Below are 55,819 nucleotides of genomic sequence, written 5' to 3'. Positions count from 1 at the left end.
GTGACCGCGTCGGTGCTGCCGGTCCCCTCCGCGCCCCGCTCGACCTGGAAGGACCGGACGGCCTCGGTGGTGACCGTGCCGTAGTAGCCGGTGGGGGTGCGCCCGAAGTGCCCGGTCTGCCGCAACCGGGCCTGCAACTCCCGCACCTGGGCCCCCTCGGACCCGGTCCGCATGAGGACCTGGGGCGGCGGGGCGGTGCTCGGCCGGGATGCGGGGGAGGAGGGCGCGGGCGGTGCGGTGGCCGACGCGGCGGGCGGGCGCTTCGGGCTCGCGGGCGGGATGCTGCCGCCCGGTCCGGCGTTGCCGGCCCCGCCCTTGTCGTCGTCGGTGGGCGAGGGGGAGGCGGAGGGCGGCGCGGTGGTGGGCCGGGCGGACGGCTGTCGCAGCGCGTCCGCCCCGGGGTCCTGCGGCGCGCACCCCGCCGCCAGGGCCGCCATCGCCAACACCCCGGCGACGGTCACGGCGCCGGCCCGCCTGCCGCGCGGACCCCCGTGCCGGTGGACCTGCGCGTACGGGCCGTGCTCCCGGGGCCCGGGCACGCGCGGGCCGTTGTTGCGGGGCGCCCACCCCTTCGGGCCGTCGCCCCCACTCCCGTACGCGTCACTCTCCGCGCCCACGTCGCTGTCCGCCATCCCCGCCATCCCCGCCATCCCCGTTTCCCCACGCTTCGGCCCGGCCCGCCCGATCGCACCGGTGCTTCCTCTGACGGATGCCCGTCCTGCCCGGTGGTCGAATCCTGTGTACGCAGCCGACGCAGCCAGGTCACGGCAGGACGGCCGAAAGGTCACGGCGATACGGCTGCTCCCCACCGGTGAGACGGCTGGACGCGGTGGCGTACAGACGTGCGAGACTCCGTCCATGCTGGGTGTTACCGACCTTCCGACCTACCTCGCCGGCCTGCTGCTGATCGTCCTCCTGCCGGGCCCGAACTCCCTGTACGTGCTCTCCGTCGCGGCCCGACGCGGCGTACGCACCGGCTACCGGGCCGCCGCCGGAGTGTGGACCGGGGACACCGTCCTGATGACGCTCTCCGCGCTCGGCGCGGCCTCGCTGCTCCAGACCACCCCCCTGCTGTTCGCCGTCGTCAAGTACGCGGGCGCCGGATACCTGACCTGGCTGGCGATCGGCATGCTGCGCGCGGCGGCGTCCCTGTGGTGCGAACGGCACCGGCGCACCGCCGAACTGGCGGAGGCGGCCGAGGCGCCCGCGGCGGGGGCGGCGATGGAGAACCCCTACCGGCGGGCGCTGGTGGTCAGCCTGATCAACCCGAAGGCGATCCTGTTCCTGATCTCGTTCTTCGTGCAGTTCGCCGACCCCGGCTACGCCTACCCGGCGCTGTCGTTCCTGCTGCTGGGGGCGCTGCTCCAGCTCGCCAGTTTCCTGTACCTCTCGACGCTGATCTTCGGCGGTACCCGCCTGGCCGCCGCCTTCCGCCGCCGCAAGCGGCTCTCGGCCGGGGCGACTTCGGCGGCGGGCGTGCTGTTCCTCGGGTTCGCGGCGAAGCTCTCGTTCAGCAGCGTCTAGGGACCGCGTCGGGGGGCGTCCGGAACCCGTGGCCGTGAGCGCGGCGTACTCATGCGTGCCAGGCCTTGCCCCCGACGTTGTGGATCATCCGCTGGAGCACCTTCAACGCGGCGACGAACTCCTCGTCGGGGATGCCCTCGTGGATCTCCTCGCGGGCCCGCGCGACCCGGACGAGCGTCCGGTCGCGCAGGGCCCGTCCCTCGGCGGTGATGCGCAGCCGCGCCCCGTCGTCCTGGGCGATCAGCGCTCGTTCCACGAGCTCGTCGACGGCCGTCTCGATGCCGTCCGTCCCGGTGTCGAGGTAACCGCCGAGGAGTGCGGCCAGCTCGGCGCGGCCGTGCCCGTCGCCGTCCGCGTCGGCGAGCTGGTTGAGCACCCACCAGGGCGGCTGTGTGAGCCCGTGTTCGGCCAGTGCCGCCCGGATGTGGGTGACCGTCGCGTCGTGCGCGGCCCAGCTCCAGTAACCGATCGGCTGGCGGGCGAGTCCTGCGTCGTCGTGGGAGTAGTTCATGCCCCCGAAGGTAGGACCTCAACTGGACTTGAGGTCAAGGGGCGGTGGCGGTGTTCCCGCGACGGCCCTGCCGGGTGGCTGCGGTCACCCCGTGGACGGGCAGAGTTCACCCCGCGTCGCGCCCGGTGTCACCTAATCCTTCCGGTCCGTCATTACGTTGTTCCGGACCATGATCGAAGGTGAGGACCCGCGTGCCGAAACTGTCCGTTGTCGTACCGTTCCACAATGTCGGGGCCTTCGCCGGGACCACGCTGGGCAGTCTGGCCCGCAACGCAACTGGGGACATGGAGTTCCTGCTGGTCGATGACGCCTCCACGGACGGCACGGCGGCTGTGGTCGATCACTGGGCCGGCCGGCTGCCCGGGGCCCGGGTGATCAGGCACCGTACGAACGCGGGCATCGCCGCCGCCCGCAACAGCGGCATCGACGCCGCGCGCGGCGACTTCCTCACCTTCCTCGACGGGGACGACTGGTACGCCCCCGGCCACCTCGGCCGCCTCCTGCGGGCCGCCCAGGACCTCGACTGCGACTTCGCGCGCACGGATCACGTCCAGTCCACCGGGACCAGCCGTGTCGTGCGGCGGGCCCCCGCCCCGCTCCGGGACACGGTGCTCGACCCCCGTGCGGGGATCGGGGCGCCCGAGCGGGAGACGATGGTCGACTACCCCTTCGTCTGGGCGGGGATCTACCACCGGCGGCTCTTCGAGGACGGGGCCCAGCGCTTCGCCACCGAACTGCGCACCGCCGAGGACCGGTTGTGGATATGGCAGCTCCATCTGCGCGCCCGCACCTACGCGGCGCTCGGACTGTACGGCGTCTTCTACCGGCGCGGGGTCACCACCTCGCTCACCCAGATCAAGGACGACCGGCAGCTCGACTTCTTCCCCGCCTACGACACGCTGCTCGACCAGCTGCGGGCGGACCGGGACGCCGAGCGCCTGCTCCCCAAGGCCGTCCGCACGTACTGCGCGATGATCGCCTTCCACAACGAGAAGGCGGCCGCCTACGAGCCCGCCACCGCCCGGCGGCTGCGCGGCGAGTCCGCCGCCGCACTGCACCGGATGCCGCAAGAGGTGCTCGACCGCACCCTGGCGACGATCGACGACAAGCGCGGCGTGCTCCTCGGCCGCCTGCGGAACAAGCAGAAGGCCGCCTGACCCATGCCCGTGCTCACCCAGATCTTCCAGGTGTCCACCCTCTACGGTGCGGCCACCCTCGCCGCCGCGATCGACGCGGGCCAGTTCGGTCCGGCCCGGGACAGCCGCCGCATCCTCCTGGTCTCCAACAACTCCGCGGTGCCCGAGACGGCGCTCCGGATGGCGGACATGCCGGGCTACGCCCCGATCGCGGCCCGCTTCGACTCCGTCGTCGACTGGAACGAGGCGATCAGCCCGCACCACCCCAGCGGCTGGGGCCCCCGCGCCGAGGAGACCGTGCTGTGGCAGCGCGCCTTCCGGCTGGCCTGGGGCATCGGCGCGGACGACCGGGTGGAGCTGGCCGTCGAGTCCATCCAGGTCAATCCGGCCCTGGCCCTCGCGGCGATCTTCTCCGAGAGTGCCCTGCACGTGTACGCCGACGGCTTGATGAGCTACGGCCCGACCAGGAACAAGCTGCCCGGCTCGGTCGGCTGCCGGATCCGCCGGGTCCTCCATCTCGACCTGGTGACCGGCCTGAAGCCCCTGCTGCTCACCGAGTTCGGAGTCGAGGCGGAACTGGTCCCGGACGACGCCTTCCGCCGGGTCCTCACCGAGCTGTCCGACGAGGCGGAGGGGGACCGGCACCTCGCCGCCGTGGAGGCCGAGGCGCCCACGGCGGTGCTGCTGGGCCAGTACCTCGCCACCCTGGGCATCCTCACGGCCGAGGAGGAGGAGGACCTGCACGAGGAGATGCTGCGCGGTGCGGTCCGCGCCGGCCACACCTCGGTCCTCTTCAAGCCGCACCCGACCGCACCGGCCAGCTACTCGCGGGCGCTGGAGCGGGCGGCCGAGGAGGCTGGGGTCCGGCTCACCGTGCTGGACAGCCCGCTGCTGGCCGAGACCCTCTACGAGCGCTGTGCGCCCCGGCTGGTCGTCGGCTGCTTCTCCACCGCGATGTTCACCGCCGCCGCGTACTACGGCATCCCCATCGCCAGGGTCGGCACCCGGCTCGTTCTGAACCGGATCACCCCCTACGAGAACAGCAACCGCATCCCGCTGACGATCGTCGACCACCTCGTGCCCGCCCTGGACCGGCTCGGCGGGAACGCCCCCGCCCGGCTCGGTGGGAACGCCCTGGACCGGCTCGGCGGGAACGCCCCGGACCGACCCGACGGGAACGCCCCCGCCCGGCCCGAAGCGGTCGGCGCCGGACCCGACGCCGGGGCGGTACAGCGAACCGCGCCCGCCACGCTCGGCCCACTGGTCCGCACCGTCGGGTACTGCATGCAGTCCCGCCTCCACCCCGCCCTGCGCCCCGACGCCGAAGCCTGGCTGCGGGAACACCTCGACAGCACCACCCAGCACTACTTCAAGCGCCGCCGCCTCCAGATGCTCACCCTCCCCGGCGGCGGCCCCCGGGGCGCCGCCGTCCGGCTGCGCCGCACCGTCCGCCGGACCCGCACCAGCCTGGGCCTCTGACCCGGGACACCCCCACCCGAGGACCATGTCGACCACACCACCCGCCCCCGCTCCCGTCCCGGCTCCCGCCTCCGCCCCCGCTTCCGCGCCTGCGGCGGGGGCCCCGGACCCGGTGGCTCCCGCACGCGAGCACCGCTACGACATCGACCTGATCAGGCTGCTCTGTTCGGTCGGCGTGATCGTCTGCCACACGGGATCCGCGTTCGTGAACACGGTCGGCCGCACGGCGTCACAGGGTCCTGGCACCTACTGGGCCGGCCTGACCGCCGACTCCGCCGGGCGCTTCGCCGTACCGCTCTTCTTCGCCATCGCCGGCTGGGTGGTCCTGGTCGGCGCCCCGCCCAGGGACGGCGCGCGTCTGCGGCGGCGCGTCGTGCGGATCGCGGTACCGCTCGCCGTCTGGACGGTGGCCTATCTGGCATGGGGCCGCCTGCGCGGGACCAACGACGGCCCGGTGGGTGAGCTGGCCCTCGATGCGGTGTTCGCCTCGGTCCGCCCCGCGTACCACCTCTGGTACCTCTACGCCTACCTCCCCGTGGTCATGCTCCTGGCCTTCGTCGTGCTGGTCAGGTCGGGCAAACGGCCCTGGGGACTCGGCGCGGTCCTGCTGGTCCTGGCGAGCGCCCCCTCGTTCCTCGGTGGGCTCGCCGAGGCCACCGGCCGGGAACTCCCGCGCTTCGGCTGGGCCTTCGGCCCGTACCAGCTGATCTACGCGCTGCTCGGCGCGCTGCTGCTCGCCGCACCGGCCGGTACGTTCGGCAGGAGGCGCCTGCCGTGGCTGCTGCTCGCGGCGGCCGGGCTGGCCGGGGTGATCGCGTACCAGCACGAGGTCCACTACGCGATCCCGTACGCGCACGTGCTCGTGGCCCTGTTCGGCTGCGGGGTCCTGGTCTCCCTGCACGGCCTGCGCGTCCCGCGGCGGCTGCGCCCCGGCCTGACCCGGCTGGCCGACGCGTCCTTCGGGGCCTACCTGGTGCACGTACTGGTCCTCGGCGTCCTCACCGACGCCTTCGTCCGGGCGGATCTGACCCGGCCCGCCGCCGTGGCCCTCGTCGCCGGGGTGGCGGCGGCCACCACGGCGGTGTCCTTCGGTGCCGCTCTGCTGTGGACCCGCCTCGGGGCGAGCCGGGTCCTCGGCTGAGTCACCCGAGCGGCGCGCGGGCCACCTTGAGCGCCCGTGCCCGCCGGGCCACCCGGCGCAGCGTCCTGTTCCGGCGCAGGAACGCCAGCCGTGCGGGTACCACCCCGGGGAGCGCGAGCGAGGCCAGCCGGCGACGCTTGAAATAGCGCCAGGTACGGGCGTCGAGTTGGCCGGACAGATAACGTTCGGCGGCCGGCCGCAGGTCCGGGCGGACCCTCGGCTGCATGGCGAAGCCGACCGCCGCCAGCAGGCCGCCGACCTCCGCCGCCGTACGCGCAGCCGGGGCGAGGGCGCCCCCGCCGCCCGTCCCGGCGGGCCCCGCCCCGGTGTCCGCCAGGACGGGCAGGTCGGGCAGGTCGGGCAGGTCGGGCAGCAGGGCGTCGGCGAGCGTCGCCGGTATCCGAGCGGCGTTCTCGTACGGGGCGAGCCGCTCCAGGAGCAGGCCCGTGCCGACCGTCGCCACGGGCAGCCCGTGCGGCCCGGCCGCCGCGAACAGCGCCGCCGAGGAGCAGCCGACCACCAGGGCCGGCCGCAGGCGGTGCAGAAGGACACCGGCGGCGACGGGCACGGAGGCGTCCAGCACGGTCAGTTCGACGCCCAGCCGCGCCGCCTCGGCGCCCATCGCGGCCAGGTCCTCCCGCGGTCCGTACGGCTCCGGCGCGAACACCAGCCGCGTGTGCCCCAGCGCCGCGGCGCCGCGCACCATCTCCGACCGCAGCTGCTCCGCCTCGGCCGGGGAGAGCGGTCCGGGCGCGGCGAGACGCTGTCCCAGCAGCAGCGCGGGCGCCTCGACGTCCGGCACGTCCATCGGTACGTCGGCGAGTTCGGCCACGACCGTCAGGATCGCCGCGGTCGGCACGGCCTGGGCCCGGACGCGGTACTCACCCAGCAGCAGCGGCTCCAGACCGGGGACCAGGTCCGGATGGAACAGCCGCCGCACCCGGGTGCCGGTCAGGGGCGGAACCCTGCCGCCGGTCGGCCCGTAGCAGGCCGGTCCGTCGGCGTACACATCTATCGGTACGCCGGTGAACAGCCGAGTGAGGGTCTGCGCGGGGCCGGCGTGCGGGGACTCCACCACGAGCTCCACCTCCTCCTCGCCCAGACCCCAGGCGCGCCGGAAGTGGCGTTCCCACAGGGGGACGTCGTCGGTCCTGGGCAGCCAGCCGTCCGGATGGAAGGGGAAGATCGCGTCGTTCCACGAGAGCACCTCGTCGAACCGCGTGCGCAGCCGCTCGAAGCCGGGGCTCTCCGCCGGGTCCGGCACGGCCTCCGGAGCCGGGCCGGCCGTCCGGGACAGCAGCAGGACCCGGCGGGAGTCGCCGGGGAAGAAGCCCGCGTCGATCATGGCGGCGAGCGTCACCACCGCGGTGGGGGTCGAGGCGTGGCAGATGCGGGTCGTCACGCGGCCCTCACCCCCGCCGTGGTGACCGGGCGCCTGCGCAGTCGGCGCAACCGGGTCGCCCGCTCCAGGTCCATGGAGTCCAGGGCTTCGTCCAGTACGCCCTGGGGCAGCCGCGCCAGCGCCGCCGCGCTGCCCGCCTTCAACTCACGGGCCAGGGACGGCTCCAGCACGCCCAGGGAATCCAGGTGGTGGGAGATGACGGCGCAGTAGGTGCGCACGGCCTTGGGCAGCAGCACCTCCGCGTCACGGTCCGCCGCGGTCTCCTCGACGACCTGGTCGAACGCGCGGAGGAAGTCGAGCCGGCGTCCGTCGCCGATCCGGGTGAGGGAGGTGGGGACCCCGCGCCGGTAGAAATAGCTCAGCGTGTTCAGCACCGCGAAGGACTCGGCCTCGCGGTGCAGCCGCCAGATCCACGGCCGGTCCTCCGCGGTGTGCAGCCCCTCGGTGAAGTGCAGCAGCCCCCGGTCCAGGAGGCGGCGGTGGTAGAGCCCCGCCCAGGCGTAGGCGTAGTCCACCGACGTGGTGCGCGTCGCGGGCAGGATCGCGTCCCTCGGAGCGCCGACCGCTCCGCAGGGGCCGTGCGGCACCCGCCGTACGCTGCGGGACCTGCCGTTCACCCGGACATGCGCGGTGCGCACGAAGTCGCAGCCCAGCGCCTCCGTCCGGGCGAGCAGCTCGGCGAAGTGACCGGGGGCGAGCCAGTCGTCGCCGTCCAGGAAGGCGATGTACTCCCCGCTCGCGGCGTTCAGCCCGGTGTTGCGCGCGGCGGCGATACCGCCGTTGACCTCGCGCCGGCGCAGGGACGCCCCGGGGATCTCGTCCCGGGCGCGCAGGAGCAGTTCGCCGGTCCCGTCGGTCGAGCAGTCGTCGACCAGGATGAACTCGAAGTCCTCGCGGAGGTTGGTCCGCAGGCTCGTGAGGGTGTCCGGCGCATAGGCCCGCACATTGAAGAACGGCACGATGACGGAGAGCTTGACCACCCGCCCGACCTTAGGGCGGGGTGCGGCACGGGCTCTGTCCCCGGTGAGGAATGCGGGTGAACGGCGACCGTCGAAGCGGTGAACCCGTGCAGCTCCGCTGCCGCCATCGGGAATTCCCGCGGAAGCGCGACTATTTCTCCGCGCCCGTGATGAAGGGAATTTTTCGGGCCCGTTTCCGGAGGGGCTGCACACCCCCGCTGCACCGCTGAAACCCCGGCGAAGGCACGCTGGTTGACGCGCCGGCCTCATCCCGCCCCATGGAGGTTGAACGACGAATGGCGCATGGATGAACCACCCGTCACCGCAGTTCCTTTCCTGTGCCTGGCCTGGCGATTCCCCAATAGTCGGCGCGCTGTTAACCATTTGTTGCCGTCGCGTTGGGCCGCGCATCGAAATGCCTTCCTAACTTCTAGGACGTGCCCTCACGTACCAGCAATACGGCCGATCCGGCCCGAACCCCCGCCGAGCCCCGCCCGGCGCTGCGGGTCGCCGTCCTCGCCGACTCCGACACCCGGTGGAAATGGGGCGCGCTCACCGCGCGCCGCCTGACCGCCGGGACGGACGAGCGGGGCGCGCGCCCCGTCGAGGTCAGCGGGCTGCTGCTGCGCGGCCGGGCCACCCCGACCCCTCGCCAGCTCGCGGAGGTCGGTGAGGTCGGCATCGAGGCGGAGAAGGTCCGCGAGGTCACCGCCGTCGAGTTCCTGCACACCGTGCGCGACGAGCGGTACGACGTCGTCGTCCTCGCCCTCGTCGGCGGCGGCGTCCAGGCCATGCTGCACGGCCTGGCCGCACTGAACCTCACCCGCCGGCCCGTCATCGTCACCGGATACGTGGGCGTCGTCTACGAGAAGCTCGCCGACGGCCTCCTGCTCCGCCACGGCGCGGACGTCGTCCTCGCCAACTCCGCCCACGACGCGGAACGTTTCCGCGCGGTGTACCAGGGCGTCGGCGCCGACGCATCGGCCGTCACGGAGGCGGCGCTCCCCTTCCTCGGCGGAGCCCCGTACCGCGCCGAGGAGGGCCGCGACACCGTGGTGTTCGCCGCCCAGCCCTCCGTACCGGCCTCCCGCGTCGACCGCACGTACCTGCTCCGCCGGCTCGTCGAGCACGCCCGGCTGCACCCGCGCCGCGAGGTGCTGCTCAAGCTGCGCTCCAAGCCCGGCGAGCACACCACGCACATCGAGGAGCTGCCCTACCAGCGGCTCGCGCAGAGGGTGCCCGGCGGCCTGCCGCCCAACTTCCGCCTGGTGTACGGGCACATGGGCGAGGTCCTGGACCGTACCGACCTCCTGGTCACCGTCTCCTCGACCGCCGCCCTGGAGTCCCTGCACCGCCGCATCCCGACCGCGGTCCTCACCGACCTCGGCGTCCGGGAGCCGCTCGGCAACCACCACTTCGTCGGCTCCGGGCTCCTCACCTCCTGGGACCGGCTCGACGGCGGGTTCCGCCCGCGCCCCGACGGACAGTGGCTGGCCGACCAGGGCGTCGCCGCCGACGGCTCGTACGGCACCGCCTACGACAGGGCCCGCGCCCAGGTGACCGCCCTCCTGGAGAGCGGCCGGCTCCCGCCCCTGGCCCCGTACTACACACCCGCCACCGCCCCCGGCTACCTCCCCGGCATCCTCGCCCGCCACCACCTGGCCCCGGACGGCACCCCGCTGCCCGGCGCCGCCGCGCCGCAGGAGCACGGCCGGGTGCGGGGCGCGGTGCGCGAGACCGTCCGCAACGCGGCGCGCGGCGCCTACCGCCAGGGCGTCCAGCGCGTCGCCCCGGTGATCCGCCGGATGGGGGAGCTGTGACCACCACCTCAGGAGCCCCGATGACACCGACCGTCCTCGCCGTGATCCCCGCCCGCGGCGGATCCAAGGGCGTCCCCGCCAAGAACCTCGCCGAGGTCGGCGGCATCCCGCTGGTGGCCCGCGCGGTCCGCGCCGCGCTCGGCGCCCCCGAGGTCACCGACGTCGTGGTCACCACCGACGACGCGGCGATCGCGGAGGCCGCCCGCACCGCCGCCGCCCACCTCGGTGCCGCCCACCGGCTGCACTGCGTGCGGCGCCCCGCCGCCATCGCCGGAGACACCGCGACCAGCGAGGCGGCCGTCCTGCACGCCCTGGACGCCTACGAGGCCGAGCGCGCCCGGAGCGTGGACGTGGTCCTCCTCGTCCAGTGCACCAGCCCGTTCGTCTCCCGCGAGGACATCGCCGGGGTGGCCCGGGCGGTGGCCCACGAGGGCGCCGACACAGCCGTCACCGTCGCCCCGTTCCACGGGTTCCTCTGGCGCGACGGGCACGCGGTGGAGGAGGGCACGTACGGCGTCAACCACGACAAGTCCGTACGCCCGCGCCGCCAGGACCGCCCCCAGGACCACCTGGAGACCGGCGCCGCCTACGCGATGGACGCGGCGGGCTTCCGTACCCACCGCCACCGCTTCTTCGGCCACACCGCCCTGGTGCCCACCGACCCGGCCCGGGTGCTGGAGATCGACGACCCGCACGACCTGGCCCGCGCCCGCGCGCTCGCGCCGCTCCTGGACCCCTCGCCGCTGCCCTCCCTCGCGGACGTGGACGCGGTCGTCCTGGACTTCGACGGCACCCAGACCGACGACCGGGTCATGGTCGACTCCGAGGGCCGCGAGACCGTCGCCGTGCACCGGGGCGACGGGCTCGGCATCGCCGCCCTGCGCAAGGCCGGCGTGCCGCTGCTGATCCTCTCCACCGAACAGAACCCGGTCGTCGCCGCCCGCGCCCGCAAGCTCCAAGTGCCCGTCCTGCACGGCATCGACCGCAAGGACGAGGCGCTCAAGCAGTGGTGCGACGAGCAGAACATCGCGCCCGACCGGGTCCTCTACGTCGGCAACGACGTCAACGACCTGCCCTGCTTCGCCCTCGCGGGCTGGCCCGTGGCGGTGGGCAGCGCCCATGACTCGGTACGCGCCGCGGCGCGCGCCGTCACGACCACTCCCGGCGGCTACGGCGCCATCCGCGAGATCGCGGCCTGGCTGCTGGGCCCCACGCTCACCACGACCACGAACCCCACAGCCCCCACCGTCCCCACCACGTAAGGAAGCACCACCATGAGCACCTCCCGCCTGCGCACCTTCGGCACCCGTACCGCCGGACCCGGCAACCCCGTCTACATCACGGGTGAGATCGGCATCAACCACAACGGCGACCTCGACAACGCCATCGCGCTGATCGACGCGGCCGCCGAAGCCGGCTGCGACGCGGTCAAGTTCCAGAAGCGCACCCCGGAGATCTGCACCCCGCGCGACCAGTGGGACATCGAGCGCGACACCCCCTGGGGCCGGATGACGTACATCGACTACCGTCACCGCGTCGAGTTCGGCGAGGAGGAGTACCGCGCCATCTCCGAGCACTGCGCCGAGCGCGGCATCGACTGGTTCGCCTCCCCGTGGGACACCGAGGCGGTCGCCTTCCTGGAGAAGTTCGACGTCCCCGCCCACAAGGTGGCCTCCGCCTCCCTCACCGACGACGAGCTGCTCCGCGCCCTGCGCGCCACCGGCCGCACGGTGATCCTGTCCACCGGCATGTCGACCCCGAAGCAGATCCGCCACGCGGTCGAGGTGCTGGGCAGCGACAACATCCTGCTCTGCCACGCCACTTCGACGTACCCGGCCAAGGCCGAGGAGCTGAACCTGCGGGTCATCAACACCCTCCAGCAGGAGTACCCCAACGTCCCGATCGGCTACAGCGGCCACGAGACCGGCCTCCAGACCACCCTGGCCGCCGTCGCGCTGGGCGCCACCTTCGTCGAGCGCCACATCACCCTGGACCGCGCGATGTGGGGCTCCGACCAGGCCGCCTCCGTCGAGCCGCAGGGCCTGACCCGCCTGGTCCGCGACATCCGCACCATCGAGGCCTCCCTCGGGGACGGCGTCAAGAAGGTGTACGAGTCCGAGCTCGGCCCGATGAAGAAGCTCCGCCGGGTCGCGGGCGTCGTCGCCGAGACCGAGAACGCGCCGGCCCCCGAGCCGGCCGCGGTCTGAGCGCCGACCGGTGAACCTCGCCTTCGTCGAGAGCCCGGTCCAGCTCCTGAACGTCCTGGAGTGGACCCACGCCATGGGGGGAGACGACCCGGCCGCCACCACGGTCGTCGTCCTCCCCCCGGTCGACCCGATGTCGCGCGGCCAGCTGCGCAGGATGGCGGAGCTGGCCCGCGACGAGGGCATCACCGTCCGCTGGCAGGAGGCGCGCGGAGGCTCCGGCGCGCCTCTGAAGGCCCTGCGCGCCCTGGGCGGACTGGTCAGGCGCGCGGAGCACATCGTGATCGGCGACCCGTTCTCCCGCTATGTGCAGCTCCTGCTCACCCTGGTCCGGGCCGAGCGCCTCACGGTGGTCGACGACGGCACGGCGACCATGGAGTTCGTCACCCAGCTGGCCCGGGGCGAGCGCCTGACCCGCTGGCACCGCAAGGGCCGCGGCGGCCCGCGCGAACTGCTCCTCGCCCCGGTCACGGCCACCGCCCGGCGCCGCTTCACCCCGACGGCCCGGCACGCGGTGGAGGTCTTCACCGCGATGCCGGTCGAGCCCCCGCCCGGCGTCACCGTCACCGCCAACACCTTCACCTGGACCCGCGCCCGCTTCGGCCCGCCGAGCGTCGGCAAGGGGGCCGACCTGGTCGGCACCTCCCTGGTCGAGACGGGCGTGGTCGACCCGGCCCCGTACCAGGAGGCGGTCGCGTCCCTGGCCCGCACCCACGGCGCGACCCGCTACTTCGCCCACCGCCGCGAGTCCGCCGAGAAGCTCCGCGCCCTGGAGGCCGCCACCGGCCTGGAGATCGTCCGCCCGGACCTCCCCCTGGAACTCATCGCCCGCCGCGGCCCCATCGGCCACACGGTGGTGAGCTTCCCCTCGACGGTGGTCCACACCCTCCCGCTGGCCCTGGCCGGCACCGGCGTGCACGTCGCGGTCTGCGACGTCGCCCCGGAATGGCTCCGCACGACGGCCTCCCCGCGCGCACAGGGCTTCCTGAGCGGCGTCACGGAGAGCGCCCGGGGGGTGCAGCGGCTGACCTCGACGGCGCATGCCTGACGGGGCGTCCACGGGGGAGGGAGCCGCGAGAAGGCCATAAGGGAGCCGCGAGAAGGCCGTAAGGGAGCCGCGAGAGGGCCGTAAGAGAGCTGCGAGGAAGCCGCGAGGGAGCCACAAGGTATACCCACTGTCACGACCCGTCACACGCCCCCACCCCGCCTTTTGTTCCCCTGTGCGGTTGAAGTTTTCTTGATCTGTGGCCAGTTGAGGGGTGAAGGGGCCTACCCTTCACAAGGTGAACCAGTTGAAGTCCTGCGCCTCCCGCCCCGAAGACCTGGTCGACCAGCCGGGAGGAGGTGGGCTGCCCGGCAGGCTCGATGACGAGCTGCGGGCCGAGCTGATCGCCTTCCGCCGGGATCTGCACAGGCATCCCGAGCTGGGCAACCAGGAGTTCCGGACCACCGCCGCCATCAAGGACCGGCTGGAGAAGGCCGGGCTCCGGCCGCGGGTGCTCGACGTGGGGACCGGGCTGGTCTGTGACGTGGGGGAGTGGGACGGCGTGACGCCCATGCTGGCGTTGCGGGCGGACATCGACGCCCTGCCGATCCCGGACACCAAGGTGGACGTCCCCTATCGGTCCACCGTGCCCGACCGGGCCCACGCCTGCGGGCACGACGTGCACACCACCACCGTGCTCGGCGCCGGCCTGGTCCTCGCCGCGCTCGACCGGCGGGGGCTCCTGCCGAACGCGGTGCGGCTGGTCTTCCAGCCGGCCGAAGAGGTCATGCCGGGCGGCGCGCTCAGCGCGATCGAGTCCGGGGTGCTGGAGGGCGTCGGGCGGATGCTCGCCGTGCACTGCGACCCGAAGGTGGACGCCGGGAAGATCGGGCTGCGGATCGGGCCCATCACCTCCGCCTGCGACCGGCTGGAGATCTCGCTCGACGGCCCCGGCGGGCACACCGCCCGCCCGCACCTGACCACCGACCTGGTCACCGCCGCCGCCCGGGTCGCCGTGGACGTCCCCGCGCTGCTGTCCCGCCGCGTGGACGCCCGCTCGGGGCTCGTCCTCACCTGGGGCCGCCTCCACACCGGCCACGCCCCCAACGTCGTCCCGCAGCACGCCGAGCTCTCCGGCACGGTCCGCTGCCTCGACCTGAACGCCTGGCGCGACGCGCCCGACATGGTGCACGCGGCCGTGGACGAGGTGGCCGGAATGCATCGGGCCAAGTCCGTGATCAATTACGTACGGGGCGTGCCGCCCGTGGTGAACGACGCCGAGAGCATCGGTCTGCTGGACGCCGCGATGACCGAGCGTCGCGGATCGTATGCGATCGAGGACACCGAGCAGAGCCTCGGCGGCGAGGACTTCTCCTGGTACCTGGAGCGGGTCCCGGGCGCCATGGCCCGCCTCGGCGTCCGCCCGCCCGGCGACACGCGCGGTCTGGACCTGCACCGCGGCAACTTCGACGTGGACGAGGCGGCCATCACCGTGGGGGTCGAGCTGTTCACGGCCGCGGCCCTCCTGGAGGGCCCGTCCTAGGGGTGCCTCGACGAAGTGTCTGCGGGGCATCTGTGGACGGACCTGACACCTTTCTGTTCACGACGATCCGATAACGGCTTCCGTACGTGCTCTTATCTGACATCTACGCGCGTTACGATCGCCGCGAAACCAGCGCCGGAAGAGGCGCTTCGGTCAGGTTTGAAGGAGCCTTCCCTTGCGCCGGATCACCAGGATTGCCACCGTGGGCGTCGCGTCAGCGGCCCTCGCGCTCAGCGCCACCGCGTGTGGCGGAAAAACGTCGTCGGACGCAGGTTCCGACGGTGACAAGGCCGCCATCGCGTACGACATCGGTGGCCGCGGCGACCAGTCGTTCAACGACGCCGCCTACGCCGGTCTCGCCAAGGCGGAGAAGGACCTCGACATCTCCGGCAGCGAGGCCGAGCCCTCCGACGGGGAGAGCGACGCCGACAAGGTCCAGCGCCTCACCGAGCTGGCCCGCTCCGGCAACAACCCGGTGATCGGCGTCGGCTTCGCCTACGCGCCCGCCATCAAGAAGGTCGCGCCGAAGTTCCCGAAGACCACCTTCGGGATCATCGACGACGCCTCGGTGACGGGCAAGAACATCGCCAACATCGTCTTCAACGAGGAGCAGGGCTCCTACCTCGCCGGCGTCGCCGCCGCCAAGGTCACCAAGACGAAGACGGTCGGCTTCATCGGCGGCGTCGAGACCCCGCTGATCAAGAAGTTCGAGGCCGGTTACGTCCAGGGCGTCAAGGACACCGACCCGTCGGTGAACGTGCTCCCGCAGTACCTGACGCAGCCCCCGAACTTCGACGGCTTCGCCAAGCCCGACCTCGGCAAGGCCGCCGCCCAGGGCCAGCTCGACAAGAAGGCCGACGTGATCTACTCGGCCGCCGGTCTGGCCGGCTCCGGTGCCATCGAGGCCGCCTCCAAGGCGGGCAAGTGGAACATCGGCGTCGACTCCGACCAGTACAACCAGGAAGGGCTCGCCAACTACAAGGAGTCCATCCTGACCTCGGTCACCAAGGACGTCGAGGACTCGGTCTTCAACCTGATCAAGTCGGTCAAGGACGGCAAGCCGCAGTCCGGCGAGATCCGCTACGGCCTGGACAAGGACGGCGTCGGCCTGTCGATGTCCAACCCGGCCTTCACCAAGATGAAGGACGTCATCGCCGCGGTCGACAAGGCCAAGCAGGAGATCATCGACGGCAAGATCACCGTCAAGACCGCCCCGTAACAAGGACGGTCGAGGTCGGTCCCTCCGGCTGGTTTCCCAGGCCCTGTCCGCTCGCCCCGCCGCACTCCGGCGCGGCGGGCGGACAGGGCCGCCGGGCCCTCACCCGTACCGGGGGAGCGCCCGTTCCCGGAGCCGTACCGCAGCGGTACCCGCAGTCAGAACAGCAGCACAGCACAACGCAGTACCCGCAGTAGGAACCGCAGTACCGAAGAAGATCCGCCTCCCGCAGTGCTCCCACCCGGTCCGGACCCCGCGTCCGGACCGTGGCGTGCGCCTGCTGTTTTACGATTCGGCAGCGCTACGCGTGTAGACAGCCCTCCGGCGCGATAACTTCACCCCCTTCAGCCCCTCCGCCCCCGCTCCTGTCCGGCCAAGGAGAGTGCGTCATCAACGCGTCCAGCAGCCCCCCCGCCGTGGAACTGCACGGCATCACCAAGCGCTTCCCCGGCGTCGTCGCCAACCACGACATCGACATCACGATCGGCAAGGGCACGGTCCACGCCCTCGTCGGTGAGAACGGCGCCGGCAAGTCCACCCTGATGAAGATCCTCTACGGCATGCAGAAGCCGGACGAGGGCACCATCGCCATCAACGGTGAGCAGGTCTCGTTCTCCAACCCGGGCGACGCCATCGAGCGCGGCATCGGCATGGTGCACCAGCACTTCATGCTCGCCGACAACTTCACCGTCCTGGAGAACGTGGTCCTCGGCGGCGAGAAGCTGTACGGCATCGGTGCCGGCGCCCGCAGGAAGATCAAGGAGATCTCCGACGCGTACGGTCTCGGCATCCGCCCCGACGCGCTCGTCGAGGACCTCGGGGTCGCCGACCGGCAGCGCGTGGAGATCCTCAAGGTCCTCTACCGGGGCGCCCGCATCCTGATCCTGGACGAGCCGACCGCGGTCCTGGTGCCGCAGGAGGTCGACGCCCTCTTCGCCAACCTGCGCGAGCTCAAGGCCGAGGGCCTGACCGTCATCTTCATCTCGCACAAGCTGGGCGAGGTGCTCTCGGTCGCCGACGACATCACGGTGATCCGCCGCGGTACGACGGTGGGCACCGCCGACCCGGCCACCACCACGACCAAGCAGCTCGCGGAGCTGATGGTCGGCAGCGAACTGCCCTCGCCGGAGACCCGCGAGTCCACCGTCACCGACGTGCCCATGCTGCGCGTGGCGGACCTGGCGCTCACGGTCACCGACCCCGACGGCACCGTCCGTGACGTCCTCGCGGGCGTCAACCTCACCATCCACAAGGGCGAGGTCCTCGGGATCGCCGGCGTCGAGGGCAACGGGCAGACCGAGCTGATCGAGGCCCTGATCGGGATGCGCGACGCGGACGGCGGGGTGATCACCCTCGACACCGACGACATCTCGCACGCCCCCACCCGCAAGCGGCGCGAGTCCGGTATCGGCTACATCCCCGAGGACCGGCACCGCCACGGCGTCCTGCTGGACGCCCCGCTCTGGGAGAACCGCATCCTCGGCCACGTCACCGAGAAGCCCAACAGCCGCGGCTGGCTGCTGGACAACAAGGCGGCCCGTACCGACACCGAGCGGATCGTGCGCGAGTACGACGTGCGCACCCCCGGTATCGAGGTCACCGCGGCCTCCCTCTCCGGCGGCAACCAGCAGAAGCTGATCGTCGGCCGCGAGATGAGCCACGCCCCCAAGCTCCTGATCGCCGCCCACCCCACCCGCGGGGTGGACGTCGGCGCGCAGGCGCAGATCTGGGACCAGATCCGCGCGGCCCGCCGCGAAGGACTCGCCGTCCTGCTGATCTCGGCCGACCTGGACGAGCTGATCGGGCTCTCCGACACCCTGCGCGTCATGTACCGCGGCCGACTGGTCGCCGACGCCGACCCGGCCACCATCACCCCCGAGGAGCTGGGCTCGGCCATGACCGGTGCCGCCACCGGTCACCTCGAAAGCCCGGAGGACGAGGCCCGATGAAGAAATTCGACAAGGACCGGCTGGTCCTGGGCCTCGCCGGCCCGGTGCTCGCCCTGGTCGTGGCGCTGGCGCTGACGACCGTGGTGCTGCTGGCCTCCGGCCGCAACCCCTTCGAGCCGTACCGGATCATGTTCGAGTCGGCCAGTTACGTGGACGTCCAGGTCCTGATCATCAACCAGGCCGGTACGTACTACCTCGCCGCACTCGCCGTGGCCGTCGGCTTCCGGATGAACCTCTTCAACATCGGCGTCGACGGGCAGTACCGCCTCGCCGCGATGATGGCCGCACTGATCGGCGCCAGCGTCAGCCTGCCGGGCCCGCTGCACATCCTGCTGATCGTGATCGTCGCGATGCTGGTCGGTGCCTTCTGGGCCGGGATCGCGGGCTTCCTGCGGACCACCCGCGGGGTGAGCGAGGTCGTCTCCACGATCATGCTCAACTCGATCGCCACCGCCCTGGTCGCCTGGCTGATCCTGCCGAAGAACTTCGGCGAGCAGCCCGCGGGCTCCAACAACCTCACCACCGGTGAGATCGCCGAGTCCGGCTGGTTCCCGGGGCTGCCGATGGGCGACGGGGCCGGGGAGATCTACGGCTTCACGTTCGTGGCAGCCGGCTGCGGCCTGCTGTACTGGTTCGTCCTCAACCGCACCCGGTTCGGCTTCGACCTGCGCGCCACGGGCGCCAGCGAGAGCGCCGCCCAGGCCTCCGGTGTGGACGCCAAGAAGATGATCCTCACCTCGATGCTCATCTCCGGAGCGGTCGCGGGCCTGGCCGGGATGCCGACCCTGCTCGGCGACACCCACACCTACAGCCTCGACTTCCCCACGGGCATCGGCTTCACCGGCATCACCATCGCGCTGCTGGGCCGCAACAACCCGCTCGGCATCGCTCTCAGCGCCCTGCTGATCGCCTTCCTGGACAAGTCGTCGGCCTCGCTCGACCAGTACGGGTACGAGAAGGAGATCGCGACGATCATGCAGGGCCTGATCGTGATCTCGGTCGTCGTCTCCTACGAGCTGGTACGCCGTTACGGCGTCCGCCGCCAGCAGCAGAAGGTCGGCGAGGAGCTCGCCGCCGGCCATGCCATCAAGACCGAGAAGGAGGCGGCCCTGTGAGCATCAGCAAAGCCACCGCCGCACGCCACGCCCCCAAGAAGGGCGGCCGCCGCAAGCTCACGCTGCCCGTCATCCTGCTCATCATCGCGGGCGGCCTCGCCCTCGTCTCCCTGGTCCGCCTGATCAGCGGCGCCGACGACATCACCTCGGTCGGCCAGGTGGCCGGTGCGCTGGAACTCGCCGTCCCGATCGGCCTCGCCGGACTCGGCGGCCTGTGGGCCGAGCGCGCGGGCGTCGTCAACATCGGCCTCGAAGGCATGATGATCCTCGGCACCTGGTTCGGTGCCTGGGCCGGATTCCAGTGGGGTCCGTGGATGGGTGTCCTCTTCGGCATCCTCGGCGGCTGCCTCGGCGGCCTGCTGCACGCGGTCATCACGGTCACCTTCGGCGTGAACCACATCGTCTCCGGTGTGGCGATCAACATCCTCGCCGTCGGCGTCACCCGCTACCTCTCCAACTTCGCCTTCGACGGCGTGCAGGGCGGCTCCTCCAAGCAGTCCCCGCGTATCGATCCGATCGGCAAGATCACCATTCCGGGGCTCTCGGACTGGTTGCAGGACCTCCAGCAGCACCACTGGTTCCTGGTCTCCGACATCGCCGGCATCGTCGGCGGCCTGGTCACCGGCCTCTCCCTGCTGACCCTGCTGGCCCTGCTGCTGATCCCCGCCACCTGGTGGGTCCTGTGGCGCACCCCGTTCGGGCTGCGGCTGCGCTCCTGCGGCGAGTCCCCGGTGGCCGCCGAGACGCTCGGCGTCAACGTGTACAAGTACAAGTACATCGCCGTCACCATCTCGGGCGGCCTCGCGGGCCTCGGCGGCGCGTTCCTCGCGATCGTCGCCACCGGCATCTACCAGGAGGGCCAGACCGGCGGCCGCGGCTACATCGGTCTCGCCGCCATGATCTTCGGCAACTGGATGCCGGGCGGCATGGCCCTGGGCGCCGGGCTCTTCGGCTTCACCGACAGCCTCAAGCTGCGCGGCGGCGCGGAGAACGTCCACGCGATGCTGCTCCTGCTGGCGATCCTGCTGGTCATCGCGGTGTTCTGGCAGCTCTACAAGAAGAAGTACGTCACCGCGGTGATCTCGGCCGCCGTCTCGGCGCTGCTGTTCACCTGGTACTTCCTGACCGACCAGGTGCCGAGCCAGTTCGTCGACGCGGCCCCGTACGTCACCACGCTGCTGGTCCTCTCGCTCTCCGCGCAACGGCTGCGGATGCCGAAGGCGGACGGCGTGCCCTACCGCAAGGGCGAGGGCAAGTGACCTCGCCCGCCTCCGAAGGCACTCCGGAAGGCTCCGCCACCTTCGGCGAGGCCGACTGGGAGGCCCTGCGGGTCGCGGCCCGGGACGCCATGTCCCGGGCGTACGCCCCCTACTCGGCCTACCGGGTCGGTGTCGCCGCGCGGGTGGACGACGGCCGCACGATCACCGGCTGCAACGTCGAGAACGCCAGTTACGGCCTCTCGCTCTGCGCCGAGTGCGGCCTGGTCTCCACGCTCCACGCCACCGGCGGCGGCCGGCTGACCCACTTCACCTGTGTGGACGGCACCGGGTCGGTCCTGGTGCCGTGCGGCAGGTGCCGGCAGCTCCTGTACGAGTTCGGCGGCCCCGAACTCCTCCTGGAGACGCCCCAGGGCCTGCGCACCCTGGACGAGATGCTGCCGCAGTCGTTCGGCCCGCAGCACCTCGGCTGATCTGTAACCCTGGTGGCCCTTCCCCTCCGCGGAAGGGCCACCACCTTTTCCCCTCTCTATGCGCGTAGAGTCAGTGGAACTCTTGCGTACGCACCTGCCGGAAGGACTCCCATGGACGCCATCTCCGTCATCCGCACCAAGCGGGACCGAGGCGAGCTGACCCCCGAGCAGATCGACTGGGTCATCGACGCGTACACCCGCGGCGAGGTCGCCGACGAGCAGATGTCCGCCCTCGCCATGGCGATCCTGCTCAACGGGATGAACCGCACCGAGATCGCCCGCTGGACCGCCGCGATGATCGCCTCCGGCGAGCGGATGGACTTCGCCACGCTCTCCCGCCCCACCACCGACAAACACTCCACCGGCGGCGTCGGCGACAAGATCACCCTGCCGCTCGCCCCGCTGGTCGCCGCCTGCGGCGCCGCCGTGCCGCAGCTCAGCGGCCGGGGCCTCGGCCACACCGGCGGCACCCTGGACAAGCTGGAGTCCATCCCCGGCTGGCGGGCCCACATCTCCAACCAGGAGATGCTGGACGTCCTGGACACCACCGGCGCGGTCATCTGCGCCGCCGGTGACGGCCTCGCCCCCGCCGACAAGAAGCTCTACGCGCTGCGCGATGTCACCGGCACCGTCGAGGCGATCCCGCTCATCGCCAGCTCGATCATGTCCAAGAAGATCGCCGAGGGCACCGGGGCGCTCGTCCTGGACGTGAAGGTCGGCTCCGGCGCCTTCATGAAGACCATCGAGGACGCCCGCGAGCTGGCCTCCACCATGGTCGCGCTCGGCACCGACAGCGGCGTCCGCACGGTCGCCCTGCTGACCGACATGTCGACCCCGCTCGGCCTCACCGCGGGCAACGCCTTGGAGGTACGGGAGTCCGTCGAGGTGCTGGCCGGCGGCGGCCCCAGGGACGTCATCGACCTCACTCTCGCCCTTGCCCGCGAGATGCTGGACGCGGCCGGCCTCAAGGACGCCGACCCCGAGAAGGCGCTCGCCGACGGCTCCGCGATGGACGTCTGGCGCCGGATGATCTCCGCCCAGGGCGGCGACCCGGACGCCACGCTCCCGGTCGCCCGCGAGCAGCACATCGTCACCGCCTCCGCCTCCGGCGTCCTGACTCGCCTGGACGCCTACGACGTCGGCGTCGCCGCCTGGCGCCTGGGCGCCGGCCGGGCCCGCAAGGAGGACCCGGTGCAGGCGGGCGCGGGCGTCGAGCTGCACGCCAAGCCCGGCGACACCGTCACCGAGGGCCAGCCCCTGATGACGCTCCACACGGACACCCCGGAGAAGTTCGACTACGCGCTCAAGGCCCTGCCCGACGCGTACGACATCGCTCCGGCGGGCACGTCCTTCGCGCCGCTCCCGGTGGTGCGGGAACGTATCGCCTGACCTGCGGTTTCCTCGTACGGGTGAACGGGACCGGTGGACTGCCGCCGGTCCCGTTCGGCATGCTGGAGTCGGTGACGTACCGATAGAGGAGACCGCCATGAGCGCACTCACCGTCGACCCCGTGCCGGGCCAGGGGCAAGGCCAGGACTGGGACGACATCGTCCGGATCTGGGAGGAGACGGACGCACCCGAGGGCTGCAAGGTGGAGATCATCGAGGAGATCGTCACCGTGTCGCCGCCGCCGTCCAAGGCCCACAGCGCCACCGCCGCCTTGCTCCAGCGCCCGCTCTACGGCGTCATCCCGGAGGACTGGGGGATCTACCAGGTCCTCGGCGTCGCCCTGCCGGGGCGGGGCGGGATCTACGTCCCCGATCTTGTCGTTCTGCCCCGCGCGGCGGTCTCCGGGCCGGGCTGTCACGTGCCCGCCTCCGAAGCCCGCCTCGTCGTGGAGATCACCTCCCGCGCCAACGCCAACCACGACCGCGTCAGCAAGGTCAACGGCTACGCCAAGGCCGGAGTGGAGCTGTTCCTGCTCCTCGACCCCTGGCACTCCGGCCGCCCGACCGCGACGCTCTACGGGGAGCCGGAGGGCGGTACGTACCGGGTGCTGGAAACGGTCGAGTACGGCGGGAAGATCAGCCTCCCCGAGCCCTTCGCACTCGACCTGGACACCGGTGTCTTCCCGGTGAGCTGAGGCCTCACGTCACCGCATACACGCGAGCGGCCCGCCGCGCGGAGGAGGTCTCCGTGCGGCGGGCCGCCGTCATGCGAGGTCAACTACCGGGCTTGGCCGGTCACTCGCCCAGGTACGCGTTGTAGATCTTCACCGAGGACTTGTTGCCCTTCTTGTCGGTGACGTTGGCGGAGAAGGAGATGCCCTTGCCCTTCGCCGGGTTCTTCACCGTGATCTTGCCCTTCTTCACGGTGACCTTCTTCCAGCTCTTGCCGCTGTTGTAACTGACGTACGTCGTCAGCGACTTCAGGTTCTTCCCGGCAGCCGCACCCTGCACCGTCACGGGCACGGAGACCGTCTTGCCCGCCTTCGCGCGGCCGTCGAGGCCCAGGACCGGGGCGAACCGGACCGTGGAGACCGGCAGCGCCGCGGCGGGGGTCTTCTGGGAGCGGAAGGTCCAGGCCACGTCCACCTGGGTGGAGAGCGGACTGATCTTCGTGCTGTGCTTCACCGAGCTGGTCAGCTTGTAGTCGGCCGCACCGGCCGGGACCCGGAAGGGCTCCCCGGTCAGCGGGTCGCTGTTCTGGGCGAACTTCTTCCCGTTGCGGTACAGCACGGTCTTGGCCGACGAGAGGGTCTGGTAGCCCGCGTTGCCCTTGGCGTCCGCCAGCAGCGGGAGGTACCCCGCGATCTCGTTGCCCTCACGCAGGACGCCGTAGTCCTTGTTCACCAGCGGCCCGAAGACGCCGGTGTTGACGGCCTTCGTGTACGTCTTGCCGGGCTTGTAGGAGGACTCGTTCCCGACCGTGTACTCCGCTTCGTACGTCGGGAAGCCCTCGGGGTCGAGGGGGCCCAGCTGGGCGAAGTCGAAGCTCCACCGCACCTTGTCGGCCGTGGAGACGTACAGCGTGCGCGTGCCGGGCAGCTTCTGCGGGACCGAGGAGCCCCAGCCGCCGCCCTGGCTGGGCAGGAAGCCCCAGGCGTTGATCGCGCCCGTCTTCTTCGGCGCGGCCGCACCCATGGCGATCTTCACCTTGGCCAGCTGACCGCTGGTGAACGTCCGGTTGTAGCCGGTCGCGAGCTGCTTGACCTTGCCGCCCACCGCGATGTCGTACTCGGTGGCCGCACCGCTGGTCCAGGAGCCCGTCCAGTGCTGGGCCAGCGAACCGTCGGTGACCTGCGGACCGACGTGCAGCGTGCGGAAGTTCGCCTGCGAGTCCAGCACCCAGCCGAAGGAGACCCCGGTGTCCTCGGTCTCGACGGAGTAGTCCGCCGCGAAGATCTGCGTCTTCACCTTCTTGTCCGGGAGCGCGATGTTCACCGGCTTCGCCTTGCGGGCGTCGAACGTCAGCGAGGTGTCCTTCTCGACCGTGAGCTTCGGCTGGGCCATCCAGTCGGCGCCCTTGGAGAAGTCCTTGGGGTCACCGAAGACCGCGGAGTTGACGACGTACGTGCCCTTGGGCAGCCGCACCTTCGCCGTGCCGTCGACGACCGGCGTGTTCAGGAAGAAGCCCCCCGCCGCACCGGTCAGGTCGAAGAGGGTGTTCTCCGCGTAGGCGGCCGGACGGCCCTGGCGGTCGATGTGCTCGACCGTGAGGTCGTACGACTCCACCTCGCGCTCGACGGCGGCCGCCGTGCGGACGCTCTGGCCGCCACCGGTGGCCACCAGGTAGGCGGAGTACGTACCGTCGAGGTTGCCGCCGAGACGGGTGTCGGCGCTCAGCGCCACTTCGGCGGTGCCGCCCGCGGGGACGGTCACCTGGTTCGCGCCGAGGGTGAAGAAGCCGGCTGGAGCGGGCTTGCCCTTCGGGTCGGTGCCCGTCACGGACAGATCGAGGGTGACGTCGCTCGTCCCGAGGTTGCGGTACCTGACCTTCTCGGTGCCGGGCAGGTCGTCGCCGTGCGGCCACTGCTGCACGCCGAAGCTCAGGGAGACGGGCTCGGCGATGACGCTCTGGGTGAGCGCGCGGTCCACCGCGATCCGCCCGGAGCCCTGCTGGAACGGGTTGTACGCGCCGGGCTTCGTGGACGCGGTGAGCGCACCCTTCAGCTCGGTGTACTTCCACTCGGGGTGCTGCTGCTTGAGCAGGGCGGCGGCGCCCGCGACATGCGGGGTGGCCATCGACGTACCCGAGATGGTGGAGTAGCCGGCGGGCTTCTGGCCCACCTCCTGGGCGATCATCGAACCGGGTGCGATGGCGGCCGTGATGTCCACGCCCGGAGCCGTCACGTCCGGCTTGATGGCGCCGTCCCCGACCCGCGGGCCGCGGCTGGAGAAGCCGGCCAGCTTGTCCTTGTCGTCGACGGCGCCCACGGTCAGCGCGGCGTCCGCGCTGCCCGGGGAGCCCACGGTGCCCGCGCCGTCGCCCTCGTTGCCCGCCGCGATGGCGAACAGCACGCCCTTCTCGGCCGAGAGCTTGTCGACCCCGGCCTCCAGCGCGTCCACCTCGGGGGTGTCCGTACCGCCGAGGCTCAGGTTGACGATGTCGGCGCCCTGGGCGACCGCCCACTCCATCCCGGCCAGGATGCCGGAGTCCTCGCCGTACCCCTCGTCGTCCAGCACCTTGCCCGCGAGCAGCTTGGCGTCCGGGGCCACGCCCTTGAACTTGCCGCCCGACTTGGCGCCGGTGCCCGCCGCGATCGAGGCGACGTGCGTGCCGTGACCGACCCGGTCCTTGGTGTCCTTGGCGGCGCTGAAGTTCTTCTCCGCCAGGACCTGGCCCTTGAGGTCGGGGTGCGTGGCATCCGTCCCGGTGTCCAGGACCGCGATCTTGACGCCCTTGCCGGTGAACCCGGCCTTCCAGGCGGCCGGCGCGCCGATCTGCGCGACACTGCGGTCCAGGCTCGCCCGGCGTACGCCGTCCAGCCAGACCCGGTCGACGCCGGCCGCCGTGGTGAGCCGCCCGCTGCCGGCCTGCCGGTCGGTGAGCGCCTTCCAGATGTCGGCCGCGTCCTCGGTCGGCGTGGTCACCGACTCGGCGTTCAGCGACCGCAGGCTCCGGCCGACCTCGGTGGAGCCCGCGTCGCGGACCTGCGCCTTGGCGGCGGCGGCCTTGCCCCGGTAGCCGACGATCAGCTTCAGGCCGTCGCGCTGGGACCGCAGGTTCTCCGGCCGGCTCAGCTCCGTGACGTCGAACAGCCGCCGGTCGAGCTTGCCGGAGCTGATCAGCCGCTGGGCGTCGGCCGGGACGACGAGCGTGCGTCCCTTGCCGGTCATCCGCTGGACCGGGATGTGCTCGCGGCCCTCGGCGGGCCGGAAGTGCACCGGCCGGCCGTCCTCGTCCACGGTGACCCGGTCACCGGTGATGAGGGTCAGGTGGTGCTGGGCCTTGGCCTGTGCCCGGACCCCGGAGGCCCCCCTCTGGTCCGGCTGGGCCACGGCCGGACTGACCATGCCGGCCGCAAGCGCCACGGCGACCGCGGTGGCGACCGCCGGTATGCACGCGTTTCTCACGTGTCTGCGCAACTCTCCCCCTGGAGAACTCGATGGTTCTTCACCCCGTCGGTCCGCTGACACGCACGAGTGACGGCTGCGGCCGACGGTTCGGTGAAGTAGAGGGTATGCGGCGCCCATTGGTTCACAGGATCAGCACAGGTTCGGGGAACTGACGCAAAAGAGCCGTCCCGTGGCCGGTGCGAGCACCGGGGCGGCCGATGACTTTCGTACGCCCAAGGGGTCTGCCTGACGTGGATGCCAAGAACCCGATCGTCCTGACCCTGCCCGGCCAGGTCGCCCGTGAAGCCGTACCCGGTCTCTGCGCCGAACTGGAGAGCCGTCTCGCCGGGCCCCGGGGCACCGCGTCGGAACCGGCCGTGCCGGTGGAGTGCGACGTGGGGGGCGTGGCCCAGGCCGACCTGGCCCTGGTCGAGGCGGTGGCCCGGCTGGCGCTCGTCGCCCGCCGGGCCGGTCGTCAGCTGCGGCTGCGCGGTGCGGGGCCCGAACTCCGTGGGCTGCTGGAGCTGGTGGGGCTGACCGACGCGGTCGCCCCGGAGGAGCCCGTCACTGCCCGTCCGTCGCCGCCGGAAGCCGGTCGGGCAGCCCGAACAGCGGGAACCAGCGCTCCACGTCCAGGAAGCAGTGCATCCCCGCGATCGCCCCGTCCTGGACGTCGATGACCTGCACCGCCCACGGCACGAAGCCGGAGCCCTCCAGGTCGGGCTTGTAGTGCGCGAAGCCCGGGGAGCCGTTGGCCGACACGGGCAGCAGCCGGGAGCCCGCGCAGGCCGCACCGATGGTGGTCATGAAACCCGTGATGTCCGAGGTGCCCCGCAGCCACAGGTCGAACGGCGGCATCGTCATCACCGCGTCCTCGTGGAGCAGCGCGGTCAGGGCGGCCATGTCGTACCCCTCGAACGCCTTCACATAGCGCTCCAGGAGCTTGAGCTGCTCCTCGTCGAGCGGGTCCGCCGCGTCCGGCACCCGGCCCTCGTGCTCGGTCAGGGTGGCGCGGGCCCGCTGGAGGGCGCTGTTGACCGAGGCGACGGAGGTCTCCAGCAGCTCGGCGACCTCGGCGGCCTTCCAGGCGAGCACCTCGCGCAGGATCAGCACGGCCCGCTGCTTGGGCGGCAGGTGCTGGAGGGCGGCGACGAACGCCAGGCGCACCGACTCCCGCGCCACGGCGGCCTCGGCCGGGTCCTGGACGGTGGGCAGGATGCGGGCGTCCGGCATCGGCTCCAGCCAGACGTTCTCCGGCCGGGGGCTGAGCGCGGCCCGGGCGAGCGGGGTCGGGCCCGTCAGGTCGACCGGACGGGCCCGCTTGTTGCCCGCGCTGAGCATGTCCAGGCAGACGTTGGTGGCGATGCGGTAGAGCCAGGAGCGCAGCGAGGAGCGGCCCTCGAACTTGTCGAAGTTGCGCCAGGCCCGCACCAGGGTGTCCTGCACCGCGTCCTCGGCCTCGAACGCCGAACCGAGCATCCGGTAGCAGTACCCGGTCAGCTCGGTCCGGTGGCCTTCGAGGCGGGCGTCGACATCGGCGTCACCGCAGACTCCGGTGCTCGCGCCCGCCGCCGCGGCCGTCCCCGTGGTCAGATCGCTCATCGCTCCACCCCTGTCGCGCAGCCGCGCCGCGGCCTCCGTCACCCGGTACGTCGGAAGCTACCGCAGGCCACTGACAACAGGGGTGGAAAGAAGCCGACGGGCGATCGCCGGTCAGGCCGGGTCAGGTCCCGGGCTTGCGCCCGTAGACGTACACGTCGTCGCCGTTCTTCAGCAGTTCCCAGTATGACTTCGCGTCGGCGGGACGCATGTTGACGCAGCCGGCGGAGCCCGGCGGGTTGTACATGGACTTGGTGACCGAGTGGAACGCCTGGCCACCGTCGAAGAACTGCGAGTGCGGCATCCACACCTTGTAGATCGTCGACCAGTGCTTGATGTTGCGCCAGTAGATCTTCTTGGCGCCGGTCCGGGTCTCCGCGCCGTCGCGCCCGGTCCGCACCGGCACCGGGCCGTAGGTGAGCTTCTTGCCGTCCTGGATCCAGCTCAGCTGCCGGGTCAGGTCGACACAGGCGATGCGCCCCTTGTCGGTGGGACACTGCCCGGCCTTGTTCGGGTTCTTCCCGGCCGCCTTCTGGGCGTTCATCGTGTTCATGGTGCGCCAGGTCAGCGGCCCGGCGTACCCGATGGTGGGGGTGATGCCGTGGGCCCGCTGGAACTTCTGGATCGCCTTGCAGTCGGCCGCTGACTGCTTGCCGTCCACGGGCCGCTTCAGGAACTTCTCGACCTGCTTCTGGTGCGGCCCCGTGGAGGTGGAGCAGGAGGCCGCCTGGGCCGCGGTGCCGGTGCCCAGGACCAGGGCGGGCGCCGCCACCAGCCCGGCCACGGAGAGGGCGACCCCACGTCGCAGTCGCCCTCCGGATACGTATCCCATCACTCCCATGTGCCCCAACTCCCCTTCGCCCACAGTGGTTTTGTGGTTACGCCTGGTAGACGCGCGAAGGGGAGGGGTGGTTGCACGGGGCAGGTCTCGGTTGCGTCGCGTTCCGGCATAGCCGGAATAACGGCCTCCGCTTCCCCCGGGTTCTACCGGGCCGGCCCGCCACTTCTACCGGGCCGCCGGCACCAGGGCCCGCCGCTCGGCCCGCGCCACCCGGGTCCCGTACAGGGTGATCGAGACGACGCCGAGGACCGCGAGCAGGCCCAGCGCCACCGTCGCCGCCCAGCCCCCCGCGTGGAAGGCGACCGCGCCCAGCGTGCCGCCCGCGCTGGAGCCCAGGTAGTACGCCGACTGGTAGAGCGCCGACGCCTGCGCCCGGCCCGTCGTCGCGGTCCGGCTCACCGACGACGAGGCGACCGCGTGCCCGGCGAAGAAGCCGGCCGTGATCAGCACCAGGCCCAGCAGCACGGCGGCCAGCTGGTCGGCGAGCGAGAGCAACAGCCCGGCCGCCGTGGTGGAGACCGCCAGGTAGAGGGCGCCCCGGCGCCCGAGCCGGGCCACCAGACGCCCGGCCGCGGCGGAGGAGACCGTACCGACCAGGTAGACCAGGAAGATCGAGCCGACGATCCCCTGCGGCAGCGAGAACGGCTCCTCGACCAGCCGGTAGCCGATCACCGTGTAGACCGCGCCGAACACCGTCATGAACAGCGCGCCGATCGCGTACAGCCTCACCAGCAGCGGATTGCCCAGATGGGTGGCGACGGTCTTCGCCAGCGCCTTCGGGTTCAGCGAGCCGGGGGTGAAGTTACGGGCCTTGGGGATCAGGAAGTGGAAGGCGACGGCGCACGCCACCGCCAGCAGGCCGACCGCCGCGAGAGCCGTGCGCCAGCCCCAGAGCTGGGCGACCCAGCCGGTGAGGATGCGGCCGCTCATGCCTCCGATGCTGTTGCCCGCGACGAACAGCCCGATCGCCGCGACCAGCGCCTTGGGCCGGACCTCCTCCGCGAGATACGCCATCGCGGAGGCCGGCAACCCGGCGAGCGCGGCACCCTGGATCGCCCGGAGCGCGATCAGCCAGCCGATCGAGGGGGCGAACGGCACCAGCATCCCGACCAGGACCGCGACCGTCAGCGAGGCCGTCATCATCTGCCGCCGCCCGAACCGCTCCGAGAGCGCGCTCAGCGGCAACACGCAGAGCGCCAGGGCGCCGGTCGCCGCGGAGACCGTCCAGCTCGCCTGCCCGGCACTCACACCGTACGAGGCGGAGATCGCGGGCAGCAGGGCCTGGGTGGAGTAGAGGAGGGCGAAGGCCGCGACACCGGCGGCGAAGAGCGCGAAGCTCATCCGGCGGTAGCCGGGGCGGCCGGGCTCCAGCCGCTCGGTGGCGGCGGGCGCGGCGGCGCGGGAGGTGATGACGGGGGACGACGGGGCAGAGGCATCCACGATCACGGTGGATGCCCCGGTATCGGCGGGAGGCATACGCCGAAGGTAGAGGGCCGGGTTTCATGCGTCCAATGCACGAAACCGCCATAATCGATCCCATGGCGCATCAACGCAGCTCACAGCCTCGGCTGTCACCGAGCAGTTACGAAGAAGACATCCGGGCCGTCCTCGCGCCACGCCTCGCGTACTTCGAGGCGGTCGCCCGGCACGAGCATGTGACCCGCGCCGCACACGAGCTGGGCGTCCCGCAGTCCACGCTCTCCCGGGCCATGGTCCGGCTCGAAGCGGACCTGGGCGTCGCCCTGTTCGCCCGCAAGGGCCGTACCGTCTCGCTCACCCCGGCCGGCCGCACCTTCCTCGGCTCGGCCGAACGGGCCCTGGCCGAGGTGGAGAAGGCCGCCGACTCGGTCCGGGAGGACGCCGACCCCACGGCGGGCCGGGTCTCCTTCGGCTTCCTGCACACCATGGGCTCGGAGACCGTACCCGCCCTGATCCGCGGCTTCCGGGCCGACCACCCCAAGGTCCGCTTCCAGCTCGTCCAGAACTACGGCGAGGCCATGATCGAACGCCTCCGCGCGGGCGGCCTCGACCTCTGCCTCACCTCACCCGTGCCCGACGCCCCCGACCTGGTCACCCGCCGCCTGGACGAACAGCGCCTGCGCCTGGTGGTCCCCGACGACCACCGTCTGGCCTCCCGCCGCCGCATCCGCCTGGCGGAGGCCGCCGACGAAACCTTCGTCACGCTCGAACCCGGTTACGGGCTGCGCCGGATCACCGACGACCTCTGCACGGAGGCGGGTTTCACCCCGCGTGTCGCCTTCGAGGGCGAGGAGGCCGAGACCCTGCGCGGACTGGTCGCCGCCGGGCTCGGGGTGGCCCTGCTGCCGCCGCCCGCGGTCGCCCGGCCGGGCGTCGTCGAGCTGACGGTCACCGCGCCGCGCGCGGTCCGCGAGATCGGGGTCGCCTGGCTGGACGGCCACCCCGACACCCCGCCGGTCGCCGCCTTCAAGCGGTTCCTGCTCTCGCGCCGGGGGAATCTGCTGCCGGACTGAGCGGCACCCGGAGCCACGCTGGCCCGCGGGCAGGACAGTCGGCGCATCGGCGCATCAGCGGCTCAGTGCCGCAGCGACCGTCCGAACCCGGCGGCCAGCGGCATCCGCAGGCCGAGCGGCGGCGGCGCGGCCAGCGCGTCCTCGACCGGCCGGGCGTAGGACCGGGCGAAGAGCGAGCCGCGGACGAAGTCGGCGGCCAGCGCCACCACTTCGGGCCGGTGCTGGCGCAGCGCGTGCCCGTCCGAGTGGACCTCGAAGCGGCAGGTGTCCCGGTTGGACTTCTTCGCCCGCTCGGCCAGCCGGTACGACAGCTCCGGGTCGGTGCGTTCGTCGTCGGTGCCGTGCACGATCAGCACCCGCCGCCCCACGAGCTGCTTCACCGGCTCCGGTTCGGCGACGGCCCGCTCCGGCAGCCAGGGGGCCATCGCCAGCACCGAGGTGACCGCCCCGTGCCCGGCGGCCCGCAGCGCCGCCCGCCCGCCCATCCCGTGGCCGGCCAGGCACACGGGCACGTCCCCGTACCGCCGCTGGACCTCGTCGGCCGCCCAGGCCGCGTCCGCGGCGGGGTGCGCGTCGGTGTCGTTCCAGCCCCGGCAGCGGTAGCGCAGGACGTGCACGGCCAGCCCGTCGCCCTCCCCGGCGCGCGCCAGCGCACGGGCGAACGGCAGCTGGAGTGCGTACGACAGGGAGGAGGGGCGCCGCCGCGAGTCGGCCTCGCCGTCCGGGAGCAGCAGGACCACGCCGCTGACCTCGTAGGGTGCTCCGGCCGTCGAGACGGCCCGTCCCAGCCTGGCGGCAGGCAGGGGGAGTGCGCGCTGTGCCATGACAGAACAGTCTCAGAAGAGCAGGTGTACTCCACCCGACTTTCCGGTCACTGTTACGCATCGACAGAAGGCGCCGACAGGCGCTCTACGCGCGTAGGCGCTAGAGTGCCAAGATGACGAGCCAGACCCCGAACGTCCCTGATTCCGACCAGATCCGGCGCGCCCCCAAGGTGCTGCTCCACGACCACCTCGACGGCGGCCTGCGGCCGGGCACGATCCTCGAGCTGGCCCGCGCGCAGGGTTACGACTCCCTCCCCGAGACCGAGGCCGACAAGCTCGGCGTCTGGTTCCGCGAGGCCGCCGACTCCGGTTCGCTGCCCCGGTATCTGGAGACCTTCGCCCACACCTGCGCCGTCATGCAGACCCGCGACGCGCTCTTCCGGGTGGCGGCGGAGTGCGCCGAGGACCTCGCCGAGGACGGTGTCGTCTACGCCGAGATCCGGTACGCCCCCGAGCAGCACCTGGAGGGCGGCCTGACCCTCGAAGAGGTCGTCGAGGCGGTCAACGCGGGCTTCCGCGAGGGCGAGCGCATCGCCCGGGCCAACGGCCACCGCATCCGGGTCGGCGCCCTACTCACCGCGATGCGGCACGCGGCCCGCGCGCTGGAGATCGCCGAACTCGCCAACAGCTACCGCGACCAGGGCGTCGTCGGCTTCGACATCGCGGGCGCCGAGGCCGGCTTCCCTCCCACCCGCCACCTCGACGCGTTCGAGTACCTCAAGCGGGAGAACAACCACTTCACGATCCACGCGGGCGAGGCCTTCGGCCTGCCGTCGATCTGGCAGGCCCTGCAGTGGTGCGGCGCCGACCGCCTCGGCCACGGGGTGCGGATCATCGACGACATCGAGATCGCCGAGGACGACTCGGTCGCCCTCGGCCGGCTCGCCTCCTACGTACGGGACAAGCGCATCCCGCTGGAGATGTGCCCGACGTCCAACCTGCAGACCGGCGCCGCCACCTCGTACGCGGAGCACCCGATCGGACTGCTGCGGAAGCTGCACTTCCGGGTCACCGTGAACACGGACAATCGCCTCATGAGCGGGACGAGCATGAGCCGGGAATTCGAGCTGCTGACCGAGGCATTCGGATACACGCTCGACGACATGCAGTGGTTCACCGTCAATGCGATGAAATCAGCTTTCATTCCTTTCGACGAACGCCTCGCCATGATCAATGAGGTCGTCAAGCCCGGTTATGCCGAACTGAAGTCCGAGTGGCTTTTCCGTCAGACCGCTGTGACCAGCGGTTCTGCCGCAACCGCCAGCTGACGTTCGGGACGCGGACGATGGCCGGGATGCGAAATCCCGGCCATTTTTCGTGTGTCGGGATGTTTGCGGTCGGGGCAGCGGGATGGCTACCTTGCAGAGCCGCTCACATCCCCTTTCCCCAAGGATGAATTCTTCATGAAGAAGTCTGCTGCCAAGACTCTCGGTGTCGCCGCTCTCGGTGCCGCTTTCGCCGCTGCCGCCGCCGGCAGCGCCTCCGCCGCTCCCTCCCTGCCGCTCGACACCGTGGCGGGCGTGCTCCCCGTCTCCACCATGGCGGTGGACACCGTCGCCAAGACGGCCCAGAACGCTCCCGTGCAGGAGACCGTGAGCAAGATCCTCGGCGGCGACGCCACCGACGCCGCCGCCCCGGTCACCGGCCTGCTCGGCGGACTGCCCACCCAGGGCCTCACCGCCAACGGCATCCCGCTCGGCGGCTGACCCGCACTCGTACACGCAGGTGGGGCGCGCACCCGGATCAGGGTGTGCGCCCCACTGCCGTGTCCGAAGGCCCCTCGGCCGGTCGCGTCACCAGGCCGTCGCGGACGAGGCGGACCTCTCCGAGGGCAGGAGTGCCCACAGGGCCAGGTAGAGCACGAACTGCGGGCCGGGCAGCAGGCAGGAGACGAGGAAGATGACGCGCATCGTCCCGGCCGAGGTGCCGAAGCGCCGTGCCAGCGCGGCGCAGACACCGCCGATCATGCGTCCTTCACGGGGGCGGACAAGTGCGGCCATGGCGGGCTCCTTCGCGAACCGTAGCGGTGGGAGCGGCTCGGTCCTGCTCCCGATGTATCCATGGTGCGTCCGCGAAGGGGACAGAGCATCGCTCTACGGGGCGATGCCGACCCTGGTAATCGTCGGGGTCGAGCCCCCAGGGGCCTCGTCCCGCAGACGGGTCTCCTGACGGTACCGGGGGAGGTCCCGTACGCCCGGCACTCCCCGGCGGCGCAGCCGCGCCCGGCACGCCGGGACGAGCGCCAGATGGGCCAGGACCACACCGGTGGTGTTCAGCAGCACCGAGTCGATGTCGACCACCTGGCCCGGCACCCCGGTCTGGCCCAGCTCGATGGCGAGCGAGATCAACGACCCGGCCGCCACCGTGCGCAGCAGCGACACCCAGGGGGAGACGAAGATCCGGCCCCCGGCCATCGGCAGCAGCACCCCGAGGGGGGCCAGCAGGAGCAGCGCCCCGCCGATCCGGCGGGCGGCCTCGACCGGTCCCAGCGCCAGGTCGGCCCGGATGGAGGCGAAGGGGTCGAAATTGGCGGCCGTGATCCAGGGCACGTCCAGCGGGCGCAGCGTCAGCCACCCGACGAGCAGCAGATGCGCGAGGAGGAGAGTGACCCCCGCCGCGCGGAAGTGGATGACGGTCTGACCGTCCGAACCTAGACGCACGCCCACCAAGACGCCCCGACCGGCAGGATCGGTTCCGGTGACTTGGTCCGCGCCCGCCACGGCACCAGGTCAGTCCCGTACGAGCGCGTCCGGAGTCGTCACGTCCTGCGGCCGCGACTTCGTCTGCGAGGTGCACAGGTGGCCGCGCGGCGGGTACTTCCCGGGGCCGCCCAGGACCACCGAGCCCTCCGTGACGAGGGCCTCGTTCTCCGCGTACGTACACACCAGCTGTGCCAGCGCCTCCGCCGAGAGGTCCTCGGGCTGGCTGCTCAGCCGCAGCGTGCCCGCCGGGTCACCGGCGCGGGCGGGCTCGACCCGCAGCCCCACCGGGACCGCCGTGGAGAACCCGGCCCGCCGCTCGTTCTCCGGCGGTGCCTGCTGGACCTGGTCCAGCAAGGCGCGCGCGGCCGCCAGCCGGCCGGTCCCGGACGGGCCGCCCGGCACCGGCCGGTCCACCGCCACCAGCTGCGAGGCGCACACCAGGTACACCGGTGCCGCCACGCTGTCCGGGGACCGGGTGGCGACGTCCGCCGAGGGCAGCCGGCACGGCACCCGGGACGGCGCGGCCCCGGCGTCCACGGGCACGGACGTCGTCCGGATGCCGCACCCCGAGGCCAGCGCGGCGGCGGCCAGGACGGCACACAGCGCGGCGGCGGCACTCCGCAGCCGGGAGGGGCCCGTCACCGGTCGGGAGGGGCCCGTCACCGGTCGGGAGGGGCCCGTCACCGGTCGGGAGGTGTCCGTCACCGGTCGGGAGGTGTCCGCCATCAGCCGGGATGTGCCCGTCACGACGCCCCACCGTCCCCGTCCACACCCCGGGACCTGCCCCCGCCCCTGGACCCGGCCCCACCGTCCCGCCCGCCCGGGCCGTCCGCGCCGCCACCGGTCAGCTTCTCGGCGTCGCGCGGCAGCCGCAGGACGAAGACCGCCCCGCCGTCGGGGGAGTTGGCCGCCGTGATGTCACCGCCGTGGATGTGCGCGTTCTCCATGGCGATGGAGAGGCCGAGACCGCTGCCCTCCGAACGCGGCCGGGAGGCGCTGGCCTTGTAGAAGCGGTCGAACACGTGCGGCAGCACCTCCTCGGGGATGCCCGGACCGTGGTCCCGTACCTCGATGACCAGCTCCTCACCCTCGGTCCGCACCCTGACCCCCACCGGCGAACCGCCGTGCTTGAGGGCGTTGCCGATCAGGTTGGCCAGGATCACGTCGAGGCGGCGCGGGTCGAGCCGGACCATCATGCCGCGCTCCGCGTCCAGATCCACCGCGTCCAGCCAGGCCCGTGCGTCGATGCACGCGGTGACCTGGTCGGCGACGTCCACGTCGTCCAGGACCAGGCGCGCGGTGCCCGCGTCGAAGCGTGTCACCTCCATCAGATTCTCCACCAGGTCGTTCAGCCGCCGGGTCTCGCTGACCACGAGGTGCACGGCGGGCGCGATCATCGGGTCCAGGCTGTCCGCCTCGTCCTCCAGCACCTCGGCCACCGCGGTGATCGCGGTCAGCGGGGTGCGCAGCTCGTGCGACATGTCGGCGACGAACCGCCGGCTCGACTCCTCCCGCGCGCTCATGTCCGCGACCTTCTTCTCCAGCGAGCTGGCGGTCTTGTTGAACGTACGGGAGAGATCGGCGAGTTCGTCCGTACCGGAGACGGTGAGCCGGGTGTCCAGCTTGCCCTCCCCGAGCTTGCGGGCCGCGTCACCGAGCCGCTGCACCGGGCGCAGCACCGTCGTCGCGGCGGCCTGCGCGAGGAGCGCCGAACCGATCAGCGCCAGGGTGGTGGCGATCCCCAGCGACCAGGCCAGCGAGTTGAGGTCCTGCCGCTCCTGGTCGAGGGACTTGAGCATGTACCCCGTCGGACCGCCGCCGATGATCCGCGTGCCGGCGACGAGGTACGGGGTGCCCGCGATGCTCGTACGCTGCCAGAACAGGTGGTACTCGTGCTCGTTGTCCGATCTCAGCGGCTGCTTGCGGGCCACCTGCTTCCGCAGCGGGTCCGGCACGTCGTCAAGGGTGAAGGTGTCCAGGTCGGAGAAGCCGACGATCGGCTTGCCGCGCTCCCGCTCGTCCACCAGCAGCACGCTGTAACCGGGGCCGCCGGAGGCCATCTGCCCGGCGGCCCGCTGGAGGTCGTCCTTGGTGGGCCGCATCGGCAGCGCCGCCGCCGTGTCCTGCATCTGCCGCCGGAAGTCGTCGAGCGCGGTGTCCTGCGTACGGGTCAGCACGGCCTCGCGGTTGAGCCAGTACGCGATCCCCGAGGCGGAGACCGCCGCCGTCAGCGCCACCAGCGCGAACACCACGACGAGCCGCAGCCGCAGACTGGTCCAGCGCAGACCCGCGCGCAGGGACCGCTTGGCACGTTCGGTCACTGAGGCGAGTCCAGCCGGTAACCCACGCCCCGCACCGTACGGATCAGGGTCGGCGAGGACGGCACGTCCTCCACCTTGGCGCGCAGCCGCTGCACACAGGCGTCCACCAGCCGCGAGTCGCCCAGGTAGTCGTGCTCCCACACCAGGCGCAGCAACTGCTGGCGGGACAGGGCCTGACCGGGCCGCCGGCTCAGCTCCAGCAGGAGCCGCAGCTCGGTCGGCGTGAGCTGCAGATCCTCACCACCCTTGGTGACGGTCATGGCGGAACGGTCGATGACCACGTTGCCGAAGGTCGCCGAGTCGGTCGACTCCCGCTCGCCCCGGCGCAGCACCGCCCGGATCCGGGCGTCCAGCACCCGGCCCTGGACGGGTTTCACCACATAGTCGTCCGCGCCGGACTCCAGCCCCACCACGACGTCGATGTCGTCGCTGCGCGCGGTCAGCAGAATGATCGGCAGCTGGTCGGTGCGCCGGATACGCCGGCACACCTCGAAACCGTCGATACCGGGCAGCATCACATCCAGCACGACCAGGTCGGGGCGCTGCTCGCGCAGCAGCTCCAGGCCGTCCTCTCCCGTCGCCGCGGTGGCCACACGGTGGCCCTGGCGTGACAACGAGAGTTCGAGGGCCGTGCGGATGGCGTCGTCGTCCTCGATCAGCAACAGGAAAGGCACGAGCGTCATTCTGGCCCATGGTGGCGCTTCAGTTCGACCCGCGGCCCGGTCCCGTGGCCCGGGCACGGCCGCAACTGCCCCTGTGACAGGCCTGTGACAGTCGGAGGACAGCGCCATGAAACTGCCCCGGCAAGCTCTTGGTCAGCGGCGAAGAGACGGACTCCACCGATCTCCACCGATAGGGGGCGCGAGATGAACGCACCGCACAGCACCAGTTCAAGCGCGGTTGTCACGCGTCTCCACGACGTCGGCCGGTCCACGGATAAGTCCAATGCGACGAACATGCGGGGGCGTGTCCGGAGCGCCGGGCGTCAGCACCCGTCGGCCGCGGAGCAGGTGCGCATGCCGTTCATGACGGTGGTCGACGCGCCCACGGGGGACAACGGGGGAAGCGCGTACGGGGAGGTCGCGGGGGACCGCGCCGGCCGGGCGGAGACGGAGGGCGCCGAAGCGGCGTTCACGGCCTACGTCCAGGAGCGGCGGGCCTCCCTGTACGCAACCGCCTACCACCTGACCGGCGACCGGTTCGAGGCTGAGGACCTGCTACAGAGCGCCCTCTTCTCGACGTACCGGGCGTGGGACAGGATCAGCGACAAGGCGGCGGTCGGCGGCTATCTGCGCCGCACCATGACCAACCTGCACATCAGCGCCTGGCGCCGGCGCAAGCTGAACGAATACCCGACCGAGGAGCTGCCGGAGACGGTGGGCGACACGGACGCGATGCGCGGCACGGAGCTGCGCGCGGTGCTCTGGCAGGCGCTCGCCCGGCTGCCCGAACTCCAGCGCACGATGCTGGTCCTGCGGTACTACGAGGGCCGCACCGACCCGGAGATCGCGTCGATCCTCGACATCAGTGTCGGCACGGTGAAGTCCAGCATCTGGCGGTCCCTCCGCCGGCTGCGCGAGGACGAGGTCCTCAGCTTCGGACGTGACGAGCAGGAGTCCTTCGGCGAGCTGGTGGCCTGAGGCAACGGGGGAACGGCCACTGCTTCGGGGGAGGCGGGGGCTACGGGGGAGCGGAAGAAAAACGGGGACCGAGGGGACCCGGGGAAACACGGGGAAGGGCCCGTCGCTTCGGGGGAGGCGCGGGTCACGGGGGAAACGCAGCGGGGTCGTACGGGCCGGGGGTCCTGTACGGCCCCGCTGCCGTGCGCCGCGACCCGTTGCGGCTGCCGTGCGCCCGCGACCGCCGTCCGAGCCGGCCAGGGGCGTCCCTCCTACTCCGGGACCGGCGCCCCCACCGGCGCCCGGCGGCACCGCCCCGCCGCCGCGGCGGCCAGCCGCCCGAGCGCCTCCTCCTTGGCGCACGGGTACGCCCCCAGCGCCGTCTGGCGGGCCACGATGCGGCGCTCGGCCCGCATCAGCCGCCAGCCGCGCCGCAGCAGGAACGGCACCGACTTGCGGCCCTCGCGCAGGTCCCGCACCAGGCGGCGGCGGAACGTGGTGGAGGGGCGGCCGCGCAGGCACAGCGCGTCCGCCAGCAGGCCCAGTTCCTGGCAGCGCGCCACGATGTCCGCCGCGAAGATGCCCTCGGCCACGAACAGCGGCGAGCGCTCGATGTGGAAGGTCTCGCGGCCGGTACGGGAACTGGTGGCGATGTCGTACACCGGGACGTCCGTACGGCCGGACCCGCACAGCTCGGCGATGGCGGCCACCGCCGCGTCCGCGTCCCAGGACAGCGCGGAGTCCCAGTCGATGTCCGCGGAGCCGGGGACCCGGGGCAGCGTCGGGTCGTCGTGCTCCTTGTAGAAGTCGTCCAGGCGCAGCACCGGGAGACCGGTGCGGGCGGCCAGGACGGACTTGCCGGAGCCGGAGGGGCCCGCGAGCAGCACGACGCGGGTCGGGATCGGGTGGGAAGGGGAACTCACAGGACAGAAGTGTGCGGCATTGACCCGCGCAGGGGACCACTCGGGCCTCCTGTTGGTATCCAGCATCACACCTCAACTACTCTGCGCGTACGGACGATTACCCGACCAGGTCGATCAGGTGGAAACATGGCACTTCACGCACGCAAGCCCGAACGCCGCGCCCTGCTGCGCGCCGGTCTGACCGTGACCGCGCTGGGAGCGGCCCTGGGGGCCGGTACGGGCTCCGCCCAGGCCGCCCCCCAGCTGCCCCCGGTCGCCGAGATCCCCGAGCAGGGCGTCACGGCCGTCCGGGCGGTCGGCAAGACCGCCGGGCCGGCGGTGACCAGCGCGCTCGGGACCTCGCTGACCAACAGCATCCGCCCCGTCACCGACCTCCAGCTGTACCCGCTGGCCAACACCGGGGTGGACCCGCTGGACAACGCGGTGGGGACCCAGGTCGCCGACTTCCAGCCTTTGACGACCGCGGTGCTCACCGATCCCCTCACCAGCGGCGGTGCCCTGAACGACGTGCCGGTGGTGGGAGAGGTGACCCGGCTGGTCACGGGCTGACCTCCGCGGTACGGCGAACGGGGCCGCCCCGGTGCGGGGCGGCCCCGTCAGCGCGCGCGGGTGGCAACGTCGGTAGGACGTCCCCGTCAGCGCGCGGGGTGGGAACGTCAGTACGACGACCCCGAGGCTCCCAGTGCGCCCGTCGGGTGCCAGACCGTCTTGGTCTCCAGGAAGGCCGTCAGCCGGCGCGTGCCGGGGTCGGCCGACCAGTCGGTGGAGGCGTCCGAGCCGTCCGCCTCGGCGGGGAGCGGCCGCAGGACCCGCTTCAGGTTGTCCGCCGCCGCGATCTCCAGCTCCGTGGCCAGCTCCGCGCCGGCGCCGGTGAGGTCGATCGCGTTGACGTCCTGGTGTGCGGCGAGCGGCGCGGCGAGCTCCGCCGTGGCGCCCGACAGGATGTTGACCACGCCACCGGGCACGTCCGACGTGGCCAGCACCTCGCCCAGGGAGAGCGCGGGCAGCGGGGCGTTCGCCGAGGCGATGACGACCGCTGTGCTGCCGGTGGCGATCACCGGGGCGATCACCGAGACCAGCCCGAGCAGCGAGGACTCCTGCGGCGCGAGCACCGCGACCACACCGGTCGGCTCGGGCGTGGAGAGGTTGAGATACGGTCCCGCGACCGGGTTCGCCCCGCCGGAGATCTGCCCGATCTTGTCCGTCCAGCCCGCGTACCAGACCCAGCGGTCGATCGCCGCGTCCACCACGGCCGCCGCCTTGGACTTCGACAGCCCCTCGGACGCGGCCACCTCGCGGACGAACTGCTCCTTGCGGCCCTCCAGCATCTCGGCGACCCGGTAGAGGACCTGGCCGCGGTTGTACGCGGTCGCGCCCGACCAGCCGCCGAACGCCTTCCGCGCGGCCACGACCGCGTCACGCGCGTCCTTACGGGAGGACTGGGGCGCGTTGGCGAGCCACTGGCCCTTGGAGTCGGTCACCTCGTACACCCGGCCGCTCTCGGAGCGGGGGAACTTGCCCCCGACGTACAGCTTGTAGGTCTTGAAGACGCCAAGTCGGTTGTTATCGGACATCGAGGTACGCCTCCAGGCCGTGGCGGCCGCCCTCGCGGCCGTAGCCCGACTCCTTGTAGCCGCCGAAGGGCGACGTCGGGTCGAACTTGTTGAACGTGTTGGCCCAGACGACGCCCGCGCGGAGCTTGTTCGCCACCGCGAGGATGCGGGAGCCCTTCTCCGTCCAGATGCCGGCCGAGAGGCCGTACTGGCTGTTGTTGGCCTTGGCGACCGCCTCGTCCGGGGTGCGGAACGACAGGACGGAGAGGACCGGGCCGAAGATCTCGTCACGGGCCACCGTGTGGGCCTGGGTGACGTTGGTGAAGAGCGTCGGCGCGAACCAGTAACCCGACGACGGCAGTTCGCAGGGAGCGCTCCAGCGCTCCGCGCCCTCCGCCTCGCCGGTCTCCACCAGGGCGGTGATCCGGGAGAGCTGCTCGGCGGAGTTGATCGCGCCGATGTCGGTGTTCTTGTCCAGCGGGTCGCCCAGCCGCAGCGTGGCGAGCCGGCGCTTGAGCGCGTCCAGCACCTCGTCCTGGACCGATTCCTGGACCAGCAGCCGGGAGCCCGCGCAGCAGACCTGGCCCTGGTTGAAGAAGATCCCGGTGACGATGCCCTCGACGGCCTGGTCGACGGGGGCGTCGTCGAAGACGATGTTGGCGCCCTTGCCACCCAGCTCCAGCGTGACCTTCTTGTCCGTGCCCGCGACCGAGCGCGCGATGGCCTTGCCGACGGCGGTCGAACCGGTGAAGGCCACCTTGTCGACGTCCGGGTGCGTGACGAGGGCCTCGCCCGCGTCCCCGTAACCCGTCAGGATGTTGACGACACCCTTCGGCAGCCCGGCCTGACGGCAGATGTCCGCGAAGAACAGCGCGGAGAGCGGGGTCGTCTCGGCGGGCTTCAGCACCACCGTGTTGCCCGTGGCGAGCGCCGGGGCGATCTTCCACGCGAGCATCAGCAGCGGGAAGTTCCACGGGATGACCTGGCCCGCCACACCCAGCGGCCGGGGGTTCGCCCCGTACCCCGCGTGGTCCAGCTTGTCGGCCCAGCCCGCGTAGTAGAAGAAGTGCGCGGCGACCAGCGGGAGGTCCGCGTCGCGGGTCTCCTTGATCGGCTTGCCGTTGTCGAGGGTCTCCAGGACGGCCAGCTCACGGCTGCGCTCCTGGATGATCCGCGCGATCCGGAACAGGTACTTGGCGCGCTCGGAGCCGGGCAGCGCCGACCACTTCTCGAACGCCCTACGTGCCGCCTTCACGGCCCGGTCGACGTCCGCGGCGCCGGCCCGCGCGACCTCGGACAGCACCTCTTCGGTGCTGGGCGAGAGCGTCTTGAACACCTTGCCGTCGGCGGCCTCGGTGAACTCGCCGTCGATGAACAGCCCGTACGAGGGGGCGATGTCGACGACGGAGCGGGACTCCGGCGCCGGAGCGTACTCGAATGCGGATGCCATGGCGTATCAGTCCACCGTCACGTAATCGGGGCCGGAGTAACGGCCGGTGCTGAGCTTCTGGCGCTGCATCAGCAGGTCGTTGAGCAGGCTGGAGGCGCCGAACCGGAACCAGTGGTTGTCCAGCCAGTCCTCGCCCGCCGTCTCGTTCACCAGCACCAGGAACTTGACCGCGTCCTTGGTGGTGCGGATGCCGCCGGCCGGCTTCACACCGATCTGTACGCCGGTCTGCGCCCGGAAGTCGCGGACGGCCTCCAGCATCAGCAGGGTGTTGGCGGGGGTGGCGTTGGTGGCCACCTTGCCGGTCGAGGTCTTGATGAAGTCCGCGCCCGCCAGCATCCCGAGCCAGGAGGCCCGGCGGATGTTGTCGTACGTGGAGAGCTCCCCGGTCTCGAAGATCACCTTGAGGCGGGCGGAGCCGCACTCGGCCTTCACGGCGACGATCTCCTCGTAGACCTTCAGGAACCGGCCGGAGAGGAAGGCCCCCCGGTCGATCACCATGTCGATCTCGTCGGCCCCGGCCGCCACGGCGTCCCGGACGTCCGCGAGCTTGACCTCCAGCGCGGCGCGGCCGGCCGGGAAGGCGGTCGCCACGGACGCCACCTTCACACCGGAACCGGCGAGCGCGGCGGCGGCGGTGGCCGCCATGTCGGGGTAGACGCAGACCGCGGCGGTGCGCGGGGTCGTGCGGTCGGTCGGATCGGGGTTGACGGCCTTGGCGGCGAGAGCCCGGACCTTGCCCGGGGTGTCCGCGCCTTCCAGCGTCGTCAGGTCGATCATCGAGATGGCGAGATCGATGGCGTACGCCTTGGCCGTCGTCTTGATCGAACGGGTTCCGAGGGAGGCGGCGCGCGCTTCGAGGCCGACGGCGTCGACGCCGGGCAACCCGAACAGGAAGCGGCGCAGCGCACTGTCGGACGCCGTCGCGTCGGAAAATGCGGGAGCAGTGGTGGGCATGGTCACCAGGGGAGCATATCTACGCGCGTAGCGACCTGTACAGGGGGCCAGGTCAACCGTGCGCACCGCCACACGCCCGGCCGCTCCTTCCCGCCCCGGCGGACGGTCCGGCCGGGTGGGCGGAGGCCCGTCCGCCGGGTCCGTCAGGCAGAATCGGCCCCATGACGAGCCCCACACCCCCCGCAGAGCCGCAGTTCGCCGACCGGACCCACCGCTCGACGGCCGGGCTGGTCTGCGGGGTCCTGCTGCTCCTGCTGGTCGCCTGGATGGCCGGTGACGCCATGATCCGGGGTGAGGGGCGGACGCCGTGGCTGGCACTGGCCGCGTTGTTCCTGGTGGTGCCGCTGGTCGTGGCGTTCACCCTGCGCCCCGCCGTCTTCGTGAACGACGAGCGCATCCGCGTCCGCAATCCCTACCGGACGATCCAGCTGCCCTGGAGTGAGGTCGCGGACGTACGGGCCTCGTTCTCCTCCGAGCTGTTCGCCCACGACGGTACGAAGTACCAGCTGTGGGCCGTCCCCGTCTCCCTGCGCGGCCGCAAGCGCGCGGCGCGCGCCGCGGCCCGCGCGGCGCACGACGACCCCTACGGCCGCACCTCGGTCAGCGCCGACGTCCGCGACACCGCCCAGCGCACCGCCTCCGCCGACCAGACGGTCCGCGACCTGCGGGACCTGGCCGAGCATGCGGGCGGGACGACGCCGGAGGGGGCGGCCGGGATCTCCGTGCGATGGGCGTACGAGGTGATCGTGCCGGCCGCCGTCGGCGCGGTGCTGCTCGCGCTGTTGTGGGCGATGGGCTGAAGCGGCCTTTGGGCTCCGGGCCTCCCGGGCCCGGCCTCCCGGGCCCCGGGCTTGGGCTTCCGGCCCTGGCCCCGGGCTTCCGGCCCCAGGCTTGGGCTTCCGGCCCTGGCCCCGGGCTTCCGGCCCCAGGCTTGGGCTTCCGGCCCTGGCCCCGGGCTTCCGGGCCCGGGTTCCGGTGCATGGCGAAGGCCCGGTCCCTCGGCAGACGTTCCTGCCGGGGGCCGGGCCTTCGGCGTACAGCGGAGCCGGAAGCCGGAAGCCGGAAGCCGGAGTCTTGGTGTGCGCCTCCGGTGCCGGAGGCCGGGGCGTTCGCGCGCCTCAGATTCCGGCGGCCGCCGCCAGGTCCCGCTTGATTCCCGCGAGCAGCTCGGCGCCCCGCGCCCGCGCGGCGGGCAGTCCGGTGGCGTCCGCGACCGGTACCACGACCTCCAGGTAGCACTTCAGCTTCGGCTCGGTGCCGCTCGGGCGGACGATCACCCGGGCGCCCTCCAGCTGGTAGCGCAGTCCGTCGGTGGGCGGCAGCCGGTCCGTCCCCCGCGACAGGTCCTCGGCCGAGGTGACCGCGAGGCCCGCCAGGGCGGTGGGGGGCTGCTCCCGGAGCCGGGCCATGGCGTCCGCGATGACCGTCAGGTCCTCCACCCGCACCGAGAGCTGGTCGGTGGCGTGCAGACCGTGGGCGAGCGCCAGGTCGTCCAGCAGGTCCAGCAGCGTACGGCCCTGCTCCTTGAGTACGGAGGCGAGCTCGGCGACGAGCAGGGCGGCGGTGATGCCGTCCTTGTCGCGGACGCCCTCGGGGTCGACGCAGTAGCCGAGCGCCTCCTCGTACCCGTACCGCAGGCCCTCCACCCGGGCGATCCACTTGAAGCCGGTCAGCGTCTCCTCGTACCCGAGGCCCGCCTTCTCCGCGATCCGGCCGAGCAGCGAGGACGACACGATCGACTCGGCGAACACGCCGGAGGCGCCCCGCTCCACCAGGTGCGCGGCGAGCAGTGCGCCGACCTCGTCGCCGCGCAGCATCCGCCAGCCGCCCTCGGTGGCGGCGTCGGGTACGGCGACGGCGCAGCGGTCCGCGTCCGGGTCGTTGGCGATGACCAGGTCCGGCGCCGCCCGGCGTGCGGTGGCGAAGGCGAGATCCATCGCGCCGGGCTCCTCCGGGTTGGGGAAGGCGACGGTGGGGAACGCCGGGTCCGGCTCGGCCTGCTCGGTGACGAGCACCGGCGCGGGGAAGCCGGCCCGCGCGAACGCGGCGGTCAGCACGGAGGTGCCGACGCCGTGCATGGCGGTGTAGACGGTGCGCGCGGTGCGGGGGCTGTCGGAGGCCAGGACCGCGTCCGTACGCGCCAGATACGCGTCCAGGACCTCCTCGCCGAGGGTCTGCCAGCCGTCCTCCGGGCGGTCCACGCCCGCCAGCGGGCCGACCGCGGCGATGGCGGCCGCGATCTCGCCATCGGCCGGGGGCACGATCTGCGAGCCGTCGCCGAGGTAGACCTTGTAGCCGTTGTCGCGCGGCGGGTTGTGGCTGGCGGTGACCTCGACGCCGGCGACGGCGCCCAGGTGCCTTATGGCGTACGCCAGTACGGGGGTGGGGAGCGGGCGGGGGAGTACGGCGGCGCGCAGACCGGCGCCCGTCATCACGGCCGCGGTGTCCCGGGCGAAGTCGGCGGACTTGTAGCGGGCGTCGTACCCGATGACGACGAGCCCGCCGTCCTGGCCCTGGGCCTTCAGATACGCGGCGAGGCCCGCCGCCGCCCGGATCACCACGGAGCGGTTCATCCGCATCGGGCCGGCCCCGAGCTCGCCGCGCAGACCGGCGGTGCCGAACTGGAGCGTGCCGGCGAAACGGGCGGCGAGCTCGGCGGTGTCGCCCGCCTCGACGATCGCGGCCAGCTCGTCGCGCGTCTCGGGGTCGGGGTCCTCGGCCAGCCAGGTCCTGGCCTGCGCGATGAGGTCGTGCTGCACGGGGTCCGCCTTTCGGGGTGCGGGTGGGGTGGGCGGGGTGGTGGTGTGCGGGTCCGGCGGGGCCGGGTGGGGCGGTGCGGCGGGCGGGGGTGGGCGCTGCGCGGGCTGTTCCCCTCCGCGCCCCTTCCCGAAACCGGGGCTCCGCCCCAGGCCCCGGTCCTCGGACGCCGGACGGGCTGGGAGGTGGCCCCGGTCCTCAGACGGCCGGACGGGCTTGTTGTGCGCCCTAGACGCGGTCCAGCACCCGGGCCAGCAGGGCGCCCATCCGCGTCGCCGAGTCGCGCCCGGCCTGGAGGACTTCCTCGTGGTTCAGGGGCTCGCCGGACAGGCCCGCCGCCAGGTTGGTCACCAGGGAGAGGCCGAGCACCTCGGCGCCCGCCTCGCGGGCCGCGATGGCCTCCAGGACCGTGGACATGCCCACGAGGTCGCCGCCGAGGACCCGGACCATGTTGATCTCGGCCGGGGTCTCGTAGTGCGGACCGGGGAACTGGACGTACACGCCCTCTTCGAGGGTGTCGTCGATCTCCTTGCACAGCGCGCGCAGGCGCGGCGAGTACAGGTCGGTGAGGTCGACGAAGTTGGCGCCGACGATCGGGGAGGTCGCCGTGAGGTTGATGTGGTCGCTGATCAGCACCGGCTGTCCCGGGCGCATGCCCTCGCGCAGGCCGCCGCAGCCGTTGGTCAGGACGACGGTCCGGCAGCCCGCGGCCACCGCCGTACGGACTCCGTGGGCGACGGCGGCGACGCCGCGGCCCTCGTAGTAGTGCGTGCGGCCGAGGAAGACCAGCACGCGCTTGTCACCGATCCTGTACGAGCGGATCGTGCCGCCGTGGCCCTCGACCGCCGGCGCCGGGAAGCCGGGGAGCGCGGTGACGGGGAACTCGGCCTCCGGCTCGCCGAGTGCTTCGCCCGCGGGCGCCCAGCCGGAGCCCATGACCAGGGCGACGTCATGGGTCTCGGCGCCGGTCAGCTCGCGCAGGCGGGCGGCGGCCCCGGCAGCGGCTGCGTACGGGTCGCCCTGGATGTTGTCCGGAATAACTGATGCGTTCACGCGGAAGAGCGTAACCGCTGAATGCCTACGCGCGTAGATGTACCGGTGCAAAGACTCGCCGGGTGGCTTCGTGGCTTCGCACGAAGAGCGGTGGCCGCACCCCGCCCGGCCCCGCTCAGCAGGGGCGCTTGCGCAGGCCCATCACATAGTCGTGCGGGGCGCCCGCGGACTCGGCCGCGTCCGCGATCTCGCCCAGGTAGCGCGCCGAGGGCAGCCCGCCCTCGTACCCGTTCAGCACGTACATCCAGGCCGGCTCCTCGCCGTCCAGGGTGTGCACCCGGACGCGCATGCGCCGGTAGATGTCGAGTCCGACGCCCTCCCAGCGGTCCATGGAGTCCTCGTCCATCGGCGCCAGGTCGTACAGCGCGACGAAGACCTGGGAGCGCGGCGCCTCCACCACGGTGGCCAGCGCTCCCTCCCAGCCCATCTGCTCCCCGCCGAAGGTCAGCCGCCAGCCGTTGAGCCAGCCGGTGCTGCGCATCGGGGAATGCGGGGCGCGGCGGGTCATGAGCCGCGCGTCGAGGTTGCCGGCGTACGCGGCGTAGAGCGACATGGGACCGAGGGTACGGGAGGGGGGCGCGGGAGTGCCGGTTCCTGTGACGAAGGCCCCGGTCGGGGGAGTGGCGGGCCCGGTCCCCGGGGCGTCGGGGGGAGTAGCCGACCCTGCCCCCTCCGGGCGTCGGGGGAGTGGCGGGCCCGGTCCCTTCGGAGGCCGGCCCCGGCCTCCGAAGGGCTCCGCGAGCGGCCCCGTTCCCGTATGGAGGGCCCCGGGGCGAATCCGCTTGGCGCGTGCGGGACAATGGAGTACGTACTGCATTCCCCCGGGGCGCTCCCCCGGACCCCCGGCCGGGGCGGCAGACGGCCGCGGGATGACACCACGCGAGGCGGACTTTTCGTGACCCGGATCGTGATCATCGGCGGCGGCCCCGGCGGCTACGAGGCGGCTCTGGTGGGCGCCCAGCTCGGCGCGGAGGTGACCGTCGTCGACTGCGACGGCCTCGGCGGAGCCTCGGTACTCACCGACTGCGTGCCATCGAAGACCCTGATCGCGACGGCCGAGGTGATGACGACCTTCGACTCCTCGTACGAGGAGCTGGGGATCATCGTCGCCGACGACACCCCGCACAAGGTCCACGCCGCCCGGGTGGTCGGGGTGGACCTCGGCAAGGTCAACCGGCGGGTGAAGCGCCTGGCGCTCGCCCAGTCCCACGACATCACCGCCTCCGTCACCCGGGCCGGCGCCCGCGTGATGCGCGGCCGCGGCCGGCTCGACGGCCTCCAGGCGGCCGACGGCTCCCGCCAGGTCGTCGTCACCGCCGCCGACGGCACCGAGGAGCGGCTGAGCGCCGACGCGGTGCTGATAGCGACCGGCGGTCACCCCCGCGAGATCCCGGACGCGCTGCCGGACGGCGAGCGCATCCTGAACTGGACCCAGGTCTACGACCTCGACGAGCTCCCCGAGGAGCTCATCGTCGTCGGTTCCGGTGTCACCGGCGCCGAGTTCGCCGGGGCCTACCAGGCGCTCGGCTCCCGCGTCACCCTCGTCTCCTCCCGCGACCGGGTGCTGCCGGGCGAAGACCCCGACGCCGCCGCCGTCCTGGAGGACGTGTTCCGGCGCCGCGGCATGAACGTCATGGCCCGCTCCCGCGCCCAGTCCGCCAAGCGGGTCGGCGACCGGGTCGAGGTGACCCTCGCCGACGGCCGGGTCATCACCGGCTCGCACTGCCTGATGGCGGTCGGCGCGATCCCGAACACCGCGGGCATGGGCCTGGAGGAGGCCGGCGTACGGCTGAAGGACTCCGGCCACATCCTGACCGACCGGGTCTCGCGCACCAGCGCTCCCGGCGTCTACGCGGCCGGTGACGTCACCGGCGTCTTCGCGCTGGCCTCGGTCGCCGCGATGCAGGGCCGGATCGCGATGTACCACTTCCTCGGCGACGCGGTCACCCCGCTGAACCTCAAGACGGTCTCCGCCAACGTCTTCACCGACCCGGAGATCGCCACCGTCGGCTACAGCCAGGCCGACGTCGACGCGGGCAAGATCGACGCCCGCGTGGTGAAGCTGCCGCTGCTGCGCAACCCGCGCGCCAAGATGCAGGGCATCCGCGACGGCTTCGTCAAGATCTTCTGCCGCCCCGGTACCGGGATCGTGGTCGGCGGCTGCGTCGTCGCGCCGCGCGCCAGCGAGCTGATCCACCCGATCTCGCTCGCGGTCGACAACAACCTGACCGTGGAACAGATCGCCAACGCGTTCACCGTGTACCCGTCCCTGTCCGGATCGATCGCAGAGGTGGCCCGGCAGCTGCACACCCGCAAGCTCACGGACGAGGGCTGACCGCCGGTCAGGGGCCGGGGAAACCCGACATTCCCGGCCACCCCCGCCCGTTGGGGCGGGGGTGGCGATCGTCCGGCGATCACGACCGGACAACAACGAAAGCTCCTATACCACTTGGGCGCCCGTCGGATGTACACCTTCCGTTATTCGGCGCGAACTGCTGAAAAGGCACCGACGGTCAGGTTACTGTCAGTTTCGTGTTCGCTGCAGAACGTCGTCAGTTGATCCTCGAAATGGTGCGCGCCAACGGGGCGGTATCGCTCCGTGAGCTCGCCCGCGTCGTCCAGACCTCCGAAGTGACCGTACGGCGGGACGTGCGGGCACTGGAGGCAGAAGGACTCCTCGACCGCCGCCACGGCGGTGCGGTCTTGCCGGGCGGTTTCACGCGGGAGTCCGGCTTTCCGCAGAAATCCCATCTCTCCACCGCCGAGAAGACGGCCATCGCCGATCTGGCCGCCTCGCTCGTGGGCGAGGGCGAGGCCATCGTGGTCGGCGCCGGTACCACCACGCAGGAGCTGGCCCGCCGGCTCGCGCGGGTCCCCGGTCTGACCGTGGTCACCAACTCGCTGCTGGTCGCCCAGGCGTTGGCCCATGCCAACCGTGTCGAGGTCGTCATGACCGGCGGCACCCTGCGCGGGAGCAACTACGCGCTGGTGGGCAGCGGGGCCGAGCAGTCCCTCCAGGGGCTGCGGGTCTCCCGGGCCTTCCTCTCCGGGAGCGGCCTCACGGCGGAGCGCGGCCTGTCCACCTCCAACATGCTCTCGGCCAGCGTCGACCGGGCCCTTGTGCAGGCCGCCGCGGAGGTGGTCGTCCTGGCGGACCACACGAAGCTCGGCGCCGACACCATGTTCCAGACGGTGCCCACGGAGCTGATCACCCGTCTCGTGACGGACGAACCCCCGCTCCACGACGAGCGCGCGGCCGCGGAGCTCCAGGCACTGGCGGACCAGGGCGTGGAGATCACGGTGGCCGGCCCCGAGGCGGACGCGGCGGCGGGCGGGGACGGCCCTTCCCCGGCCGGGCGCCAGCCCCGCCGTGACATGCCGTTGCCGGGGCAGCGGCGTACGACGGGGCGGAACGGGGGGCTGGGCCCGCAGTTGCGCAGCGCGTCGTCACTGTCCGACCAGGCGTCGACGGGCGAGCGGGCGCGGGTGGCGGACCTGCGGAGGCGGTAGGGAGTGTCGGAGGTGGTAGGGGAGTGTCGGGGGCGCTGCCCCCGGACCCCGCTCCTCGGACGCCGAAGGGGCGGGATGTGCCGGCGCAGCCCCTACGTCAGCCCCCGCAAGGTCAGCCGTAGCAGCCGTGCCGCCAGCTCCGGATCGTCCGGCGACTGCTCCGCCGCCAGCGCGATCGCGTTCGTCAGCTGCAGCAGATCGTCGATCGAGACGTCCGCCCGCACCGACCCGCTCTCCTGCGCCCGCCGCAACAGGCCCGCCCCCGCCTCCCGCAACGGCAGATGGCACTGGGCGAGCGCCGAGGTCGCGTCCTGCGAGGCCGACATGAGGGCGCGGGCCAACCCGCGGTACTCACCCGCATGAGTGATGATCGCGCCCAGCCAGTCCACCAGCGCCCGGCACGGCGCCTCCGCCGCCGCCAGCTCCCGCGAGCGGTCCAGGAGCGAGCGCAGGGCGTCCTGGAAGACGGCGTTCATCAGGGCGTGCCGGTTGGGGAAGTGCCGGTAGAGGGTGCCGATGCCCACGCCCGCCTGCCGCGCGATGTCCTCCAGCGAGGCGTCGGTGCCGTGCTCGGCGAAGGACGTACGGGCCACGCCGAGCAGCCGTTCGTGGTTCCGGCGGGCGTCCGCGCGCATCGGCCGCTCCGGCTGCCGTGCCGTGCCCGTCTCCATCGAGATCGGCCCTGCCATGGCTCCCGCCCTCCCTCGGTTCCCGGGTCTTCCCGTTCGTCCGTCGGGATCCAGCATGCCACCGCACGCGCGGGGGCCCGGCCCGCATCCTTGGACGCGGGCCGGGCCCCTCCGTACGAACTGAGCCGTCAGTCCTTGATCTCGCAGATCAGGGCGCCGGAGGAGACGGAACCGCCGACCTCCGCCGTGAGCCCCTTGACCGTGCCGGAGCGGTGCGCGTTCAGCGGCTGCTCCATCTTCATGGCCTCCAGGACGACGACGAGGTCGCCCTCCTTGACCTCCTGGCCCTCCTCGACCGCGACCTTGACGATCGTGCCCTGCATCGGGGAGGCGAGGGAGTCGCCGGAGGCGGCGGAGCCGGCCTTCTTCGCCGCACGCCGCTTGGGCTTCGCACCGGCGGCGAGGCCGGTACGGGCCAGCGACATGCCCAGCGAGGAGGGCAGCGAGACCTCCAGGCGCTTGCCGCCGACCTCGACGACGACGGTCTCACGACCGGCCTCGTCCTCGCTGTCCGCGTCCGCCGGGGCGGCGAAGGGCTTGATCTCGTTGACGAACTCGGTCTCGATCCACCGGGTGTGGACGGTGAACGGGTCCGCGGTGAACGCGGGGTCGGCGACCACCGCACGGTGGAAGGGGATGGCGGTGGCCATGCCCTCGACCTGGAACTCCGCCAAGGCGCGGGCGGCGCGCTGGAGGGCCTGCTGACGGGTCGCGCCGGTGACGATCAGCTTGGCCAGGAGGGAGTCCCAGGCCGGGCCGATCACGCTGCCGGACTCGACGCCCGCGTCCAGGCGGACACCCGGGCCGGTCGGCGGGGCGAACGACGTCACGGTGCCGGGGGCCGGCAGGAAGCCGCGCCCCGGGTCCTCGCCGTTGATGCGGAACTCGAAGGAGTGGCCGCGCACCGCCGGGTCGCCGTAGCCGAGCTCCTCGCCGTCGGCGATGCGGAACATCTCGCGTACGAGGTCGATGCCGGTGACCTCTTCGGTGACGGGGTGCTCGACCTGCAGGCGGGTGTTGACCTCCAGGAACGAGATCGTCCCGTCCACGCCGACCAGGAACTCCACCGTGCCGGCGCCGACGTATCCGGCTTCCTTGAGGATCGCCTTGGACGCCGCGTACAGCTCGTCGTTCTGCGCCTGGGAGAGGAAGGGGGCCGGGGCCTCCTCCACGAGCTTCTGGTGGCGCCGCTGGAGGGAGCAGTCACGGGTCGAGACGACGACCACGTTGCCGTGCTGGTCGGCCAGGCACTGGGTCTCCACGTGCCGCGGCTTGTCCAGGTAGCGCTCCACGAAGCACTCGCCCCGCCCGAACGCGGCGACCGCCTCGCGGACGGCGGAGTCGTACAGCTCCGGGATCTCCTCCAGGGTGCGGGCGACCTTCAGCCCGCGCCCGCCACCGCCGAACGCGGCCTTGATCGCGATCGGGAGCCCGTTGGCCTCGGCGAAGGCCACGACCTCCGCGGAACCGGACACCGGGTCCGGCGTACCGGCCACCAGCGGCGCGCCGGCGCGCTGGGCGATGTGGCGGGCGGCGACCTTGTCACCCAGGTCGCGGATGGCCTGCGGGGGCGGGCCGATCCAGGTCAGTCCGGCGTCCAGGACGGCCTGGGCGAACTCGGCGTTCTCCGACAGGAACCCGTAACCGGGGTGGATCGCGTCGGCCCCGGAGTCCGCGGCGGCCTGGAGCACCTTGGCCATGTCCAGATAGCTGGCGGCCGGGGTGTCACCGCCCAACGCGAACGCCTCGTCGGCGGCCCGGACATGCAACGCGTCCCGGTCCGGGTCGGCGTAGACCGCTACGCTCGCGATCCCCGCATCCCGGCACGCCCGAGCAACGCGGACAGCGATTTCGCCACGGTTGGCGATGAGCACCTTGCGCACGATGACTCCCTCCTGGAAACAAGCTGAGTTTAGGGACTACCGACACGGCGCTACGACCCGTCCCCAATGGTGAGCTTGCCCACACGGAGTGTGATCCGAGGCTTGCCCCAGTAGTGAAATCCCTTGTGGCACCACGGTACGCCGGGTTCTACAACCGCACAGTAACCATCCGGTGTGGTGCAGGTCTCTGTCTGAGGGGCCAACGCCTCACGGCGTTTCTTTGTGGGCTCCCTACGAACGGCCGAGGGATTCTTTGCCCGGCGTGCGGAGCGGTCCGGCCTCTTGTCCGAAGGAATACCGGTGAGTAAGGTCCGCGCTACGCACGTACTGCGGGTAACAGGGGGTGGCGCCGTGCTGCGCAGACCGGTGGCGATCGTGAGCGCGCTCGTGCTGTTCGGGGAGGCGGCCGGCATCTTCGCCGTCAACGCCGTCCTCGCCACGGTCGCCGAGAACCAGAACATGTCGTTGGCGGGAATGGACCCCGGCGCCATGGCCGGCGGGACCTGGGTGCTGGGCGGGGTCTTCGCCCTGCTGCTGATCGGGTGCGGGCTGATCGCGCTGCTGGCCGGGGTCCGGGACCGCTCGCCCGGGCGGTTCGGACGGATCGCGCTGATCGGCTGCGCGGTCGTGCACGGGGTGCTCGGCGCGGTGACCGTGGGCCTGGTGGGCTGGGCCGCGTTCGCGTACCTGATGGTGGTGCTGGCCCTGCTGGTGCTCACTCTGCTGGCCTACGGGCCAGAAGCCGGCGCCGACGACCGTACGAGCGGCGAGGCGGCCCCGGCGGCGGTCTGAGCCGCCGGGAACCGAGGGGGCCTCAGACCCACAACTCCGTCACGGAGACGCCCAGTTCGCCCAGCAGTCGGCGCAGCAGCGGCAGCGAGAGGCCGATCACGTTGCCGTGGTCGCCCTCGATGGAGTCGACGAACGGGGCCGAGCGGCCGTCCAGCGTGAAGGCTCCGGCGACGTGCAGCGGCTCGCCCGACGCGACGTACGCGGCGACCTCCGCGTCGCTCGGCTCGCCGAACCGTACGACCGTGGACGCCGTCGCCGACGCGTGACGGCCCGAAGCGGTGTCGATGACGCTGTGCCCGGTCCGCAGGATGCCGGACCGGCCGCGCATCGCCTTCCAGCGGGCGGTGGCCTCCTCGGCGTCGGCCGGCTTGCCGAGCGCCTCGCCCTCCAGCTCCAGCACCGAGTCGCAGCCGATGACCAGGGCGCCCGCCGCCTCGGGGCGCTCCGCGACCACCGCCGCCTTGGCCCGGGCCAGCACCAGGGCCAGCTCGGCGGGGGTCGGGGCACTCAGGGCGTCCTCGTCCACCCCGCTGACGATCACCTCGGGGGCGAAACCCGCCTGGCGCAGCAGGCCGAGGCGGGCGGGGGAGGCGGAGGCGAGCACGAGGCGGCGCTGATCAGTCATACCGGCCATCGTAGAAGGAGCCCGCACCCCCGGGGCCCCGGCGGGGTCAGCGGGTGCCGAGCACGAACATCGCGACCACCATCGCCAGCGCGAGCACGAGACCCGCGCGGCGCATCATGTCCTGGGCGTCGCGCAGTTCCTTCGGCGGCTTGTTCTCGGGGTCGGACCACAGCATGCTTCCGATCCTGCCCGCGCCGGGCGCCGATGCGCCTGAGTACGGGTACTCAAGCGGGTCGGCGCCCGGCGGACACCCGGCGCGGCTCAGGCCGGCCAGTACGTCCGGGCCCAGGCCCGGGGGCCCGGCCGCGGGCGGCCGGTGCGGGCGATGCGGCCCGGGTCGGACCACTGCTCGGGCGGGAGGGGCGCGCCGGAGGACACGGCGGCGCTCGCCGCGGCGCGGGCCTGGACCACCGCCAGGGCGGCAGCCAGCTCCTCGGGGGTCGGGTTGCCCCGTACGACCCTGATCATGGGCGGCGACCTTTCTAGAGAGGAATGTTGCCGTGCTTCTTCGGAGGCAGTGATTCCCGCTTCGTGCGCAGCTGACGCAGCCCCTTCACGATGTGGGCCCGGGTCTCGGACGGCATGATCACCGCGTCGACGTAGCCGCGCTCGGCCGCCACGTACGGGTTGAGCAGCGCGTCCTCGTAGTCGGCCATCAGCTCGGCACGGGTGGCTTCCGGGTCCTCGGCGGCGGCGATGGTGCGGCGGTGCAGGATGTTCACCGCGCCCTGGGCGCCCATGACGGCGATCTGGGCGGACGGCCAGGCCACGTTCAGGTCGGCGCCCAGGTGCTTGGAGCCCATCACGTCGTACGCGCCGCCGAACGCCTTGCGGGTGATGACGGTGATCAGCGGGACCGTCGCCTCCGCGTACGCGTAGATCAGCTTGGCGCCGCGCCGGATGATGCCGCCGTACTCCTGGTCCACGCCCGGCAGGAACCCCGGCACGTCCACGAAGGTGATGACGGGCACGTTGAACGCGTCGCAGGTGCGGACGAAGCGGGCCGCCTTCTCGCTCGCGTCGATGTCCAGGCAGCCGGCGAACTGCATCGGCTGGTTGG

Annotated in this window: 53 protein-coding genes (2 of these 53 running past the window's edge); 26 read left to right on the top strand and 27 right to left on the bottom strand. The window is 72.2% G+C overall.

The features are described from left to right. Nucleotides 1-632, bottom strand: the 5' portion of a protein-coding gene (locus ACIQAK_RS05550; RefSeq protein ID WP_401363327.1) for a L,D-transpeptidase family protein. The gene continues 448 nt to the left of window position 1, outside the view; only the first 632 of its 1,080 coding nucleotides appear in the window; it begins with the start codon at nucleotides 630-632; its stop codon lies off the left edge, out of view. A 226-nt stretch (nucleotides 633-858) separates the two neighbouring features. On the opposite strand from ACIQAK_RS05550, the gene leuE reads away from it, so the two are divergent. Continuing rightward, a complete protein-coding gene (gene leuE, locus ACIQAK_RS05545) occupies nucleotides 859-1,524 on the top strand; it encodes a leucine efflux protein LeuE (RefSeq protein ID WP_366390950.1) in 666 nt (221 codons plus the stop codon). Between the two features lie 49 nt (nucleotides 1,525-1,573). Here leuE and ACIQAK_RS05540 read toward each other — a convergent pair whose 3' ends face one another. Continuing rightward, nucleotides 1,574-2,035: a MarR family winged helix-turn-helix transcriptional regulator gene (locus ACIQAK_RS05540; RefSeq protein WP_366390951.1), complete on the bottom strand. Its 462-nt coding sequence runs from the start codon at nucleotides 2,033-2,035 to the stop codon at nucleotides 1,574-1,576. 191 nt (nucleotides 2,036-2,226) lie between these two features. On the opposite strand from ACIQAK_RS05540, the gene ACIQAK_RS05535 reads away from it, so the two are divergent. From ACIQAK_RS05535 to ACIQAK_RS05525, 3 genes are read left to right on the top strand one after another with little or no spacing between them, the layout of a single operon-like run. Continuing rightward, entirely contained in the window at nucleotides 2,227-3,192 is a 966-nt protein-coding gene (locus tag ACIQAK_RS05535) for a glycosyltransferase family 2 protein (protein WP_366390952.1), read from the top strand. Between the two features lie 3 nt (nucleotides 3,193-3,195). Next, nucleotides 3,196-4,650: a polysialyltransferase family glycosyltransferase gene (locus tag ACIQAK_RS05530; protein ID WP_366390953.1), complete on the top strand. Its 1,455-nt coding sequence runs from the start codon at nucleotides 3,196-3,198 to the stop codon at nucleotides 4,648-4,650. Nucleotides 4,651-4,675: 25 nt separating this feature from the next. Next, nucleotides 4,676-5,791 carry an acyltransferase gene (locus ACIQAK_RS05525; RefSeq protein ID WP_366390954.1) on the top strand — a complete coding sequence of 372 codons (1,116 nt, stop codon included), beginning with the start codon at nucleotides 4,676-4,678 and terminating at the stop codon, nucleotides 5,789-5,791. Between the two features lies 1 nt (nucleotide 5,792). Here ACIQAK_RS05525 and ACIQAK_RS05520 read toward each other — a convergent pair whose 3' ends face one another. Both ACIQAK_RS05520 and ACIQAK_RS05515 read right to left on the bottom strand, forming a co-directional pair. After that, nucleotides 5,793-7,193, bottom strand: coding sequence for a hypothetical protein (locus tag ACIQAK_RS05520; protein ID WP_366390955.1), 1,401 nt, complete (start codon nucleotides 7,191-7,193; stop codon nucleotides 5,793-5,795). Further along, nucleotides 7,190-8,173, bottom strand: a complete 984-nt coding sequence (locus ACIQAK_RS05515) for a glycosyltransferase family 2 protein (RefSeq protein ID WP_366390956.1) — start codon at nucleotides 8,171-8,173, stop codon at nucleotides 7,190-7,192. The genes ACIQAK_RS05520 and ACIQAK_RS05515 overlap by 4 nt, the downstream gene beginning before the upstream one ends. Nucleotides 8,174-8,589: 416 nt before the next feature. On the opposite strand from ACIQAK_RS05515, the gene ACIQAK_RS05510 reads away from it, so the two are divergent. From ACIQAK_RS05510 to ACIQAK_RS05455, 12 genes are all read left to right on the top strand, one after another. Continuing rightward, the gene (locus ACIQAK_RS05510; protein WP_366390957.1) at nucleotides 8,590-9,972 is read left to right on the top strand and encodes a DUF6716 putative glycosyltransferase; all 1,383 of its coding nucleotides are present in this window, start codon (nucleotides 8,590-8,592) and stop codon (nucleotides 9,970-9,972) included. Between the two features lie 20 nt (nucleotides 9,973-9,992). After that, on the top strand, nucleotides 9,993-11,234 hold the full coding sequence (locus ACIQAK_RS05505) for an acylneuraminate cytidylyltransferase (RefSeq protein WP_366390958.1): 1,242 nt from the start codon (nucleotides 9,993-9,995) through the stop codon (nucleotides 11,232-11,234). Between the two features lie 12 nt (nucleotides 11,235-11,246). Next, a complete protein-coding gene (locus ACIQAK_RS05500; RefSeq protein ID WP_366390959.1) occupies nucleotides 11,247-12,179 on the top strand; it encodes an N-acetylneuraminate synthase family protein in 933 nt (310 codons plus the stop codon). Between the two features lie 10 nt (nucleotides 12,180-12,189). Next, nucleotides 12,190-13,224, top strand: coding sequence for a hypothetical protein (locus ACIQAK_RS05495; RefSeq protein ID WP_366390960.1), 1,035 nt, complete (start codon nucleotides 12,190-12,192; stop codon nucleotides 13,222-13,224). 244 nt (nucleotides 13,225-13,468) lie between these two features. Next, entirely contained in the window at nucleotides 13,469-14,704 is a 1,236-nt protein-coding gene (locus tag ACIQAK_RS05490; protein ID WP_366391098.1) for an amidohydrolase, read from the top strand. Nucleotides 14,705-14,879: 175 nt separating this feature from the next. Beyond that, nucleotides 14,880-15,923 (top strand): BMP family ABC transporter substrate-binding protein, encoded by a 1,044-nt coding sequence (locus tag ACIQAK_RS05485; RefSeq protein ID WP_366390961.1) that lies wholly within the window; start codon nucleotides 14,880-14,882, stop codon nucleotides 15,921-15,923. A 362-nt stretch (nucleotides 15,924-16,285) separates the two neighbouring features. Then, nucleotides 16,286-17,869 carry an ABC transporter ATP-binding protein gene (locus ACIQAK_RS05480; protein WP_401363448.1) on the top strand — a complete coding sequence of 528 codons (1,584 nt, stop codon included), beginning with the start codon at nucleotides 16,286-16,288 and terminating at the stop codon, nucleotides 17,867-17,869. Next, nucleotides 17,866-18,984 carry an ABC transporter permease gene (locus ACIQAK_RS05475; RefSeq protein WP_366390963.1) on the top strand — a complete coding sequence of 373 codons (1,119 nt, stop codon included), beginning with the start codon at nucleotides 17,866-17,868 and terminating at the stop codon, nucleotides 18,982-18,984. Before ACIQAK_RS05480 ends, ACIQAK_RS05475 begins: the two co-directional genes overlap by 4 nt. Beyond that, a complete protein-coding gene (locus ACIQAK_RS05470) occupies nucleotides 18,981-20,243 on the top strand; it encodes an ABC transporter permease (RefSeq protein ID WP_366390964.1) in 1,263 nt (420 codons plus the stop codon). The genes ACIQAK_RS05475 and ACIQAK_RS05470 overlap by 4 nt, the downstream gene beginning before the upstream one ends. Further along, on the top strand, nucleotides 20,240-20,674 hold the full coding sequence (locus tag ACIQAK_RS05465) for a cytidine deaminase (RefSeq protein WP_366390965.1): 435 nt from the start codon (nucleotides 20,240-20,242) through the stop codon (nucleotides 20,672-20,674). Before ACIQAK_RS05470 ends, ACIQAK_RS05465 begins: the two co-directional genes overlap by 4 nt. Nucleotides 20,675-20,785: 111 nt before the next feature. Then, entirely contained in the window at nucleotides 20,786-22,063 is a 1,278-nt protein-coding gene (locus tag ACIQAK_RS05460) for a thymidine phosphorylase (RefSeq protein ID WP_366390966.1), read from the top strand. Nucleotides 22,064-22,160: 97 nt separating this feature from the next. After that, nucleotides 22,161-22,757: a Uma2 family endonuclease gene (locus tag ACIQAK_RS05455; RefSeq protein ID WP_366390967.1), complete on the top strand. Its 597-nt coding sequence runs from the start codon at nucleotides 22,161-22,163 to the stop codon at nucleotides 22,755-22,757. 100 nt (nucleotides 22,758-22,857) lie between these two features. Here the strand turns inward: ACIQAK_RS05455 and ACIQAK_RS05450 are convergent, their stop codons facing one another. Then, on the bottom strand, nucleotides 22,858-26,130 hold the full coding sequence (locus ACIQAK_RS05450) for a S8 family serine peptidase (protein WP_366391099.1): 3,273 nt from the start codon (nucleotides 26,128-26,130) through the stop codon (nucleotides 22,858-22,860). Nucleotides 26,131-26,390: 260 nt separating this feature from the next. Here ACIQAK_RS05450 and ACIQAK_RS05445 point away from each other — a divergent pair, with 260 nt between their 5' ends. Further along, nucleotides 26,391-26,852 carry an STAS domain-containing protein gene (locus ACIQAK_RS05445; RefSeq protein ID WP_366390968.1) on the top strand — a complete coding sequence of 154 codons (462 nt, stop codon included), beginning with the start codon at nucleotides 26,391-26,393 and terminating at the stop codon, nucleotides 26,850-26,852. On the opposite strand, the gene ACIQAK_RS05440 is transcribed toward ACIQAK_RS05445, so the two are convergent. From ACIQAK_RS05440 to ACIQAK_RS05430, 3 genes are all read right to left on the bottom strand, one after another. Next, nucleotides 26,737-27,774, bottom strand: a complete 1,038-nt coding sequence (locus tag ACIQAK_RS05440; protein ID WP_366390969.1) for a sigma-70 family RNA polymerase sigma factor — start codon at nucleotides 27,772-27,774, stop codon at nucleotides 26,737-26,739. The two genes, ACIQAK_RS05445 and ACIQAK_RS05440, sit on opposite strands and share 116 nt — an antisense overlap. A 121-nt stretch (nucleotides 27,775-27,895) precedes the next feature. Then, nucleotides 27,896-28,612: a L,D-transpeptidase gene (locus ACIQAK_RS05435; protein ID WP_366390970.1), complete on the bottom strand. Its 717-nt coding sequence runs from the start codon at nucleotides 28,610-28,612 to the stop codon at nucleotides 27,896-27,898. 165 nt (nucleotides 28,613-28,777) lie between these two features. Beyond that, complete coding sequence (locus ACIQAK_RS05430; RefSeq protein WP_366390972.1) at nucleotides 28,778-30,088, bottom strand: MFS transporter; 1,311 nt, start codon at nucleotides 30,086-30,088, stop codon at nucleotides 28,778-28,780. A gap of 62 nt (nucleotides 30,089-30,150) precedes the next feature. Here ACIQAK_RS05430 and ACIQAK_RS05425 point away from each other — a divergent pair, with 62 nt between their 5' ends. Continuing rightward, nucleotides 30,151-31,104 (top strand): LysR family transcriptional regulator, encoded by a 954-nt coding sequence (locus ACIQAK_RS05425; RefSeq protein WP_366390973.1) that lies wholly within the window; start codon nucleotides 30,151-30,153, stop codon nucleotides 31,102-31,104. Nucleotides 31,105-31,166: 62 nt separating this feature from the next. On the opposite strand, the gene ACIQAK_RS05420 is transcribed toward ACIQAK_RS05425, so the two are convergent. Next, entirely contained in the window at nucleotides 31,167-31,928 is a 762-nt protein-coding gene (locus ACIQAK_RS05420; protein WP_366390974.1) for an alpha/beta hydrolase, read from the bottom strand. 113 nt (nucleotides 31,929-32,041) lie between these two features. Between ACIQAK_RS05420 and ACIQAK_RS05415 the strand changes: the two genes are divergently transcribed. Continuing rightward, nucleotides 32,042-33,196 carry an adenosine deaminase gene (locus tag ACIQAK_RS05415; protein ID WP_366390975.1) on the top strand — a complete coding sequence of 385 codons (1,155 nt, stop codon included), beginning with the start codon at nucleotides 32,042-32,044 and terminating at the stop codon, nucleotides 33,194-33,196. A gap of 135 nt (nucleotides 33,197-33,331) precedes the next feature. Further along, nucleotides 33,332-33,634, top strand: a complete 303-nt coding sequence (locus tag ACIQAK_RS05410; protein ID WP_366390976.1) for a hypothetical protein — start codon at nucleotides 33,332-33,334, stop codon at nucleotides 33,632-33,634. A gap of 87 nt (nucleotides 33,635-33,721) precedes the next feature. Here the strand turns inward: ACIQAK_RS05410 and ACIQAK_RS05405 are convergent, their stop codons facing one another. The 5 genes from ACIQAK_RS05405 to afsQ1 all read right to left on the bottom strand — a co-directional run bounded on the left by ACIQAK_RS05405 (nucleotide 33,722) and on the right by afsQ1 (nucleotide 37,625). After that, nucleotides 33,722-33,928, bottom strand: a complete 207-nt coding sequence (locus ACIQAK_RS05405; RefSeq protein ID WP_366390977.1) for a PspC domain-containing protein — start codon at nucleotides 33,926-33,928, stop codon at nucleotides 33,722-33,724. A gap of 93 nt (nucleotides 33,929-34,021) precedes the next feature. After that, on the bottom strand, nucleotides 34,022-34,588 hold the full coding sequence (locus ACIQAK_RS05400) for a VanZ family protein (protein ID WP_366390978.1): 567 nt from the start codon (nucleotides 34,586-34,588) through the stop codon (nucleotides 34,022-34,024). 69 nt (nucleotides 34,589-34,657) lie between these two features. Next, complete coding sequence (locus ACIQAK_RS05395; protein WP_366391100.1) at nucleotides 34,658-35,293, bottom strand: hypothetical protein; 636 nt, start codon at nucleotides 35,291-35,293, stop codon at nucleotides 34,658-34,660. A gap of 80 nt (nucleotides 35,294-35,373) precedes the next feature. Next, nucleotides 35,374-36,951, bottom strand: coding sequence for a HAMP domain-containing sensor histidine kinase (locus tag ACIQAK_RS05390; protein ID WP_366390979.1), 1,578 nt, complete (start codon nucleotides 36,949-36,951; stop codon nucleotides 35,374-35,376). Further along, a complete protein-coding gene (afsQ1, locus tag ACIQAK_RS05385) occupies nucleotides 36,948-37,625 on the bottom strand; it encodes a two-component system response regulator AfsQ1 (RefSeq protein WP_078533099.1) in 678 nt (225 codons plus the stop codon). The genes ACIQAK_RS05390 and afsQ1 overlap by 4 nt, the downstream gene beginning before the upstream one ends. A gap of 192 nt (nucleotides 37,626-37,817) precedes the next feature. Here afsQ1 and ACIQAK_RS05380 point away from each other — a divergent pair, with 192 nt between their 5' ends. Further along, nucleotides 37,818-38,591, top strand: coding sequence for a SigE family RNA polymerase sigma factor (locus ACIQAK_RS05380; protein ID WP_366390980.1), 774 nt, complete (start codon nucleotides 37,818-37,820; stop codon nucleotides 38,589-38,591). Between the two features lie 251 nt (nucleotides 38,592-38,842). Here ACIQAK_RS05380 and ACIQAK_RS05375 read toward each other — a convergent pair whose 3' ends face one another. Further along, complete coding sequence (locus ACIQAK_RS05375; protein WP_366390981.1) at nucleotides 38,843-39,559, bottom strand: uridine kinase; 717 nt, start codon at nucleotides 39,557-39,559, stop codon at nucleotides 38,843-38,845. Nucleotides 39,560-39,619: 60 nt separating this feature from the next. Here ACIQAK_RS05375 and ACIQAK_RS05370 point away from each other — a divergent pair, with 60 nt between their 5' ends. Then, complete coding sequence (locus ACIQAK_RS05370) at nucleotides 39,620-40,042, top strand: hypothetical protein (protein WP_366390982.1); 423 nt, start codon at nucleotides 39,620-39,622, stop codon at nucleotides 40,040-40,042. A gap of 107 nt (nucleotides 40,043-40,149) precedes the next feature. Here the strand turns inward: ACIQAK_RS05370 and ACIQAK_RS05365 are convergent, their stop codons facing one another. From ACIQAK_RS05365 to deoC, 3 genes are read right to left on the bottom strand one after another with little or no spacing between them, the layout of a single operon-like run. Continuing rightward, on the bottom strand, nucleotides 40,150-41,067 hold the full coding sequence (locus tag ACIQAK_RS05365) for an aldehyde dehydrogenase family protein (RefSeq protein WP_366390983.1): 918 nt from the start codon (nucleotides 41,065-41,067) through the stop codon (nucleotides 40,150-40,152). Beyond that, nucleotides 41,057-42,496, bottom strand: coding sequence for an aldehyde dehydrogenase family protein (locus ACIQAK_RS05360; protein ID WP_366390984.1), 1,440 nt, complete (start codon nucleotides 42,494-42,496; stop codon nucleotides 41,057-41,059). Before ACIQAK_RS05360 ends, ACIQAK_RS05365 begins: the two co-directional genes overlap by 11 nt. Nucleotides 42,497-42,502: 6 nt before the next feature. Continuing rightward, nucleotides 42,503-43,450, bottom strand: coding sequence for a deoxyribose-phosphate aldolase (gene deoC / locus ACIQAK_RS05355; RefSeq protein ID WP_366391101.1), 948 nt, complete (start codon nucleotides 43,448-43,450; stop codon nucleotides 42,503-42,505). 161 nt (nucleotides 43,451-43,611) lie between these two features. Here deoC and ACIQAK_RS05350 point away from each other — a divergent pair, with 161 nt between their 5' ends. After that, a complete protein-coding gene (locus ACIQAK_RS05350) occupies nucleotides 43,612-44,250 on the top strand; it encodes a PH domain-containing protein (protein ID WP_366390985.1) in 639 nt (212 codons plus the stop codon). A 318-nt stretch (nucleotides 44,251-44,568) separates the two neighbouring features. Here the strand turns inward: ACIQAK_RS05350 and ACIQAK_RS05345 are convergent, their stop codons facing one another. From ACIQAK_RS05345 to ACIQAK_RS05335, 3 genes are all read right to left on the bottom strand, one after another. Then, nucleotides 44,569-46,209, bottom strand: a complete 1,641-nt coding sequence (locus tag ACIQAK_RS05345; RefSeq protein WP_366390986.1) for a phospho-sugar mutase — start codon at nucleotides 46,207-46,209, stop codon at nucleotides 44,569-44,571. A gap of 226 nt (nucleotides 46,210-46,435) precedes the next feature. After that, nucleotides 46,436-47,260, bottom strand: a complete 825-nt coding sequence (locus tag ACIQAK_RS05340) for a purine-nucleoside phosphorylase (RefSeq protein WP_366390987.1) — start codon at nucleotides 47,258-47,260, stop codon at nucleotides 46,436-46,438. Between the two features lie 115 nt (nucleotides 47,261-47,375). Beyond that, a complete protein-coding gene (locus tag ACIQAK_RS05335; RefSeq protein ID WP_015610940.1) occupies nucleotides 47,376-47,813 on the bottom strand; it encodes a gamma-glutamylcyclotransferase in 438 nt (145 codons plus the stop codon). A gap of 342 nt (nucleotides 47,814-48,155) precedes the next feature. On the opposite strand from ACIQAK_RS05335, the gene ACIQAK_RS05330 reads away from it, so the two are divergent. Further along, complete coding sequence (locus ACIQAK_RS05330; protein WP_366390988.1) at nucleotides 48,156-49,595, top strand: NAD(P)H-quinone dehydrogenase; 1,440 nt, start codon at nucleotides 48,156-48,158, stop codon at nucleotides 49,593-49,595. Between the two features lie 197 nt (nucleotides 49,596-49,792). Beyond that, entirely contained in the window at nucleotides 49,793-50,770 is a 978-nt protein-coding gene (locus ACIQAK_RS05325) for a DeoR/GlpR family DNA-binding transcription regulator (RefSeq protein WP_366390989.1), read from the top strand. Nucleotides 50,771-50,862: 92 nt separating this feature from the next. Here ACIQAK_RS05325 and ACIQAK_RS05320 read toward each other — a convergent pair whose 3' ends face one another. Together ACIQAK_RS05320 and ACIQAK_RS05315 are read right to left on the bottom strand one after the other, a co-directional pair. Then, entirely contained in the window at nucleotides 50,863-51,459 is a 597-nt protein-coding gene (locus tag ACIQAK_RS05320; protein ID WP_366390990.1) for a TetR family transcriptional regulator, read from the bottom strand. 128 nt (nucleotides 51,460-51,587) lie between these two features. After that, the gene (locus ACIQAK_RS05315; protein ID WP_366390991.1) at nucleotides 51,588-53,342 is read right to left on the bottom strand and encodes a biotin carboxylase N-terminal domain-containing protein; all 1,755 of its coding nucleotides are present in this window, start codon (nucleotides 53,340-53,342) and stop codon (nucleotides 51,588-51,590) included. A 354-nt stretch (nucleotides 53,343-53,696) separates the two neighbouring features. On the opposite strand from ACIQAK_RS05315, the gene ACIQAK_RS05310 reads away from it, so the two are divergent. Beyond that, a complete protein-coding gene (locus tag ACIQAK_RS05310) occupies nucleotides 53,697-54,134 on the top strand; it encodes a hypothetical protein (RefSeq protein WP_366391102.1) in 438 nt (145 codons plus the stop codon). A gap of 22 nt (nucleotides 54,135-54,156) precedes the next feature. On the opposite strand, the gene ACIQAK_RS05305 is transcribed toward ACIQAK_RS05310, so the two are convergent. From ACIQAK_RS05305 to ACIQAK_RS05290, 4 genes are all read right to left on the bottom strand, one after another. Next, nucleotides 54,157-54,768: a nucleoside triphosphate pyrophosphatase gene (locus ACIQAK_RS05305; protein ID WP_366390992.1), complete on the bottom strand. Its 612-nt coding sequence runs from the start codon at nucleotides 54,766-54,768 to the stop codon at nucleotides 54,157-54,159. A 37-nt stretch (nucleotides 54,769-54,805) separates the two neighbouring features. Further along, nucleotides 54,806-54,934, bottom strand: coding sequence for a morphogenic membrane protein MmpB (gene mmpB, locus ACIQAK_RS05300; RefSeq protein WP_093900106.1), 129 nt, complete (start codon nucleotides 54,932-54,934; stop codon nucleotides 54,806-54,808). Between the two features lie 86 nt (nucleotides 54,935-55,020). Continuing rightward, nucleotides 55,021-55,227 carry an acyl-CoA carboxylase epsilon subunit gene (locus ACIQAK_RS05295; protein WP_366390993.1) on the bottom strand — a complete coding sequence of 69 codons (207 nt, stop codon included), beginning with the start codon at nucleotides 55,225-55,227 and terminating at the stop codon, nucleotides 55,021-55,023. 14 nt (nucleotides 55,228-55,241) lie between these two features. Beyond that, on the bottom strand, nucleotides 55,242-55,819 hold the 3' portion of the coding sequence (locus tag ACIQAK_RS05290; RefSeq protein ID WP_366390994.1) for an acyl-CoA carboxylase subunit beta. It continues 1,003 nt past the right edge of the window; 578 of the gene's 1,581 nt are visible here — the last part of the coding sequence; the start codon falls outside the window, past its right edge; the stop codon is at nucleotides 55,242-55,244.

It is taken from the genome of Streptomyces sp. NPDC088706 (genome assembly GCF_044752765.1).
Taxonomy (GTDB): Bacteria; Actinomycetota; Actinomycetes; order Streptomycetales; family Streptomycetaceae; genus Streptomyces.
This window is presented reverse-complemented; position numbering and strand designations above follow the sequence as displayed.

What these genes read in the sequence shown, in the direction of transcription:
- ACIQAK_RS05305 (WP_366390992.1), bottom strand. Translation starts at nt 54,768, where the DNA reads ATGGCCGGTATGACTGATCAGCGCCGCCTCGTGCTCGCCTCCGCCTCC.
- ACIQAK_RS05295 (WP_366390993.1), bottom strand. Translation starts at nt 55,227, where the DNA reads ATGATCAGGGTCGTACGGGGCAACCCGACCCCCGAGGAGCTGGCTGCC.
- ACIQAK_RS05500 (WP_366390959.1), top strand. Translation starts at nt 11,247, where the DNA reads ATGAGCACCTCCCGCCTGCGCACCTTCGGCACCCGTACCGCCGGACCC.
- ACIQAK_RS05475 (WP_366390963.1), top strand. Translation starts at nt 17,866, where the DNA reads ATGAAGAAATTCGACAAGGACCGGCTGGTCCTGGGCCTCGCCGGCCCG.
- ACIQAK_RS05530 (WP_366390953.1), top strand. Translation starts at nt 3,196, where the DNA reads ATGCCCGTGCTCACCCAGATCTTCCAGGTGTCCACCCTCTACGGTGCG.
- ACIQAK_RS05380 (WP_366390980.1), top strand. Translation starts at nt 37,818, where the DNA reads ATGAACGCACCGCACAGCACCAGTTCAAGCGCGGTTGTCACGCGTCTC.
- ACIQAK_RS05425 (WP_366390973.1), top strand. Translation starts at nt 30,151, where the DNA reads ATGGCGCATCAACGCAGCTCACAGCCTCGGCTGTCACCGAGCAGTTAC.
- ACIQAK_RS05525 (WP_366390954.1), top strand. Translation starts at nt 4,676, where the DNA reads ATGTCGACCACACCACCCGCCCCCGCTCCCGTCCCGGCTCCCGCCTCC.
- ACIQAK_RS05360 (WP_366390984.1), bottom strand. Translation starts at nt 42,496, where the DNA reads ATGGCATCCGCATTCGAGTACGCTCCGGCGCCGGAGTCCCGCTCCGTC.
- ACIQAK_RS05540 (WP_366390951.1), bottom strand. Translation starts at nt 2,035, where the DNA reads ATGAACTACTCCCACGACGACGCAGGACTCGCCCGCCAGCCGATCGGT.
- ACIQAK_RS05405 (WP_366390977.1), bottom strand. Translation starts at nt 33,928, where the DNA reads ATGGCCGCACTTGTCCGCCCCCGTGAAGGACGCATGATCGGCGGTGTC.
- ACIQAK_RS05320 (WP_366390990.1), bottom strand. Translation starts at nt 51,459, where the DNA reads ATGGCAGGGCCGATCTCGATGGAGACGGGCACGGCACGGCAGCCGGAG.
- ACIQAK_RS05430 (WP_366390972.1), bottom strand. Translation starts at nt 30,088, where the DNA reads ATGCCTCCCGCCGATACCGGGGCATCCACCGTGATCGTGGATGCCTCT.
- ACIQAK_RS05365 (WP_366390983.1), bottom strand. Translation starts at nt 41,067, where the DNA reads ATGTCCGATAACAACCGACTTGGCGTCTTCAAGACCTACAAGCTGTAC.
- ACIQAK_RS05335 (WP_015610940.1), bottom strand. Translation starts at nt 47,813, where the DNA reads ATGTCGCTCTACGCCGCGTACGCCGGCAACCTCGACGCGCGGCTCATG.
- ACIQAK_RS05370 (WP_366390982.1), top strand. Translation starts at nt 39,620, where the DNA reads ATGGCACTTCACGCACGCAAGCCCGAACGCCGCGCCCTGCTGCGCGCC.
- ACIQAK_RS05420 (WP_366390974.1), bottom strand. Translation starts at nt 31,928, where the DNA reads ATGGCACAGCGCGCACTCCCCCTGCCTGCCGCCAGGCTGGGACGGGCC.
- deoC (WP_366391101.1), bottom strand. Translation starts at nt 43,450, where the DNA reads ATGCCCACCACTGCTCCCGCATTTTCCGACGCGACGGCGTCCGACAGT.
- ACIQAK_RS05445 (WP_366390968.1), top strand. Translation starts at nt 26,391, where the DNA reads ATGACTTTCGTACGCCCAAGGGGTCTGCCTGACGTGGATGCCAAGAAC.
- leuE (WP_366390950.1), top strand. Translation starts at nt 859, where the DNA reads ATGCTGGGTGTTACCGACCTTCCGACCTACCTCGCCGGCCTGCTGCTG.
- ACIQAK_RS05455 (WP_366390967.1), top strand. Translation starts at nt 22,161, where the DNA reads ATGAGCGCACTCACCGTCGACCCCGTGCCGGGCCAGGGGCAAGGCCAG.
- ACIQAK_RS05435 (WP_366390970.1), bottom strand. Translation starts at nt 28,612, where the DNA reads ATGGGAGTGATGGGATACGTATCCGGAGGGCGACTGCGACGTGGGGTC.
- ACIQAK_RS05450 (WP_366391099.1), bottom strand. Translation starts at nt 26,130, where the DNA reads ATGGTCAGTCCGGCCGTGGCCCAGCCGGACCAGAGGGGGGCCTCCGGG.
- ACIQAK_RS05350 (WP_366390985.1), top strand. Translation starts at nt 43,612, where the DNA reads ATGACGAGCCCCACACCCCCCGCAGAGCCGCAGTTCGCCGACCGGACC.
- ACIQAK_RS05460 (WP_366390966.1), top strand. Translation starts at nt 20,786, where the DNA reads ATGGACGCCATCTCCGTCATCCGCACCAAGCGGGACCGAGGCGAGCTG.
- ACIQAK_RS05505 (WP_366390958.1), top strand. Translation starts at nt 9,993, where the DNA reads ATGACACCGACCGTCCTCGCCGTGATCCCCGCCCGCGGCGGATCCAAG.
- ACIQAK_RS05415 (WP_366390975.1), top strand. Translation starts at nt 32,042, where the DNA reads ATGACGAGCCAGACCCCGAACGTCCCTGATTCCGACCAGATCCGGCGC.
- ACIQAK_RS05375 (WP_366390981.1), bottom strand. Translation starts at nt 39,559, where the DNA reads ATGCTGGATACCAACAGGAGGCCCGAGTGGTCCCCTGCGCGGGTCAAT.
- mmpB (WP_093900106.1), bottom strand. Translation starts at nt 54,934, where the DNA reads ATGCTGTGGTCCGACCCCGAGAACAAGCCGCCGAAGGAACTGCGCGAC.
- ACIQAK_RS05440 (WP_366390969.1), bottom strand. Translation starts at nt 27,774, where the DNA reads ATGAGCGATCTGACCACGGGGACGGCCGCGGCGGCGGGCGCGAGCACC.
- ACIQAK_RS05410 (WP_366390976.1), top strand. Translation starts at nt 33,332, where the DNA reads ATGAAGAAGTCTGCTGCCAAGACTCTCGGTGTCGCCGCTCTCGGTGCC.